The organism is Neptuniibacter marinus (assembly GCF_965223595.1).
Taxonomy (GTDB): domain Bacteria; phylum Pseudomonadota; class Gammaproteobacteria; order Pseudomonadales; family Balneatricaceae; genus Neptuniibacter; species Neptuniibacter marinus.
On record NZ_OZ245004.1, the window covers coordinates 2587784 to 2645454 of the forward strand.

At 42.1% G+C, this 57671-nt stretch carries 52 protein-coding genes and 1 pseudogene (2 of these 53 running past the window's edge); 13 read left to right on the top strand and 40 right to left on the bottom strand.

What is annotated here, in order from left to right:
- From prpC to ACOQOE_RS12255, 4 genes are all read right to left on the bottom strand, one after another.
- A protein-coding gene (gene prpC, locus ACOQOE_RS12240) for a bifunctional 2-methylcitrate synthase/citrate synthase (protein WP_067864078.1) crosses the window boundary here: on the bottom strand, positions 1 to 391 show its start. The gene continues 737 nt to the left of window position 1, outside the view; 391 of the gene's 1128 nt are visible here — the first part of the coding sequence; its start codon is at positions 389 to 391; its stop codon lies off the left edge, out of view.
- A gap of 80 nt (positions 392 to 471) precedes the next feature.
- Positions 472 to 1365: a methylisocitrate lyase gene (gene prpB / locus ACOQOE_RS12245; protein ID WP_420554135.1), complete on the bottom strand. Its 894-nt coding sequence runs from the start codon at positions 1363 to 1365 to the stop codon at positions 472 to 474.
- 1 nt (position 1366) lies between these two features.
- A complete protein-coding gene (locus tag ACOQOE_RS12250; RefSeq protein ID WP_067864073.1) occupies positions 1367 to 2071 on the bottom strand; it encodes a GntR family transcriptional regulator in 705 nt (234 codons plus the stop codon).
- Between the two features lie 142 nt (positions 2072 to 2213).
- Entirely contained in the window at positions 2214 to 3080 is an 867-nt protein-coding gene (locus tag ACOQOE_RS12255; RefSeq protein WP_420554136.1) for an alpha/beta fold hydrolase, read from the bottom strand.
- A gap of 208 nt (positions 3081 to 3288) precedes the next feature.
- On the opposite strand from ACOQOE_RS12255, the gene pabB reads away from it, so the two are divergent.
- The gene (gene pabB / locus ACOQOE_RS12260) at positions 3289 to 4635 is read left to right on the top strand and encodes an aminodeoxychorismate synthase component I (RefSeq protein ID WP_420554137.1); all 1347 of its coding nucleotides are present in this window, start codon (positions 3289 to 3291) and stop codon (positions 4633 to 4635) included.
- Between the two features lies 1 nt (position 4636).
- Here pabB and ACOQOE_RS12265 read toward each other — a convergent pair whose 3' ends face one another.
- From ACOQOE_RS12265 to panD, 3 genes are all read right to left on the bottom strand, one after another.
- Positions 4637 to 5821: an HD-GYP domain-containing protein gene (locus ACOQOE_RS12265; protein ID WP_420554138.1), complete on the bottom strand. Its 1185-nt coding sequence runs from the start codon at positions 5819 to 5821 to the stop codon at positions 4637 to 4639.
- 155 nt (positions 5822 to 5976) lie between these two features.
- On the bottom strand, positions 5977 to 6594 hold the full coding sequence (gene thrH / locus ACOQOE_RS12270) for a bifunctional phosphoserine phosphatase/homoserine phosphotransferase ThrH (protein WP_067864060.1): 618 nt from the start codon (positions 6592 to 6594) through the stop codon (positions 5977 to 5979).
- Positions 6595 to 6805: 211 nt separating this feature from the next.
- Positions 6806 to 7240 carry an aspartate 1-decarboxylase gene (gene panD / locus ACOQOE_RS12275; RefSeq protein WP_067864057.1) on the bottom strand — a complete coding sequence of 145 codons (435 nt, stop codon included), beginning with the start codon at positions 7238 to 7240 and terminating at the stop codon, positions 6806 to 6808.
- Between the two features lie 503 nt (positions 7241 to 7743).
- On the opposite strand from panD, the gene metH reads away from it, so the two are divergent.
- Positions 7744 to 11391: a methionine synthase gene (gene metH / locus ACOQOE_RS12280; RefSeq protein WP_420555481.1), complete on the top strand. Its 3648-nt coding sequence runs from the start codon at positions 7744 to 7746 to the stop codon at positions 11389 to 11391.
- Between the two features lie 86 nt (positions 11392 to 11477).
- On the opposite strand, the gene sugE is transcribed toward metH, so the two are convergent.
- Positions 11478 to 11792, bottom strand: a complete 315-nt coding sequence (gene sugE, locus ACOQOE_RS12285) for a quaternary ammonium compound efflux SMR transporter SugE (RefSeq protein WP_067864054.1) — start codon at positions 11790 to 11792, stop codon at positions 11478 to 11480.
- Between the two features lie 281 nt (positions 11793 to 12073).
- Here sugE and ACOQOE_RS12290 point away from each other — a divergent pair, with 281 nt between their 5' ends.
- Entirely contained in the window at positions 12074 to 12856 is a 783-nt protein-coding gene (locus tag ACOQOE_RS12290) for a DUF4197 domain-containing protein (protein WP_067864051.1), read from the top strand.
- A gap of 133 nt (positions 12857 to 12989) precedes the next feature.
- On the opposite strand, the gene ACOQOE_RS12295 is transcribed toward ACOQOE_RS12290, so the two are convergent.
- Positions 12990 to 13295, bottom strand: coding sequence for a DUF3622 domain-containing protein (locus ACOQOE_RS12295; RefSeq protein WP_067864048.1), 306 nt, complete (start codon positions 13293 to 13295; stop codon positions 12990 to 12992).
- A 230-nt stretch (positions 13296 to 13525) separates the two neighbouring features.
- Here ACOQOE_RS12295 and ACOQOE_RS12300 point away from each other — a divergent pair, with 230 nt between their 5' ends.
- Positions 13526 to 13945: an immunity protein Imm33 domain-containing protein gene (locus ACOQOE_RS12300; protein ID WP_067864045.1), complete on the top strand. Its 420-nt coding sequence runs from the start codon at positions 13526 to 13528 to the stop codon at positions 13943 to 13945.
- Between the two features lie 92 nt (positions 13946 to 14037).
- Here ACOQOE_RS12300 and ACOQOE_RS12305 read toward each other — a convergent pair whose 3' ends face one another.
- The 22 genes and pseudogenes from ACOQOE_RS12305 to leuC form a co-directional block, all read right to left on the bottom strand.
- Positions 14038 to 14604 (bottom strand): hypothetical protein, encoded by a 567-nt coding sequence (locus ACOQOE_RS12305; protein ID WP_420554139.1) that lies wholly within the window; start codon positions 14602 to 14604, stop codon positions 14038 to 14040.
- A 27-nt stretch (positions 14605 to 14631) separates the two neighbouring features.
- Complete coding sequence (locus ACOQOE_RS12310; RefSeq protein WP_420554140.1) at positions 14632 to 15324, bottom strand: ABC transporter substrate-binding protein; 693 nt, start codon at positions 15322 to 15324, stop codon at positions 14632 to 14634.
- A 74-nt stretch (positions 15325 to 15398) separates the two neighbouring features.
- Entirely contained in the window at positions 15399 to 17897 is a 2499-nt protein-coding gene (locus ACOQOE_RS12315) for a bifunctional diguanylate cyclase/phosphodiesterase (RefSeq protein WP_420554141.1), read from the bottom strand.
- Positions 17898 to 18321: 424 nt separating this feature from the next.
- A pseudogene (locus ACOQOE_RS12320) lies at positions 18322 to 18592 on the bottom strand (macro domain-containing protein).
- Positions 18593 to 18787: 195 nt separating this feature from the next.
- Positions 18788 to 20791 carry a methyl-accepting chemotaxis protein gene (locus ACOQOE_RS12325; protein ID WP_420554142.1) on the bottom strand — a complete coding sequence of 668 codons (2004 nt, stop codon included), beginning with the start codon at positions 20789 to 20791 and terminating at the stop codon, positions 18788 to 18790.
- Between the two features lie 29 nt (positions 20792 to 20820).
- Positions 20821 to 21771, bottom strand: a complete 951-nt coding sequence (locus tag ACOQOE_RS12330; RefSeq protein ID WP_420554143.1) for a tRNA-dihydrouridine synthase — start codon at positions 21769 to 21771, stop codon at positions 20821 to 20823.
- A gap of 246 nt (positions 21772 to 22017) precedes the next feature.
- A complete protein-coding gene (locus ACOQOE_RS12335) occupies positions 22018 to 23235 on the bottom strand; it encodes an O-succinylhomoserine sulfhydrylase (protein WP_067864033.1) in 1218 nt (405 codons plus the stop codon).
- A 12-nt stretch (positions 23236 to 23247) separates the two neighbouring features.
- Entirely contained in the window at positions 23248 to 24765 is a 1518-nt protein-coding gene (gene purF / locus ACOQOE_RS12340) for an amidophosphoribosyltransferase (protein WP_067864030.1), read from the bottom strand.
- Positions 24766 to 24798: 33 nt separating this feature from the next.
- A complete protein-coding gene (locus ACOQOE_RS12345) occupies positions 24799 to 25293 on the bottom strand; it encodes a CvpA family protein (protein ID WP_067864027.1) in 495 nt (164 codons plus the stop codon).
- A gap of 64 nt (positions 25294 to 25357) precedes the next feature.
- Positions 25358 to 25921, bottom strand: a complete 564-nt coding sequence (locus ACOQOE_RS12350) for an SPOR domain-containing protein (protein ID WP_420554144.1) — start codon at positions 25919 to 25921, stop codon at positions 25358 to 25360.
- Positions 25922 to 27142 carry a bifunctional tetrahydrofolate synthase/dihydrofolate synthase gene (gene folC / locus ACOQOE_RS12355; RefSeq protein WP_420554145.1) on the bottom strand — a complete coding sequence of 407 codons (1221 nt, stop codon included), beginning with the start codon at positions 27140 to 27142 and terminating at the stop codon, positions 25922 to 25924.
- A gap of 117 nt (positions 27143 to 27259) precedes the next feature.
- The gene (gene accD / locus ACOQOE_RS12360; RefSeq protein WP_067864018.1) at positions 27260 to 28189 is read right to left on the bottom strand and encodes an acetyl-CoA carboxylase, carboxyltransferase subunit beta; all 930 of its coding nucleotides are present in this window, start codon (positions 28187 to 28189) and stop codon (positions 27260 to 27262) included.
- 15 nt (positions 28190 to 28204) lie between these two features.
- Positions 28205 to 29008, bottom strand: a complete 804-nt coding sequence (trpA, locus tag ACOQOE_RS12365) for a tryptophan synthase subunit alpha (RefSeq protein WP_420554146.1) — start codon at positions 29006 to 29008, stop codon at positions 28205 to 28207.
- Positions 29009 to 29029: 21 nt separating this feature from the next.
- Complete coding sequence (gene trpB, locus ACOQOE_RS12370) at positions 29030 to 30250, bottom strand: tryptophan synthase subunit beta (RefSeq protein ID WP_067864012.1); 1221 nt, start codon at positions 30248 to 30250, stop codon at positions 29030 to 29032.
- Positions 30240 to 30878 carry a phosphoribosylanthranilate isomerase gene (locus tag ACOQOE_RS12375; protein WP_420554147.1) on the bottom strand — a complete coding sequence of 213 codons (639 nt, stop codon included), beginning with the start codon at positions 30876 to 30878 and terminating at the stop codon, positions 30240 to 30242. Before ACOQOE_RS12375 ends, trpB begins: the two co-directional genes overlap by 11 nt.
- Before the next feature lie 56 nt (positions 30879 to 30934).
- Positions 30935 to 31786 carry a tRNA pseudouridine(38-40) synthase TruA gene (gene truA / locus ACOQOE_RS12380; protein WP_067864009.1) on the bottom strand — a complete coding sequence of 284 codons (852 nt, stop codon included), beginning with the start codon at positions 31784 to 31786 and terminating at the stop codon, positions 30935 to 30937.
- A gap of 1 nt (position 31787) precedes the next feature.
- On the bottom strand, positions 31788 to 34622 hold the full coding sequence (locus tag ACOQOE_RS12385; protein ID WP_420554148.1) for a FimV/HubP family polar landmark protein: 2835 nt from the start codon (positions 34620 to 34622) through the stop codon (positions 31788 to 31790).
- 143 nt (positions 34623 to 34765) lie between these two features.
- Positions 34766 to 35788, bottom strand: coding sequence for an aspartate-semialdehyde dehydrogenase (locus ACOQOE_RS12390; RefSeq protein ID WP_420554149.1), 1023 nt, complete (start codon positions 35786 to 35788; stop codon positions 34766 to 34768).
- A 74-nt stretch (positions 35789 to 35862) separates the two neighbouring features.
- Positions 35863 to 36978, bottom strand: coding sequence for an aspartate-semialdehyde dehydrogenase (gene asd / locus ACOQOE_RS12395; protein WP_420554150.1), 1116 nt, complete (start codon positions 36976 to 36978; stop codon positions 35863 to 35865).
- Positions 36979 to 37129: 151 nt separating this feature from the next.
- On the bottom strand, positions 37130 to 38209 hold the full coding sequence (gene leuB, locus ACOQOE_RS12400) for a 3-isopropylmalate dehydrogenase (RefSeq protein ID WP_067863997.1): 1080 nt from the start codon (positions 38207 to 38209) through the stop codon (positions 37130 to 37132).
- 83 nt (positions 38210 to 38292) lie between these two features.
- On the bottom strand, positions 38293 to 38940 hold the full coding sequence (gene leuD / locus ACOQOE_RS12405) for a 3-isopropylmalate dehydratase small subunit (protein ID WP_420554151.1): 648 nt from the start codon (positions 38938 to 38940) through the stop codon (positions 38293 to 38295).
- Positions 38941 to 38963: 23 nt separating this feature from the next.
- Positions 38964 to 40391: a 3-isopropylmalate dehydratase large subunit gene (gene leuC, locus ACOQOE_RS12410; RefSeq protein WP_420554152.1), complete on the bottom strand. Its 1428-nt coding sequence runs from the start codon at positions 40389 to 40391 to the stop codon at positions 38964 to 38966.
- A 172-nt stretch (positions 40392 to 40563) separates the two neighbouring features.
- On the opposite strand from leuC, the gene ACOQOE_RS12415 reads away from it, so the two are divergent.
- The 4 genes from ACOQOE_RS12415 (at position 40564) to speD (ending at position 44545) form a co-directional block, all read left to right on the top strand.
- Positions 40564 to 41439 (top strand): LysR family transcriptional regulator, encoded by an 876-nt coding sequence (locus ACOQOE_RS12415; RefSeq protein WP_067863988.1) that lies wholly within the window; start codon positions 40564 to 40566, stop codon positions 41437 to 41439.
- A 4-nt stretch (positions 41440 to 41443) separates the two neighbouring features.
- Positions 41444 to 42490 carry a poly(R)-hydroxyalkanoic acid synthase subunit PhaE gene (locus ACOQOE_RS12420; protein ID WP_082792349.1) on the top strand — a complete coding sequence of 349 codons (1047 nt, stop codon included), beginning with the start codon at positions 41444 to 41446 and terminating at the stop codon, positions 42488 to 42490.
- Positions 42491 to 42496: 6 nt separating this feature from the next.
- The gene (gene phaC / locus ACOQOE_RS12425) at positions 42497 to 43561 is read left to right on the top strand and encodes a class III poly(R)-hydroxyalkanoic acid synthase subunit PhaC (protein ID WP_420554153.1); all 1065 of its coding nucleotides are present in this window, start codon (positions 42497 to 42499) and stop codon (positions 43559 to 43561) included.
- Positions 43562 to 43723: 162 nt separating this feature from the next.
- A complete protein-coding gene (gene speD, locus ACOQOE_RS12430) occupies positions 43724 to 44545 on the top strand; it encodes an adenosylmethionine decarboxylase (protein ID WP_067863977.1) in 822 nt (273 codons plus the stop codon).
- A 105-nt stretch (positions 44546 to 44650) separates the two neighbouring features.
- On the opposite strand, the gene phaR is transcribed toward speD, so the two are convergent.
- The 4 genes from phaR to speE form a co-directional block, all read right to left on the bottom strand.
- Positions 44651 to 45184 carry a polyhydroxyalkanoate synthesis repressor PhaR gene (gene phaR / locus ACOQOE_RS12435; protein WP_231867938.1) on the bottom strand — a complete coding sequence of 178 codons (534 nt, stop codon included), beginning with the start codon at positions 45182 to 45184 and terminating at the stop codon, positions 44651 to 44653.
- On the bottom strand, positions 45177 to 45443 hold the full coding sequence (locus tag ACOQOE_RS12440) for a DUF6489 family protein (protein WP_067863973.1): 267 nt from the start codon (positions 45441 to 45443) through the stop codon (positions 45177 to 45179). Before ACOQOE_RS12440 ends, phaR begins: the two co-directional genes overlap by 8 nt.
- Before the next feature lie 74 nt (positions 45444 to 45517).
- Positions 45518 to 46681 carry an MFS transporter gene (locus ACOQOE_RS12445; RefSeq protein WP_067863970.1) on the bottom strand — a complete coding sequence of 388 codons (1164 nt, stop codon included), beginning with the start codon at positions 46679 to 46681 and terminating at the stop codon, positions 45518 to 45520.
- Positions 46682 to 46784: 103 nt separating this feature from the next.
- The gene (speE, locus tag ACOQOE_RS12450) at positions 46785 to 47642 is read right to left on the bottom strand and encodes a polyamine aminopropyltransferase (protein WP_067863967.1); all 858 of its coding nucleotides are present in this window, start codon (positions 47640 to 47642) and stop codon (positions 46785 to 46787) included.
- A 673-nt stretch (positions 47643 to 48315) separates the two neighbouring features.
- Between speE and ACOQOE_RS12455 the strand changes: the two genes are divergently transcribed.
- The 4 genes from ACOQOE_RS12455 (at position 48316) to ACOQOE_RS12470 (ending at position 52482) form a co-directional block, all read left to right on the top strand.
- The gene (locus tag ACOQOE_RS12455; RefSeq protein ID WP_067863964.1) at positions 48316 to 49329 is read left to right on the top strand and encodes an amino acid ABC transporter substrate-binding protein; all 1014 of its coding nucleotides are present in this window, start codon (positions 48316 to 48318) and stop codon (positions 49327 to 49329) included.
- A 77-nt stretch (positions 49330 to 49406) separates the two neighbouring features.
- The gene (locus tag ACOQOE_RS12460; RefSeq protein ID WP_067863961.1) at positions 49407 to 50591 is read left to right on the top strand and encodes an amino acid ABC transporter permease; all 1185 of its coding nucleotides are present in this window, start codon (positions 49407 to 49409) and stop codon (positions 50589 to 50591) included.
- 4 nt (positions 50592 to 50595) lie between these two features.
- Positions 50596 to 51699: an amino acid ABC transporter permease gene (locus ACOQOE_RS12465; RefSeq protein ID WP_067863958.1), complete on the top strand. Its 1104-nt coding sequence runs from the start codon at positions 50596 to 50598 to the stop codon at positions 51697 to 51699.
- Between the two features lie 18 nt (positions 51700 to 51717).
- Positions 51718 to 52482: an amino acid ABC transporter ATP-binding protein gene (locus ACOQOE_RS12470; protein WP_407937490.1), complete on the top strand. Its 765-nt coding sequence runs from the start codon at positions 51718 to 51720 to the stop codon at positions 52480 to 52482.
- 58 nt (positions 52483 to 52540) lie between these two features.
- Here the strand turns inward: ACOQOE_RS12470 and ACOQOE_RS12475 are convergent, their stop codons facing one another.
- The 5 genes from ACOQOE_RS12475 to prmB form a co-directional block, all read right to left on the bottom strand.
- Positions 52541 to 53206, bottom strand: a complete 666-nt coding sequence (locus ACOQOE_RS12475) for a glutathione S-transferase family protein (protein ID WP_420554154.1) — start codon at positions 53204 to 53206, stop codon at positions 52541 to 52543.
- A gap of 165 nt (positions 53207 to 53371) precedes the next feature.
- Positions 53372 to 54112, bottom strand: coding sequence for a lytic transglycosylase domain-containing protein (locus ACOQOE_RS12480; RefSeq protein WP_420554155.1), 741 nt, complete (start codon positions 54110 to 54112; stop codon positions 53372 to 53374).
- Between the two features lie 30 nt (positions 54113 to 54142).
- Complete coding sequence (locus ACOQOE_RS12485; protein WP_197468005.1) at positions 54143 to 55324, bottom strand: threonine/serine ThrE exporter family protein; 1182 nt, start codon at positions 55322 to 55324, stop codon at positions 54143 to 54145.
- 176 nt (positions 55325 to 55500) lie between these two features.
- Positions 55501 to 56592, bottom strand: coding sequence for a chorismate synthase (gene aroC / locus ACOQOE_RS12490; protein ID WP_420554156.1), 1092 nt, complete (start codon positions 56590 to 56592; stop codon positions 55501 to 55503).
- A 63-nt stretch (positions 56593 to 56655) separates the two neighbouring features.
- Complete coding sequence (prmB, locus tag ACOQOE_RS12495) at positions 56656 to 57582, bottom strand: 50S ribosomal protein L3 N(5)-glutamine methyltransferase (protein WP_067864138.1); 927 nt, start codon at positions 57580 to 57582, stop codon at positions 56656 to 56658.
- A gap of 65 nt (positions 57583 to 57647) precedes the next feature.
- Between prmB and ACOQOE_RS12500 the strand changes: the two genes are divergently transcribed.
- Positions 57648 to 57671: the beginning of a Smr/MutS family protein gene (locus tag ACOQOE_RS12500; RefSeq protein ID WP_420554157.1), read on the top strand. Its footprint extends 531 nt past the window's final position; only the first 24 of its 555 coding nucleotides appear in the window; it begins with the start codon at positions 57648 to 57650; the stop codon falls past the right edge of the window.

Below are 57671 nucleotides of genomic sequence, written 5' to 3' on the forward strand. Positions count from 1 at the left end.
CTGGAAACGTCGCCAACATACGGTCGATATGATCGTGCTGTTCAGAAAAATCTTGCTCTGTTTCCAAGTTACCCAACATAGAGCAACCGGTACGCATAACATCCATTGGATGTGCACTTGCAGGGATTTGCTCTAACACTACTTTTAGTGCATCAGGCAACGCCCGCATACCCTTTAATTTTGCTTTATAGGCATCAAGTTCCCCCTGATTAGGCAACTTGCCGTAAAGCAGCAGATAAGCAACTTCTTCGAACTGTGCATTATCAGCAAGCTCTTTAATATCGTAGCCACGGTAGGTTAGGCCTGCGCCACTTTGCCCTACAGTACACAGTGCGGTTTCACCAGCGGATTGTCCTCGCAGACCCGCGCCGCTCAGTTTTTTATCTACCATATTGTGCTCCTGTTATATAAGGCAGGCTCTAGCGGCCTGCTCGTTACTAATTTAAAATAATACCGGCTTAACTCGCCTACTTATTTGTTTTTACCTTCAGCAAACAAGCCATCTAATTTTTGTTCAAAATCGTGATAGTTCAAGAAATCGTAAAGTTCCATGCGAGTTTGCATAGTATCAACAACTGCTTTTTGATCGCCATCACGCAGTAAAGCTTCATAAACATTTAAGGCAGCTTTATTGGCCGCACGGAAAGCTGAAAGCGGATAAAGCACCATCGTTGCGCCAGATTCTGCAAGCTCGCCTTTATTGAACATTGGTGTCGCACCAAATTCGGTAATATTAGCTAGCAGATGAGCACCATTAATCCCTTTAGAGAATGCTTTGTAATCATCTAAAGTATGTACAGCTTCAGCGAAGATACCATCGGCTCCCGCTTCTAAACAGGCTTGTGCACGTTCAACGGCAGCATTAAGGCCTTCCATTTGGAATGCATCGGTACGTGCCATAATGAAAAAGTCGTCGTCGGTTTTAGCATCAACTGCGGCTTTAACACGATCAACCATCTCTTCTAACGAGACAATCTCTTTATTAGGACGGTGACCACAACGCTTTTGCGCAACCTGATCTTCTAGATGTACCGCAGCTGCACCGGCTTTAGTCATCTCTTTAATCGCACGGGCAATATTAAAAGCACCACCCCAACCAGTATCAATATCAACCAATAAAGGCGTTTCAACCGCGCTGCTAATACGGCGTACATCTTCTAGTACGTCGTTCATTGATGTCATACCTAAATCAGGAAGACCGTAGGATGCATTAGCAACACCGCCGCCAGATAGGTAAATAGCGTTATGACCAACGCGCTCCGCCATCATCGCGTGATAAGCATTCGTTGTACCTACAATCTGTAATGGACTAGCGTCAGCTAGCGCTTTACGAAAACGTGCACCTGCAGATAGGTGTTTAGACATGTTATTCCCCTCTGGATTCGGTCGCTGCATTCAGCTTCTCTTCCACATTTTTGCGGGCTGCTCCAATATGACGACGCATAAGCATTTCTGCCAATTCGGGATCACGGCACTCAATAGCGTCTATGATCTGGCGATGCTCCTTAAGTGCGCGTTTTGGTCTGGAACTAGAGACACTGAACTGATATCGATACATTCGTACAAGGTGGTAAAGATCTCCGCCGAGAAATTCCAATAGCTTTGCATTTTTGCTGCCATTAACAATTCGGTAGTGAAAATCTAAATCACCCTCTTTTTGAAAATAAGAGCGCCCATCAAGCTGATCGATGCTCTGTTCATGTTCATCAAGCAGGTCTCGTAAACTATCAATCTCATCTTGCGGCATATTCTCCGCCGCTAAACGACAAGCCATACCTTCTAGGGCTTCCCTAACTCGATAGATTTCGATTAGCTCTTTTGCCGACAGATTAACAACACGGGCACCTATATGCGGCTTACGTTCAACAAGTCTCAAGGCTTCTAGTTTACGCATTGCTTCACGTAATGGACCTCGACTAATCCCGTAAGTCTTAGCTAGCTCAGGCTCGCTAATTTTTTGGCCTGGTGGAATTTCTCCAATCACGATTGCAGTTACAATTTGCTCGCAAACGCTATCAGCCAAAGTGCGTGTTTCAGATTGAAACATCTTGCTAGTTATACTTTCTGTCATAACAACTCACATTATAAATTGTCGACAATCTCGAACTGAGGCCACGATACTACCGCTAAATAACGCAGTCAACTCGAAAATGTCCATTTATTGTCAACACAATACAAAAGTTTAAGGGTTTTGCCTTTTTACTTAGATATTTCTATTTGTCTATATAGCGCAGCAATTCATCATTCATGATTCGTGCGATTTGACGCGGTTTTTGAAATGGTAAGGAATGGTCTGTACCTGTCATCAAAAAATAGTGCCCATTAGGTAAGCGCTCAGCCAGTTCACGTTGATATTGATGCATTAACTCAACACTATTTCCTCCAATAACACTACTCACATCCCCTTGAGCAGCCACCAACTCATCTCGATCAATATGACGGATAGCTGTTGTGACGCAATCAAGCGCATTTGCAAAGCCTTCAGGCCGAAGCCCTAAACGCTGAACAGTGAGTGCTTCAACCTCTGGTGAAATCTTTCGATTCGGTGAGATTGCATCAAGAAAGTTTACGATTCCCTTCTTAATATCAGATGCACCACGCAGGTGAAGCGCTGCTTGAGAAAATTGCTGCCTTAAATCTATTATCGTTTCCCAGCAGGGGCGATCCAAGACAGCGGATTCCAATAAATACTGCTTATCCACTCGATCTGTGTGTTGCTGTTTAAATAGAAGTGCCACTAACCCGCCCATTGAGTAACCTCCCAAATCGAAGGTCCACCAGCCCAAATGATCAACTAATGCATTTAGATCACCCACTAAAGCTTGAGCTGTATAGGGGTGTTCTCTCCCATCAGGATAGTGGGTATCACCCATTCCTCGCTGATCTGGCACTAACACTTCAGACCATTGAGTTAAGAAAGCAATGATAAACTCCCAAGTATCGACACCAGCAACCCCCGCGCCATGAAGTAGCACTAAACGACGCTTGGTCTGAATATTTGGATTACGATAAAGTCGATAAACAAGGTGTTGATCAGGAAGATGAAATTCACGTTGTTCTACCGTAAAAGGATGCTTCATTAACAACTGTCTCTTTTTTAACCTAGAAAATTGTAAGATTTACGCCTAGAGCTTTATTAAAGCTATTTTAGACTAATCCGTCTTTAGATTAAGCATTTTGTCGACAATCTTTGGTCGCAATCAATTATTCCTACTTTAAATAGACACTGACAATCGGGTTACTTACAATCTACCTCTACTTTTGTAACTTGCTATTTAAGCCGATCCCTTGATTACTCAATGCGCACTTCCCTATTTGGCCGACAGCCAACCTTACTTTGAAACAATTCGCCATCTTGGTCATGCCGTGTTTCTCGACAGCGGCCGACCTAAATGTCCTTGGGGTCGTTATGACATTATCGCAGCAGCGCCAGTGGAGACACTTGAGTTAAGTGCGGATAATAAAAACGCCTTTGAACAACTAGAACAGCTCTACAGTAAATACAAAACAGATCAAAAAGAGATTGAGAACCTCCCCTTTCAAGGCGGGATTATCGGCCATTTTTCTTATGATCTAGGACGCGCTCTAGAAAAAATACCCTCTACTGCCAAGCAATTTTCCTCTTTACCCGACATGCGTGTTGGCATGTACTTATGGGCGATTGTGGTTGATCACAAAGAGCAAACCACGCAACTCGTGGCAGATAGCCGTGTGGAAGCAGAGGTTCTTCAGCAACTAAACACCTTATTAACAACAAAGAGAGCTGACATAGTATCAGCACCCGAAACAAATAAGTTTAAGCTAAAGCGCCCTTTTTCAGCTAATCTCTCCGCGCCTGAATACAAACAAAAGCTAGAAAAAGTGAATGAACTGATCCATGCGGGAGATTGCTACCAAGTTAATTTCGCTCAACGGTTCGACAGCCAATTTACAGGCGACCCTTGGTTGGCCTACAAAGCATTAAGAGAGGTCGCGCCTACGCCCTACTCGGCCTTTATTGATTCAGAGAGTTCACCTATTTTATCACTCTCGCCAGAGCAGTTTCTTGAATCCAAAATGCAGCAGGTCACGACAAAGCCAATTAAAGGTACACGACCTCGATCGAATAACCCAGAAGAGGATCAACGCTTAAAACAATCGCTGATAGATTCAGTTAAAGATCGGGCAGAAAACTTAATGATTGTCGACCTTTTACGCAACGACCTTAGTAAAGTCTGTACTCATAACAGCGTAAAAGTCCCTAAATTATTTACAATTGAAAGCTATGCTAACGTTCACCATAAAGTAAGCACAGTAACCGGTACATTAAGCGAAGAACACACGCCGATCTCCTTATTAGCCCATTGTTTCCCTGGTGGTTCTATAACTGGCGCGCCAAAAGTTCGTGCGATGGAAGTTATCGAAGAGTTAGAACCTCACCGCCGAGCAGTTTACTGCGGTTCAATTGGCTATATCAGCTTATGCGGAAGAATGGATACCAGTATTACGATCCGAACTTTGTTGTGTGAAAATAATCATATTTACTGCTGGGCGGGCGGCGGCATTGTTGCCGACTCTGTTAAAGAGATGGAATATGAAGAGACCTTTGATAAGGTCAATAACTTACTACACTGCTTAGAAGATACGATGCTCTAATTTAGAAACTTTTATCTTCCCTATCCCCGTCCATAAGATCAGAAAGTGAGTGCAGAGTCATCTCAGAAGAGGATGGGAAAGCATCTTCTAATGCCTGAGAAATACGCTCAAACATACCTTCAAGATCTAAAAAAGCATTAACAACGGTTGGGTCAAAATGGCTACCACTGCCTTTAGCTATCGCCTCTCGTACATAACTATGATCCATTGCACTTTTATAAGGTCGACGGGAAATCATCGCATCATAGACATCAGCTACCGCCATCAAGCGAGCAACCAAAGGGATCTCTTTACCTTTTAAGCCTTCAGGATAACCTTGACCATCCCAACGCTCATGGTGGCTCAACGTCACTTGCTGAGCAATAGCTAAAAAACGAATGGTTCGACTGCTGGATTGATGCTCAATCAATTGCTGAGCAGCGTGCATAGCCTCATACCCAAGCCGAGCATGGGTTTTCATAACCTCATACTCTTCGGTCGATAACTCCCCTGGATTTTTTAGGATACGATCAGGGATACCTACTTTACCTATATCATGTAACGCCGATGTTTTATAAAAAAGCTCGATCGTTTCATCATCAAGCTCATCTCGATACTCAGGACTACGACGTAGATGCTCTGCCAATGCCTTAACATAGTGTTGAGTACGAAGAATATGATTGCCCGTTGAATGATCTCTAACCCGCGCAATAGTCGCTAAACATAAGATAGCCGCGTCTTGTACTGTATTAAGATCATTCAAATTCACTTGATTATCAGTAAGACTTAACGCTCCCTCAGCAGCACTTCTAGGCTCAATTAATAAGTTTCGTCTCAGATTCGCAAGGCCTGAATAGGTTTTGCATTTAGAATTAACAACAGACTCAATAAAAGGGGGCGCCAGGTAATCAGTACACCCTAATTTTAAAGCCAATGCCCGAAAGTCATCTTTTAAAGATGCCCAAGCTAAGAACACTGGGATACCTAGACGCTCACATTCCGCAATCGTTTTTTCTACAAGCGTATGCGCTACATCGCCCTTATCAGAACTATTAATTTGATCACTACCAATAATAGCCAAATTACAACTAACGGGAAGAGAATCTCTACTACACAGCCCATAGCTCAACTCATACCCGCTACAAAAACATCCGGACAGTTGGTCGGTTAAATCAGTACAATCTGTCAGAATCAATGCATTGAGCATGAAATGAAGAACCTAGTTAATTGATACTTATAAAGAGAATAGAAGCACACTTGGAAGGATGCAATCAAAAGCTGGTTTTAGTATAAAGCAAAAACCCCAGCTAAGATTGATATAAGACAACCTTAAGCTAGGGTTTAGTAAAAAATAACTCTAAGTTAAAGAGTTAGATTACGATTACTCGCTTTTAGAAACTCTTTTTTCAGATCTTCGTAAGTGTGTACAGCCGGAAACTGAGGGAACTCAGCAATTACGTTATCGGGCGCATGAAATAAAATACCGGACTCAGCTTGCGTAAGCATGGTTGTATCATTATATGAATCACCTGCCGCAATCACTCGATAATTAAGCAATTGTAACGCACGTACAGATTGACGTTTTGGATCTTTCTGGCGCAACGTATAATCAGTAATACGTCCCTCTTCATTCACTTCTAGCTTATGACACAATAATGTTGGGAAACCCAGTTGGCGCATCAATGGCTGAGCAAACTCATAAAAAGTGTCAGACAAGATAATCAACTGGAAACGCTCACGTAGCCAATCAACAAACTCCGCCGCGCCTTCTAGAGGAGATAAGCGACTAATAGTATCCTGAATCTGCGGCAATGTTAGGCCATTCTCATCAAGAATTCTAAGGCGCTGCTGCATCAATTCATCGTAATCAGGGATGTCACGGGTGGTGGCTTTTAACTCTTCAATACCTGTTTCTTCAGCAAAAGCGATCCAAATTTCAGGGATTAGGACCCCTTCAAGGTCAAGACAAGCGAGTTCCACACGCGACTCCTATTAAATTAATTGATGTAGCTATTAAACGGATGCAATAAACAATATTCTTTGCGCGCCAATTTACCTGCTATCGGGCAGCCTTGCAAGAAAGCCGTTATAGCAATTTCAGCAATAAACTTTTTATTTTACAAAAAAAAGAACCCCCGCTGAAAACAACGGGGGCTCTTAAAAAAGCGACCTGAATCGGTGGCTTTAGCAATTAAATATCTTTAGGTTGAACAGGTATAGCCTGTTTAACTCCTGTCAGTACATTACGCTGATGAAGCTCTTCATCAGATGCACCAACACCGCCATCCGCTTTGGCATTTTCAAAGTAACAAAGCGTTGGTTGATGAGCATCAGCTTCTTTCTCGTCCAATTGAACGTATGAAGCAATGATTAGCAAATCACCTTTACTCGCTCTGTGCGCAGCTGCGCCATTCACAGAAATAATTCCGCTATTATCTTCAGCACGAATTGCATACGTAGTGAAGCGTTCGCCATTATTCACATTGTAGATATGAATTAATTCATATTCACGAATGCCTGACTGATCAAGCAATACACCATCGATCGCACATGAACCTTCATAGTGAAGCTCAGCGTGAGTGACCGTTACACGGTGTAGCTTGCACTTTAAGAATGTCTGCAGCATAGACTAAATCCTGCGTTTGCTCATCTTTACCGAGTGACCTCGGTTTCCCCCTTTCGCTACTTATCACTAAGTGATTAAATAGCACGTAAACGCCACGTAAGCAGATCATTATATCTCAACTACGGGTGTATTTTTAGCAATGACCTTTACAGCCATTTATGTTGCGGCGCACATAATACTGGAAAAAGCTCAAAAGATTAACCAACTAGAGCATTAAATTATGCTTATAAACCGCAAAGTGCGCGCATTCTACCACCATCTACAAAAATTTTAAGGGTTAAGTCCCTATTCTTTAGATCAACCGTGACTAATTGCTAACAATACATCGAAAAGAAAGGGCAAATTGAACGCTACTCATCAATAGATTAACTTTCCTCACCCCCTTTCTTAACTAATTGATTTATAATCGCGCCTTATAAATTTTTAGTCGCTGATTCAGGTACGTTGCTGTGACAGATAAAACGCTTTATGAAACACTTTCCACAAGCCTAAAAAACCGCATCATGATTTTAGATGGCGGTATGGGCACGATGATTCAAGATTATAAATTGGAAGAAAAGGATTATCGTGGTGAGCGCTTTGCTGACTGGCAGGTTGATGTAAAAGGTAATAATGACCTATTGGTGCTGACTCAGCCGGAAATTATTAAAGCGATCCACCGTGAGTACCTACTTGCGGGTGCGGACATTATTGAAACAAATACCTTTAACGCGACTCAGATTGCAATGGCTGACTATGAGATGGAATCAATCAGCCGTGAAATAAACGTTGAAGCTGCTCGCTTAGCACGTCTAGCCTGTGACGAAATACTTAAAGAAACACCTAATCGTCCTCGCTATGTAGCCGGTGTACTCGGTCCCACTAACCGGACTTGTTCAATCTCACCAGATGTAAATGATCCAGCTTTCCGTAATGTCAGCTTTGATGAACTAGTTGATGCTTATACCGAATCCCTAGCAGGCCTAATCGAAGGCGGATCAGATATTATTTTGATTGAGACTATCTTTGATACGCTCAATGCTAAAGCTTGTATCTATGCCGTAGAAACCTATTTCGAAGAACATAATATACACCTGCCTGTAATGATTTCGGGCACCATTACCGATGCATCAGGACGCACGCTCTCGGGTCAAACAACCGAAGCATTCTGGAACTCTGTTCGCCATGCTAAGCCCATTTCTATAGGTCTTAACTGTGCGCTAGGTCCTAAAGAATTACGTCAGTACGTTGAAGAACTATCGCGCATATCTGAAACCTTTGTGTCTGCCCACCCCAATGCAGGCCTACCTAATGCGTTTGGTGCTTATGATGAAACACCGGAACAGATGGCTGAAGAGATTGGCGAATGGGCACGATCGGGCTTTCTAAATATTATTGGTGGTTGTTGTGGAACCACACCCGCACATATTAAAGCCATTAGAGAAGCCGTTGAAACTGAAGCCCCAAGAGTACTTCCTGAACTGCCGATAGAGTGCCGCCTATCCGGCCTTGAACCCATGAACATTGGTGCTGATACTTTATTTGTCAACGTTGGTGAACGTACCAATGTAACCGGTTCAGCGATGTTTAAACGACTAATTAAAGAGCAAGACTATGAAACAGCTTTAGATGTTGCTCGCCAACAAGTTGAAAACGGTGCTCAAATTATCGATATCAACATGGATGAAGGGATGCTTGATTCCCTTGCTGCCATGGACCGCTTCCTTAAGCTGATAGCTTCTGAACCTGATATTTCATGCGTGCCGATTATGATCGACTCCTCAAAATGGGAGGTGATCGAAGCGGGCCTGCAATGCATACAAGGTAAAGGGATTGTTAATTCAATCAGCTTAAAAGAAGGCCATGAAAATTTTGTTTACCAAGCACGTAAGTTACGCAGATATGGCGCAGCAGTCGTTGTTATGGCGTTTGATGAAGATGGCCAGGCAGATACCTATCAACGAAAAACCGAAATATGCGAACGCTCCTACCGTGTTTTAGTAGACGAAGTCGGCTTTCCGCCAGAAGATATAATTTTCGACCCTAATATCTTTGCAGTTGCGACCGGTATTGATGAACATAACAATTACGCCGTAGACTTTATTCAAGCGACCGGCTGGATTAAAAAGAATCTACCCCATGCAAAAGTATCGGGCGGCGTTTCCAATGTCTCCTTCTCTTTCCGGGGCAATAACCCTGTACGTGAAGCGATCCACTGTGTATTTCTTTATCACGCCATTCAACAAGGAATGGATATGGGGATCGTTAACGCCGGCCAGCTGGCGATCTACGATGACCTACCAGAAGAGCTTCGCCTTGCGGTCGAAGATGTTATTCAAAACAAACGCGATGATTCCACCGAGCGTTTGCTCGATATTGCAGAAAAATATCGTGGCGATGGCGTCGAAGTTGAAGAAAAAACCCAAGAGTGGCGAAACCTCCCCGTCAATGAACGCTTAGCCCATGCACTAGTTAAAGGCATCACTGAATTTATCGAAGAAGATACAGAAGAAGCTCGCCTAAATCATGACCGCCCCTTACATGTTATTGAAGGTCCTCTCATGGATGGTATGAGTATAGTGGGTGACCTATTCGGTGCAGGCAAAATGTTTCTTCCACAAGTTGTTAAATCAGCCCGCGTAATGAAGAAAGCAGTCGCCTACCTTATGCCGTTTATTGAAGAGGAAAAAACCGGTTCTAGCCAAACAAATGGCAAGGTTGTACTCGCAACGGTTAAAGGTGATGTACACGATATAGGCAAAAACATTGTTGGCGTCGTTCTACAGTGTAATAACTATGAGATTATCGACTTAGGCGTAATGGTTTCCTCAGAAACAATTCTGCGGACAGCACGTGAAGAAAATGCCGACATTATCGGTCTTTCTGGACTGATCACCCCCTCCCTTGATGAGATGGTGCATGTTGCCAAAGAGATGGAGCGACAAGAGTTTAATATTCCCCTTCTTATTGGCGGCGCTACAACCTCTAAAGCCCATACTGCGGTAAAAATTGATCGCGGCTATAAACGTGACCAAGTAGTACATGTCACCAATGCTTCACGCGCAGTGAATGTTGTCTCTAATCTATTAAACGAGAAAAAAGCCGCCTACGTAAAAGAAATTCAAGACGACTATGAAGCAGTACGCCAACGTCATGCCGCCCGTATGACAGACAAACGCCGCGTGCCTCTTAACGCAGCACGCGCCAACAAGTTTCAGATTGATTGGGAGAGTTACACGCCACCGGTACCCATCAAACCAGGAATTACCGTTTTTGATGATATCTCTTTAACAGAGATCGAGCCTTATCTAGATTGGACACCCTTTTTCCACTCGTGGGAACTAGCAGGCCGCTATCCTCGCATTCTAAATGACGAGATCATTGGCGAAGAAGCTACAAAGCTTTTTGCAGATGCAAAAGTTATGCTGAAAAAACTAATTGATGAGAAACTGCTGACGGCCAAAGCTGTTGTCGGCTTATTTCCGGCAAACACAATTGGTGATGATGATATTGAACTCTATACCGATGACAGCCGTTCTGAAGTACTTATGACTGTTCATAACCTGCGTCAACAAACAGAAAAGATCGCCGGTAAACCCCATATGTGTTTATCTGACTTTGTCGCCCCCAAAGAGAGTGGTAAAGCTGATTACCTCGGCGCCTTTGCCGTAACCGCAGGTCATGGCTGTGATGAACTGGTCGCTATATATGAAGCGGACCATGATGATTACAACTCCATTATGGTGAAAGCACTGGCAGACCGTTTTGCTGAAGCTCTCGCCGAGATGATGCATGATAAAGTACGTAAAGAACTTTGGGGTTACGCTGCCGATGAAAATCTCAGCAATGACGACCTAATTGCTGAAAAATATAAAGGGATCCGTCCTGCACCGGGCTACCCTGCTTGTCCAGAACATACGGAGAAGGGTTTATTGTGGGAACTACTGGATGTTGAGAAAAGCACCGGTATGACCATTACTGATTCATACGCTATGCTCCCGACAGCAGCCGTCAGTGGTTTTTACTACAGCCACCCAGATTCTCAGTATTTTGGTGTAGCAAAAATCGGCGAAGACCAAGTGGAAAGCTATGCAAAACGCAAAGGCATGGAGATGAAAGAAGCTGAACGTTGGTTAGCTCCTAATTTGGGGTATGAACCAGAAGAAGGTTAAAGCCTCATTGAAATAATAAAAAAACCGAATGTGATTACATTCGGTTTTTTATTAAAAATCGAATACTGATCTGTTAACGCAGCCTATCAATGAGCCATTTTTAGGCCAAGAATACCTAAGCAAATAAAGCCTAAGCTCACTAACTTAAGTATATTTACTGATTCATTAAATAGAATAATACCGAGCACTGCGGTTCCTAGCGCACCAATGCCTACCCATACACCATATGCAGTCCCAACGGGTAATGATTTCATTGCGAAACCGAGTAAAAAAAGACTAAGAACTAAAGCAAGCATGGTCCCTAACGAAGGCCACAGCTTGCTCAAACCTTCTGAGTATTTCAGACCGATGGCCCAACCTATCTCCAGCAACCCCGCTAGAACGAGAATAAACCAATTCATAAAACCTCTCACTTGACGGGGTCGTCCCCAATATAATTGAGAGGTAAGGTCGTCCTCACTTCGTTAATCAATCAATATATTACTAGTCAGCAGCTTCCGCTAAATGATACTAAGTATTCTACACATTAAATCACCCTATTCAATTGAACCGAGTAGCGCTACTATCAGCTAAATATAACCGTGCTCTTTATTAACACTTATTTCTAATTTTAAAACCTATTAAGGCTACATTCGTACTTGTCTGATATGCTTAGTGCAATTGCGATATAGGAAAAAGCATAATGAAAAAATCATATCTCATCACTTCAATATTGGCTGTTTCAATTACATCTGTAACTGCTTATGCAGGCTGGGCAGATAAACTCAAAGAAGTAGTTCAAGACGAAGAGGTACAACAAAAAGTTCTAGATACGGCAACGGGTAGTAATACATCTAGCAGTACATCTGGCCAAACTACAAACCTAAGCACTGAAACCGTCATTAACGGCTTAAAAGAAGCACTTGAGGTTGGCAGCCGACGCGCGATCGAAGAGATTAGCCAGCCCGGTGGTTATCTAGACAACCAAGATATCCGCATACCTTTACCAGACGGCATTAATAAAGTTGCTACACTACTTAAAAAATACGGTCTAGAAAGTCAAGTAACTGAATTCGAAGAGAGTATGAACCGTGCTGCTGAAAAAGCTGCGCCACAAGCGACTGAACTCATTGTCGGTGCAGTAAAAGAGATGAGTTTTGATGACGCGAAAAAGATCTACTCAGGCTCTGATGATGCTGCTACTCAGTACTTTAAAGAGAAAACTAGCGGTAAGCTAAGAGAACTTTTTCAGCCAACCGTTCAAGAATCCCTTGGGCAAGTCGGCGCAACACGTTACTACAACGACTTAGCCAGTGAAGCTAAAGAGATTCCATTCGTTGGGGATAAGGTAAATGTGGACTTAGATAACTATGTTACCGAAGAAGCTTTAAACGGTTTATTCACAATGCTCGCAGTAGAAGAGAAAAAAATTCGTGAGAATCCTGCAGCACGTACCACCGACCTCTTAAAGCAACTGTTTCAATAATAGCGATTCTTACTAAGGATCATCTATATAATTATCACTTATAAAAAAAAGCCGAGAATGAATATTCATCTCGGCTTTTTTTATATAGCTGTATCTTAGCAAACTAGATCGTGGAAGCTAAAGTTTAGAAAGCTTACTCGTCTTCGACACGTGAAGCTTCATAACGTGCTTGTGCTTCTTCATAGCGAGATTGCGCTGCTTCTTCAGCTTCATCACGCTCAACACGGCGCTCAGCTTTGCGTTTATTACGTTCAATCTGCTGCTCCATAAACTGCTTGAGTTCTGACTCTCCCCACGCCTTAGCTTCATCTTCAGTTTCAAAACCATCCTGACGTTTTGATACTACTATTCTACGGGCACTTGCCTGTCGCAAAATTTTTACAGACCAGGTTTCACCTTCTGCTACTACCTGATAGTCGTATTTCTTACCCTTGGCCATTCATTTTTCCTGAAGATATAGATGATTCATAACAAGCGCTTTATTCTATCACACTTCCCCTATAGTTAAGATAGATTTATTTAGCTTGTACAGCATATGAAACGCTTAGATATTGCCAAAAAGCTCGCTCAGCTGCTTCTTAACCTTTCCACTGCTGGCCTGATTCAGCTTGAAAGTTTAGAATAGGCTCAATTAATATTTTGCTGATTATTTTTAAGTAAAGAGACGCTATGAAATCGCCTGAAGTAGACACGCCTATCTCAACCGACTCTGAAAAGAATCAAACCAAAAACGGCTTTTTAGCGCTTGTTTCAAAACTCTGCTTTGAAGAAACACTGCCTATACGTTTTATGTATAAAACTGTGCCTGAGCACCTTAATGATACGGGTTGGAGAATGTTTACAGGCTATGAGACTGAAGAGTTTTTAGAAGATGAGTTATCTAATCTCGTCCCTATTCCTGTTGTAAAAATGTGTAGTTTAGATCCATCACTCAGTGAACTAGTTACCTTTAATGCAGGTACTGTATGGGAACGAGCTCCCGGTAGCGATAGCTGGGAACGTGTATACGATTACAAAATACCCTCACCTAATGTTGATGTAGAGATCACTAATGACATCGACCGATTTAATGTAGAGCCAAAAGATTAGACGCTAAATTTAGTTAAACAGGGGCTAAGAGAACCCATCTTTAATAAGGGCTGGCTTCCTCTTTACATTTAAGTTTTATCGATTAGGCCTAACTACAGTCCCTTATAATATTGATTACGCTTTATGGCTGCTTCGATATTTTCAACCGCTAAATCTAAGGCTATTTTAGGTGGCATACCGCCTAAAATATCAGTCATCGCTTTTTTATAACTCGAAGATATAACAGAATAAGCCGGTGTTTCAGGCCTTAAGTGTGCGAAATACAGAGAATAATCATAAATCATTCTCCATTTCCCGCCTTTTGCATAATAATGACTTAAAGGGATCGCTTCACGACTTGTCGGAAATAACCCTGTCGCCTTTTCCTTTAGCTCCCTTGGCTGTGCTGTTATAGACCCTGTCATTCGTAAAACTTCATCGGTCGACAGCAAAAAACTTATAAACGCTTTAGCTGCCGGAAGGTTTGAGCAAGTCCGAGTAACAGCCCAATGCCAAGACCCACCTCCAATAATAGAACCATGCCCAAAATCCGGTACAGGCAATATTAAAAGATCATCCCCCAGCGATTTTTCATAATAAGGCAATGCCCAAGATCCATTAAGCTGTATACCTACTCGCCTTTTTACTAAACCAAAATCATCTTGAGGGTTTGGATCCATAAGCTTTTCACGAACAAGCTGCTGTATTCATCGACCAAATTCAACCGCTTCTGGCGAATTTAATACACCATCGACTTGCGTATAGTTATCACGATCAATAAGGTCGGCCCCCCAGGACAACATTAAAGGAGCCCAAGCGTAAGTAATCCACTCAGTTTTATCATGGGGACGCATATCAAATGGATAGTCATATTCACCAGTTGCTTTAATTAAGCGAATAACGTCCATTAATTCATTTTTATTCCAAGGATGATCTAGCGTAGGTATTCTGGCTCCTACTTTATTAAGTAAGGACTTGCGGGTAAATAGCGCTAACGAAACATCAAATTGACCCACTGAATAAACGTGCTTTTGATAGGTTCCCTTACCCGATGCATTGATCGAATTAAGTAGATTCCTATCAATAATCCCATCAAGAGGCCGAATAACATCATTCCATGCAAAGTTAGGGACCAAAGGCTGATCAATATCAATAATACATGGCAACACTTCTGCCCGAGCCGCTTCAATTAACACTTGGTTATAGGCAGGCTCTGGAATAAAGTCTGGAACAATCAGCCACTGTTTTTGGCTCTGATTAAAACGCTTGATTGCTGCTAAAGAGGCATCAACTTCTTTTTCGTTAGCAAGGTGACGCCAAAGGCTTACCTCAATGGGTGCCGAAAACGAAAGGCTAGGAAAAATACTGAGCATAGACAGCATTATGGCCATTTTTGCCATCCAAAGCTTCTTGCAAGTGAGACTGAAGCCTTTTTGAAACAGAGTCATTTCCTTTCTCAACAATTTATGCTTTATCAAGTAGAGTAACGCTCCATAAGTGATTCAATTGATAGGGGTCGATCAAAATAATAGCCTTGTACCAAATCACACTGATAGGCGACTAACTTTTCAAACTGTTCCTCCGTTTCAACGCCTTCTGCAACCACTGTCATTCCACACGAATGCCCCAAACTAATAATCATGCGTACAAGCATGTCACTTTGCCCTCCCTCTAAAAATTTATTAATAAAGGAGCGATCAATTTTTATCTCACTTAAGGGTAAGTTATTAATATAACTAAGCGATGAATAACCGGTACCAAAATCATCCAGTGATAAACTAAACCCCTGTTCTTTTAGTTGATTAAATACAGGTAGGACTTTATCAAGCTTATGAATAAAAATATTTTCTGTAATCTCTAAAGTAATTCTACGTGGATCAATCCCTATATGGGTACATATTTCAATAACCGCCGTACTAAATTCTGGCTCTAACACTTGCATAGGCGAGACATTTACAGAGAGCCCTATTGCCCCTTTTCCATTAGGAGAAAACCGGTAAATATCTTCACAAGACTTTTTTAACACAAATAAACCAAGCCTGTGTATCAAGCCCGTCTCTTCTGCAGCAGTAATAAAGGTTTCTGGAGGAACATCTCCCAAATAAGAGTTACTCCAACGGGCCAGCGCTTCTACACTGACAAGCTTTTTAGTTGCTATATCGATCTGGGGTTGATAACAAACAGATATCTCATCACTGGTTATTGCATTAACGACTTCATGCTCCACATTCATTAAGTATTTTATATACTCACTGATAGATTCATCATAAAAAACAATCTGCCCTCGTCTCTGATTTTTTGATCGGTAAAGTACTGTGTCTGCTTTACTAATCAACACTCCTACATCCTTACTATCGTCTGGATATAGTGTGGCGCCGATACTACAGCTAACCGTTATAATTCTACTAGCTATAATAAAGGGCTCTGCTAACGCCCTTTGTATACGTTTGGCGTGTAAATGAGCATCCTCTTGGTTTTTAAGATTCGAATAACAAAATACAAACTCATCTCCACCAAATCGGCACACAGCGTCCTTTTCAGTAATAAGTGCCTTAAATGTGCAGCTAATCTCTCTTAGAAGTTGGTCCCCTACTGAATGGCCATAAAGATCATTCACATTTTTAAAGTTATCGATATCGATAAAAAATATTGCGAGCTTTCCCCCTTGCTCAGAGGTATATTTAATACTCGCCTCTACTTTTTGAGTTAATAAAAGCCGATTAGGCAGCCCAGTTAAATCATCATGTAGAGCCATATGTTCCATCTGATCTTTAACTTTCTGTAATCTATAGAAATCTAGCTCAATTCGCTTTTGAAAAGCCTCAAAACGCCGGGCAATCAAATGGCTGACGTACAGAGATACCGTAACCAACAAAATAATTGCTACAACAGCTATAACGATCAGTTGAATTAAGCTTTGATCATTGTATTTAGCTAGTGCTTTCTCTTTTTTCTTAAGATACTTTTCAAATGTTTTGTAGTTAAAGCCCGTGCCTATAATCCAATCCCAGCCTTTAACTTCGCGAACGTAACTTATATGTTCAAGCGCGGCTTCTCCACTAATCGTAAGTGGTTTCTGATAACTAACATAGCCTCCTCCCTGCTCAACTTGTTTTGATATTTCACCAAACAAAGTATCACTAAGCTTATCGCCTATTGCTAAATCTATACCTACAAAATCATTATAATGGTGCGATAGGAGCGTCCCTTGCTTATCCAGTACGACGAAATATCCTCCCTCTCCATACTCATAACCGGTAAACCAGTCGAGCAGGTCTTTTTTAGCATCCTGTTCAAAATCATCAATATATTCGCTAACTCCTATAACCCAACGATAAGGTTCAAACTCTCGAACAAAGCCTAGCTTCTCGAACTGCTTATCTTCGGAGCCATCTTGCTTCGGGAAGGTCCAATACAGAAAACCTTCTCCTTGAGCATCCACAATGTTAAGCAACCGTCGAGCAAAATAATTACCTTTTTTATCTTTGACATTCCATAGTGACTGGTTTTCAAGGCTTGGATTAAGACCATCCATCACTACCGTTCCTTGGTTATCTAGAATAAAAAAATAACCGCGTCCATTAAAAAAACTTATTGGACGGAGAGCTTCAGAAATCAGCTTAGTCATTTCAGACTTTGATTTATCTGGGTTATTAGCATAGATATGATGAGCTATAGCATAGGCTTCATAAACTCGCTCTTTTTCTTGGCTTTTCAGGGTTGCTTCTAATTTCGATTGCCGAAGGAGTAGTTGTTTATAAACTTGGTTTACTTGCGACCTAACTAGCTCTTTACGCTGATTTAACAATTCATTTCTAAGGTTTTCGATACTACGGACAGCTTTCATACGATTGTCTTGAATGGCCGCCAGTGTAGCAACCAACGCAAATACGCAAACAATAGCAACAGATGTATAACGGATTAAAAATAATAACTTTCTATTATCCGATAGCCTCATCGATATATCGCTCATAGCGCCTCGTTTGAAGCGCCAGTGCAATCTATAGAGGAAATAATGTAAAAAATAATTTCTCCCTCTCCTTTTTAAAGCTAAAAAAAATTAAGAATTCAGTAAAAAGCGCCCTTTATTCAATAGAATAAAGGGCAATAAAAATAAAACAGCTGAAACAGTGAAAAGTTACAATCCTTGTATTAGGGTAAATATCTAAGATAGAAACTACGTCTTTTAAGTATAGATAGAAAAGACTATTCAACAAGTCTATCTGATTTAAAATCTATACTTCTTTTTACAGTAGAGGGAGTGTCGATAGGAATAGTCTGTTCAACAAAAAAAGGGGAATAATAGAGCCTATGTACAACTTTTTAGCTGACAGCCCATAGGCTTTTTGTATTTTATCGCTAAAAACACAAAAAATTACTTTTTCTATATGCGGCATTCAATCTAACTTACCAGTTGTTGTCTCTAATGCCACAAGAGCAGTCTCCTCTAAGGAGTAACCATAAACGCCGCAACTGATTGCAGGAAAAGCAATCATTAAAAATTGATGAGCTTCCGCCAACTCTAAACAGGGTAGATGACTCTGGGCTAAGAGATCTGCCTCATTTCCATCCATACCAGATGGGACCGACAGTATGAATGACAAAAGCTGCGGGGAGGTTGTAGCTCTTAGTTAATCGTGCTGCACCAGTAGGGCAATCACCAAGCATTAACAATGACTTCAACCTGTAGACGGGTAATATCGCCTTGAATAATTTCTATACGTTTATCAATATTCATGGCCTTTTACGCAATATAATCTACATTCAATTTAATTAACTTAAGTACAACCTGTTACTTATCTTTAAATACGAAAAAACCCGAAGTAATTAACAACGGACTTAATAAAAATACCTAAATACTCGTTAACGCCGAGAAAAGCGCGCTAAAGCACGCTCAAGATCGGATGCAGATAGAGACATCTCTTCAGCTAGGCTAGAGGTATTCTTTGCAGCTCTCTCTGAATTATTCGCCACATCACTAATAGCAGCTAAGTTGTTATGTAAATCATTAACCAAACCGCTTTGCTCTTCTGCTGCGGATGCGATACCAGTGTTCATTATATTCATATCAGACAGGGCATTGTTTATCTCATGCAAGACATCACTGGTTCGAGCCATTTCGGATACATTTTCGGTAACTGAACCCGTTGTACGCTCCATCATAGCGACTGCGCGGGTTGCACAATCTTGCAATTTACTTAGCGTTTCACGAATTTCACCGGTAGATTCCTGTGTCCGCTGGGCTAGTGTTCTAACCTCGTCAGCAACAACAGCAAAACCTCGCCCTTGATCCCCCGCGCGCGCAGCTTCAATCGCAGCGTTAAGTGCGAGTAAATTTGTTTGATCTGCAATCTCACTAATCACACCTGAAACAGCATGAATATTTTGCACATCTTGATCTAATTCGCTAATAACTTCACTTGTGCTGCTAACCTCATTCGATAACTGAGTAAATGACGCTGTGGTTTTTTGCACAACTGATAGCCCTTCTGAAGCAATGCTTTCAACACCTTGAGCTGTAGTAGAAGCCATACTTGTATTTTGTGCTATTTCAGAAGCACTTGCAGATAAATCGCCTACACCATCCGCTATATGTGCGATTTCTTCTTTTTGTCGCGCAACACCATCACGTGTTTCAGATGCTTCACTCACTAAATGTTTTGAATTACTTGCCACAAGATCAGTCGCCCGTTGCGCCTCACGCACTAAAACTTCGAAACCATCAGCGACTTTATTCATCCCTGCCGATATGGCTCCCATTTCATCTTTACCTTGATAATCTAAGCGCGCAGATAAGTCGCCATTTGCCAGCTTTTCAGATATATCTTTAAACTCATGCATTGTTTGAATCGTTGAGCGATAAAAACCAAGGAACAGGTAAAAAGCTAAAAAAATGGTAATAATGATAACGGCCAAAATTAAATTACGACTAAAAATCTGCTTCTCTAAATAAGCATTCTCTTTCTCATATAAGGTGGGTAGCATACTTTGATATAAACTCAGAACTTTCTGAATGGCTGCAGTACCTTCGGCAAAGACTTTATTGGAATCCACCGTCAAGTTATCGGGTTCTATTACGTGTTGATGGATATAACTAATATAATCTCGGATCCCATCTTTTGCAGCCTTAATGTCATCAGCCATAGATGATAATTCAGGCATATCTAATCCAATGCGCAAAGCTGGATATACTTCATCCAAATGACCAATAACATTATTTAGATAAATAAATGTATCTGGTGTGAAAGCCCCCCTTGCTGCAACACCCGCTGCTTTGCCACGCAACTGGCCTGTTTCATCGATAATTAACGGTAAAAACACCGCAACATTATCAATTAAATAAGTATTACTAGCGCTAGGATCCAACTCTAAAGAAAACTCACGCAACAAAATATGATTGAAATCTCGTACTTTGGCAGAGAATTCGTTATGCAATTCAAAGATCTCAGCTGGAGATTGATTGTTAATATTAGCGATCAGATTCTGCCAATGTATATCTAAGTCAGCAAGAATCTCTTGTGTCTTCGGGCTGACATCTGTTGATCCTGCTATCAGATTAGACAGTGCCGCATCAACTTTAGCGCGACGATCTAAAACTTTACTTTCTACTGCTGTATTACCATTTAAAAATGCATTGGTCAGCCCACGATGTTGACCTATATTCACAACTAAAGGTTCGGTCAGCTGAATAATCTCGATGCCACGTAATTCTGACTGAGTTAAGTTAATACTGCGACTCAACTCCTGCCAGTACAAAACAACCGTTAATATCAACGGAATCAGAAAAAGGACACTAACAATAGTGAACTTTGCTGGGTATTTCATGCTACCCATCAGTTTTACTGCTGGTCTAATCCAAGATCCCATTTTTTACATCTCCACAATTTTTTGAATGGTTATTCAAACAAGCCATATAAGGCAAGCTTTAGTAAAGAAGGTTCCTTAATTTTTTTGATTTTTTCAAACAAAACCTCTGCTTCAGTGTATTCTCTCTGCAAGTGATATAGCCATTGTTTCACACGACCATGTACATATTTAGCGGCAATATCCTGCTCAACCCGATCTAAATATCTGTCCACAATCAGGAGTATTTCCTGCCAATCTAATGCTTTAACATTTTCATCCGCTTGATGATGTTTTATGACTTTTCCTAGGTCTGGTTTAGCAATCAGCCCTCGTCCAATCATCACATCATCACAGCCAGTGATATTTCTACATTTTTGATAATCCTGCCAATTCCAGACTTCACCATTGGCGGTTACAGGGATACTAATCTCCTCCTTGATAAGCCTTATCCATTCCCAGTGAGCAGGTGGGCGATAACCCTCAAGCTTAGTCCGCGCATGCACAGTTAAGCCATCAGCTTTAGCTTCGTCAATCGCCTGTGCATTTTCCATTGCTAAGAATTTATCTTTGTTCCCCAAACGCATTTTAGCCGTCACTGGGGTATCACTCGGTACGGCTATTCGAACGGCTTTAACAATTTCATAAATTAGTTCAGGAGTATCAAGTAAAACAGCCCCTCCTTTACTTTTATTAACTGTTTTAGCCGGACAACCAAAGTTAAGGTCTATACTAGGTGCCCCAAGCTTAGCCGCTTTGCGCGCATTACCCGCTAATACCGAAGGATCACTGCCAAGCAACTGTAATGCCACGGGCGTCCCCGCTCTTGTTTTACCACCATTAAGCAGTTCAGGACACAAACGCCTAAAAACCTTTGCCGGCAACACACGATCACTTACACGGACAAACTCAGTAACACATTGATCAATGCCGCCTATCTGAGTCAGCAAATCTCTCATTGTGTAATCAACAACGCCTTCCATCGGCGCGAGAATAATTTTCAAAATATAATTACAGGTAAAATCACTGGAAACCACTACATTATAGCTGCTATTAACAAAGGTACTTCAAAGTAAACAAGATAAGATGTTTTAAACTATAGAATTTATTAGATTGGGCTAAAAAATTGGCTCCCAATCCACTTAAACGAATTATTGAGTAATCCATTCACCGTCAATTGAAAGAAAATATACTTTCATATAATGAAAAACCCGCTCTTGGCGGGCCCTTATTATCGATATTACAACAAGCTAGAGCGCAGCTAAACCCCGTTGCATATCCGCCTTTATATCATCGATGTCTTCAATACCTACTGACAAACGTATAAGGTTTTGATGAATACCCGCGGAAACACGATCCTCTTCACTCATACGTCCATGAGTTGTCGTAGAGGGATGAGTAATCGTAGTTTTCACATCACCTAAGTTCCCAGTGATCGATACCATAGTGGTCGCATCAATAAAGCGCCAAGCAGCCTCTTGACCACCTTTAACTTCAAATGAAAGCACGCCACCGAAACCTGATTGCTGTTTTTTAGCTAGCTCATGCTGAGGGTGGCTCTCTAATCCAGAGTAAAATACACGTTCAACACCCGTCTGCTCTTCGAGCCAGTTAGCGATCTCAAGAGCATTACGGCAATGGGCATCCATACGAATTTTCAATGTTTCTAAGCCTTTTAGAAAGACCCAAGCATTGAAGGGGCTCATACAAGCACCGCCAGTACGGATAAAGCCAAACACCTCTTCCATCTCTTTCTGCGCGCCAACAACTACACCACCCACACAACGCCCTTGTCCATCAAGGTACTTAGTCGCTGAATGAATAATGATGTCAGCCCCCTGTTTTAGCGGTTGCTGAAGAACCGGTGTACAGAAGCAGTTATCCACAACCAACAAAACATCATGCTTATGGGCAATCTCGGCCACAGCTGAAATATCGGTTAACTCAGCCAGTGGATTTGAGGGCGTTTCCAAAAATAGAATTTTGGTATTCTCTGTAATTGCATCTTCCCAACATCGAAGATCCGTTGGATCAACAAATGTCGTAGTAATACCCGTCCGAGATAGGTATTTCTCAAAAAGAGATACCGTTGACCCAAACACGCTCCGGGAGCATACAACATGATCCCCCACTTTCATTAGCGCGAGGCAAGTGCTTAAAATAGCGGCCATGCCGGATGATGTAGCTACTGCGCGCTCCCCCCCCTCAAGGGCAGCAATCCGTTCTTCAAAAAACTGCACTGTTGGGTTGGTAAAACGAGAGTAGATATTCCCCTCCTCTTCTCCACCAAAACGTGCAGCGGCCTCACGTGCGCTTGAAAATACAAAACTAGAGGTAGGATAGATAGGATCACTATGCTCCCCTTCAAGGGAGCGATGCTGACCTGCGCGCACAGCCAAGGTACCCAAATCATATCCTTCAGGATCAAATTGAATACGCTCTGCACGTTCATAATCAGAAATAGACATTAATAGCGCCTCTTAATCTATTTTACTGCATAGGTTTGAAGACTCATTACTACCCGCCTGTTTATTCTTGCCTTTAGCAGAGTCTTTACGGGCAGCTTTTAAGCGTTTCAAATAACCAGCATCAATATCACCGGCAACGTATTGACCGTCAAAAACACAGGTATCAAACGCAGTAATTTTTGGATTACCATCGGAAACTGACTTTTTCAGATCATCTAGTTCTTGATAGATCATCCAATCACAACCAATCTTTTTACCAATCTCTTCATCTGTTCGACCATGTGCAATAAGCTCTTCAGCCGCTGGCATATCAATACCGTAGACATTTGGATATTTAACTGGAGGCGCAGCTGATGCAAAATAAACTTTCTTAGCCCCAACATCACGAGCCATTTGAACAATTTGACTAGAAGTCGTGCCGCGAACAATAGAGTCATCCACTAACATTACAACTTTGTCTTTAAATTCCATACCAATTGGGTTCAGTTTTCGACGTACTGATTTCTTACGCTGAACTTGGCCAGGCATGATAAAAGTGCGGCCAATGTACCGGTTTTTGATAAAACCTTCGCGGAAAGTAACACCTAACTCTTTCGCCATCTCCATCGCCGATGTACGACTGGTATCAGGGATAGGAATAATGACATCAATATCATGATCAGGTCTTTCACGAATAATTTTATCGGCTAAATTTTTGCCCATTCGCATACGAGAAACATGTACATTGACCTCATCCATTATTGAATCAGGACGTGCTAGGTACACATATTCAAACAAACATGGTGCTAGCTTGGTCTTTTCCGCACATTGCTGAGTGAATACATTGCCATCCATATCAATATAGATCGCTTCACCCGGTGCGATATCGCGAACACGCTCAAAACCTGAAATATCTAGTGCTACACTCTCTGAAGCAACCATATATTCAGTCCCACTCTTAGTTTCACGCTTACCATAGATCAAAGGGCGGATACCATGAGGATCTCGAAACGCTAACATGCCATAGCCGGTGATCAACGCAACCGCAGCGTAACCACCTTTACAACGTTCATGCACACGCTGAACCGCAGCAAACATATCATCCGCTTGTGGTTTCAACTTACCTTGAAGTTGCAGCTCGTGAGCTAAAACATTTAACAGTACTTCAGAATCTGACGTGGTATTGATGTGACGAAGGTCTGCACGGAACATCTGTTCTGCAACATCTTCCGCATTAGTTAGATTACCATTGTGGGCAAGTGCTATCCCATAAGGTGAATTAACATAAAACGGTTGTGCTTCTGCAGAACTAGAACTTCCTGCGGTTGGATACCGAACATGGCCTATACCCACATTCCCTGCCAGACGTTTCATATGGCGGGTACGAAATACTTCGTTCACCAAGCCATTGTCTTTACGCAAAAAGAAACGGTTTCCCTCACAAGTTACCATGCCTGCTGCGTCTTGACCCCGGTGCTGCAATACAGTTAGGGCATCAAAAATAGTCTGGTTCACATTAGATTTGGCTACAATGCCAACAATCCCGCACATTAAAACTCACCTCAAAGTGCAAACTAAAGAAATTTAGCGTCCCGCATTCCAGATCATGCGGCCAACATCGCCCGCTACATCTTTCGTCCATGCTTCCATTAATAAGAAATGTGGAATCAACTGCGATTCCTTAAACCATTGATCATTGATCGCTGGAGTCATTCCAATCAATGCAACAATTGCTACGATAATTAAACCGCCTCTTGCTGCACCAAAACCTATACCTAAAATCCGGTCGGTTGCCGAAAGGCCTGTCGCTTCGACAAGAACCCCTATCAACTTATTGACCAAAGCCCCAACAATTAGTGCCGCTATAAAAAGAATAGCGAAGGCTGCGGCCAAACGTACTGATGGTGTCTGAATATAAGGTTCGAGTAAAAAAGACAGTGATTGACTAAACAATCGAGCCACTACAAACGCAGAAACCCAAGTAATCAGTGATAACGCCTCACGGACAAAGCCTCGTTTCAAACTAAATAAGCTTGAAATCCCTATAATCGTTAAGATAGTCCAGTCAGCCCAATTCATATCCACTGCTCAATGTAAAATTGCGCGCATTTTATCAGAGTTTCTAACACCACTAAACGTATTCTTACTGCGTCGTAAAGCGAACAATAATACCATTAAGTCCGAAGTCAGTTTTTAACTTCAATTTAAGTGTTTCTAATCTAGACTTTTGGAACTCAGGTCCAACATACACTTTGACTAAATCACCCTGCTTTCGGGTAAAAACTTTATGTCCTTCGGCGATCAATTGTTTGCGTAAACCTTTTGCATTAGCTTCATCTTTAAAACTAGCTAATTGTAAAGTCCAAGCAACTGGCACGCCTTGTTGATCTAAAACAGGTTGTTCTTTATGAATATCGATGTCGATTTTATGGTCTGCGGCTTCTTTATCTATCACTTTTTGTACATTCTCCGGTGCTTTAGGCAAAGGTACTGGTGACATTGGTTCCGCAGCTAATGATGTATCGGGTAATGCTTGATTCTGAGGTTGAATTCGTACAATTTCTGGACGTTCGGGCGCTTCTGGTATTTCAGATGTGAGATGACGTTCTTGATAGCCAGCCCCATCAAAAAAAATAGGAAAAACAATAACAGCGGAGACTAAAATCACAGCTAACCCTGTCAGCCGATATTTAATTTTTTGCTGCATTTACTCTTCCTTTCCTAATGCGGCCAGCGCAGCGCTGACAGTAAAAAACGATCCGGCAATAATAACATCACCAGACCTGTTGTGGTTATTTTTAAATAGATTTAAAGCATCAGCTACAGTGGAAAACTGCTTTACCGGCGTATTGCTAGGAAGAAACTCGGCTAACGCTGAAGCTTTTTGGCCTCTAGGTACATTTAGATCAACAAAATAGAGACAATCAACCTTAGGTGCCAACAACTCAATCACTTGACGACAATCTTTATCTGCAAGCATCCCGAGTACAAGAGTTACCTCACCTGTCATAGATTCAATTTTTTGACTTAAAAGTTCAGCAGCTTCAGGATTATGTGCAACATCTAACCAATAACGTGTATTACCTACTTCTATTAACTGCATTCGTCCGGTTAAGGTAGCTGTACCTATACCTGAACGAATAACTTCTTCATCCACCTTCAGACCTACACATTGAATGACTTGTAAAACTGTCGCGGCATTTTGAATAGGTAAATGGGGCAGAGGAATATTATGGATAAACAGCTTTTCTCCTACTGAAGATAGTCCTTGCCACGACCAACTATCCATTTCCTGCGTATAAGAGAACTCTTTTCCTGACTGAAATAACTGAGCGTCTAGCTCATTCGCAACGGAAGATACTGATAACGGAGGATTAAGATCACCACAAACTGCAGGCCTAGATGATCGAAATATACCTGCTTTTTCTCTGCCGATATCCTCTCTATTATCGCCCAGCCAATCTATATGATCGAGCGCAACAGTCGTTACCACCGCAACATCTGCATCGATTATATTGACAGCATCTAAGCGCCCACCCAACCCAACTTCTAGAAGTACCAAATCAAGTTTTAAGTCAGAAAAAATAAGCAAGGCCGCTAAAGCACCAAACTCAAAATAGGTCAAAGGTATTTGACCCCGAGCGTTATCTATTCTTGCAAAGACAGAACAAAGCAAACTATCAGATGCATTCACACCGTCTATTTTAACTCGTTCGTTATAATGAAGAAAATGAGGGGAGGTAAAACACCCGACAGAGTAACCTGCCTTGCGATAAATTGAATCAAGATAGCTGACTGTAGAGCCTTTACCGTTAGTTCCAGCAATAGTAATTACTTTGGAAGCGGAAAGGTCTATAGCTAATGAATTAGCAACCGTTTTAATACGTTCTAACCCAAGCTCAATTTCAGAAGGATGGCAACTTTCCATCCATGCAAGCCATTCAGTCAGAGTAAAATTTTTCGCCGTTTGATTCATAACTACTTAGTGATAGAAAACTAAAATGGCCGGCGTTTTCACGTCGGCCATTAAGATTATTGCTAATACTTAGTCATTAACAGGTGAAGGTGGTATTTCCGCATCAGAAACTACCTCTCCTTCAACAGTCTCAACTATAGGTACAGGACTCTCATGCACAAACTTGCGCAAAATTCTGGATAGGCCTGATCGCATTTCACTGCGATTAATAATCATATCCACTTGACCATGCTCTAATAGGAACTCACTACGCTGAAAACCTTCTGGTAGTTTTTCACGTACGGTTTGCTCTATTACACGCGGTCCAGCAAAGCCCATTAGCGCCTTAGGCTCAGCAATATTTAGATCGCCCAACATTGCCAGAGACGCGGAAACACCACCATAAACCGGATCAGTTAACACTGACAAGTAAGGTGTGCCTTGCAAGCGCAGCTTCTCAAGAATAGCACTCGTTTTTGCCATCTGGAAAAGAGAAAACAGCGCTTCCTGCATACGTGCCCCACCTGAGGCAGAAAAGCAAATAAAAGGTATATTCTCTTCAAGAGCAATATTAGCTGCACGAACAAAACGTTCACCCACAACCGCTCCCATAGAGCCACCCATAAAGCTGAACTCAAAAGCCACGGCTACAATTGGCATACCTTCGAGCTCACCGCGCATGGCAATCAGGGCATCTTTCTCCCCTGTCGCTTTTTGAGCGGCGGCTAAACGATCTTTATATTTTTTTGAGTCTCTGAATTTCAAGCGATCAATAGGCTCAATATCAACACCGATCTCTTGGCGATTAGCTTCATCCAGAAACAACTCCAAGCGACGACGCGCATGAAGACGCATGTGATGATCACATTTAGGACAAACATTCAGGTTTTTCTCTAATTCTGGACGATACAGAACAGATTCACACTTTGGGCACTTTTTCCAAAGTCCCTCAGGAATATTTGAACGTTTTTTCTCTGAACGTACCAGAGAAGGAACGATTTTTTCCAGCCAGTTACTCATTTTTTAAAACCCTAATTAGCTGTCCATTGCAATACGCATATCTTTTATAATTGCAGATACTTGCGGCGCTATCTGCCCATGCTCTTTCACTAGATCTGCGATCTTATTCACCAAAACACTGCCGACTATCACACCATCAGCTACTGCAGAAACAGCTTTTGCAGAATCGGCATCTTTTATCCCAAAGCCAACACCTAATGGTATATCTGTATATTGACGAATATCTTCTAGCTTATCGGCTACTTCCTGAACATTCAGTGAAGCCGATCCAGTGACACCTTTAACTGAAACATAATAAAGGTAACCGCTGCCATTTTCGCAGATATATTTAATACGTTCATCTTCAGTAGTAGGTGCGATTAAATAAATGGTATCTATGCCATGCGCCCGCATGATCTGATCAAAGTTATCAGACTCTTCAGGCGGCAGATCAACCGTTAATACACCATCAACACCCGCTTTTTTCGCTTCGTCCGCAAAGCGTTTGTAACCTATGATCTCTATAGGATTCAAATAGCCCATTAAGACAATCGGCGTAACGGTATCTTGTTTACGAAACTCCGCTACCATGTCCAAGACATCAAGCAAACGAGTATTGTGCTGTAATGCACGCTCGCAAGCTAATTGAATGACAGGGCCATCAGCCATAGGATCAGAGAAAGGCACTCCTAATTCAATTATATCAGCACCCGCTTCAACTAAACCATGTAAAAGGCCTACTGTTACACTCGGTGCAGGATCGCCTGCGGTTACATAAGGAATGAGCGCTTTGCGCCCTTCCGATTTTAGCTTTTCAAAGCTAGTACTTATACGACTCATAATTCAGTTCCCTCGCACAAATCAGATATTGATGCCATCGATCTGTGCGACCGTATGAATATCTTTATCACCACGACCAGATAGGTTGACCACAATGGTCTGATCCTTATCCATCTCTTTTGCCAATTTCATTGCATAAGCTACCGCATGGCTAGATTCAATGGCGGGCATTATACCTTCTATACGTGTCAAGGCACGGAAAGCATCCATCGCTTCATCATCTGTAGCATCTACATAAACAGCTCTGCCTATATCCTTAAGATAGGAATGTTCTGGCCCTACACCCGGATAATCCAAACCCGCGGATACTGAATGTGTACCAATAATCTGACCGGCATCGTCGGACATTAAGTAAGTACGATTACCATGTAAGACACCGGGGCTACCTGCTGATAGGGGAGCGGCATGCTGACCCGTTTGGATACCGTAACCACCCGCTTCAACACCAAACATTTTAACATCAGCATCTTCGATAAATGGATGAAACAGACCTATTGCATTTGAGCCACCACCCACACAAGCAACCAAAGCATCCGGTAAACGGCCTATTTGCGTCAAACATTGCTGACGCGCTTCACGTCCAATAACGCATTGGAAGTCACGCACAAGCTTGGGATAAGGATGAGGGCCTGCAGCAGTGCCGATAATATAAAATGTATCATCAACATTAGTTACCCAGTCGCGCATCGCTTCGTTCATGGCGTCTTTCAGTGTACGAGTGCCTGACTCGACAGCAATCACTTCTGCACCAAGAAGCTTCATACGATAAACATTAAGTGACTGTCGCTGAACATCTTCAGCACCCATATATACTTTGCACTCAAGGCCTAGGCGCGCAGCAACCGTTGCAGTCGCAACACCATGCTGCCCCGCTCCAGTCTCTGCAATTACACGCGGTTTACCGGTAAACTTAGCCAGTAATGCCTGGCCAATCGTATTATTAATTTTATGAGCACCCGTATGGTTCAAATCTTCACGTTTCAGATAGATCTGAGCGCCGCCCACCTTATCAGACAGGTGTGACGCATGATAAAGAGGTGAAGGGCGGCCTACATAATGAGCAAGGTCGCGGTCAAACTCTTCCTGAAACGCTGGATCTCGCCACAACTTTTCATAAGTTTCTTCTAACTGCTTAAGCGCAGCCATTAGAGTTTCGGAAACGAAACGCCCACCGTAAGGGCCAAAATGGCCTTTACTATCGGGCAACTGAGCAAGTGCTTTAAGATCGATATTAGTTGGCACGGGTTACCTCATTTATAAACTTATCAATTTTAACGGCATCTTTAATGCCTTTACTCTGCTCAACACCACCACTGACATCAATGGCAAATGGCTGAACAGCGCTTACTGCTTGCGCAACATTTTCACAGGTTAATCCTCCTGCCAATATAATTGGCGATGGATGTATTTTAGGGATCAGATCCCAATCAAATACTTCACCTGTGCCACCGGGAACACCGGGGCGGTATGCATCCAATAAAATAGCCTGACCTTCAGCGTATTTATGAGACTCTACATCTAGATCGAGACCCGGTTTCATACGCAACGCTTTTATATAAGGTCGAGAAAAGCTATTGCAAAAATCTGGAGTCTCATCACCGTGAAATTGCAGTAAATCTATACGTGTTTGTTTAATAACTAGATCAATGTATGCGGCATCAGCGTTAACAAATAACCCTGTCGTCGTTACAAAGGCGGGGAGCTGCCTAATAATAGCCGCAGCGGCCTCCGGCTCAATGGCACGCGGGCTCTTTGCATAAAAAACAAAGCCTAACGCATCAGCACCTGAGCTAACCGCTGCTAAAGCATCTTCAAGACGAGTAATGCCACATATTTTAACGCGCGTTCTATTCACTAGCTGAAATTTCACATGAAAAAGTCATTGAGTGCAGATCTTATCAGATTGCATCGCTTTACGTCAGTCAACTATGACAGGAAAAACGGACCTATTTTGGATTTTGGTAGAGCAAACTCATCAGGATACTTTGCATCCACAAAATAAAGCCCGAAAGGAGGCGCAGTCACCCCTCCTTTGCGTCGATCCTTTGCTTCTAAAACCTCTTTTGCCCAGATCGGCTCTGCCTCACCACTACCCACCGACATAAGAACCCCTGCAAAATTGCGTATCATATGATGCAAAAAGGCATTAGCACAGACGTCCAAAACAATTAAATGACCTGATTGATAGACTTCAAACTGCTTCACGGTACGTATAGGACTCTTAGCTTGGCAGCCAACAGCTCTATAAGAGGTAAAATCATGTTCACCAATCAAATACTGAGCCGCTTCAGCCATTCTAGCAACATCTAGATCTTTATAGGTCCATGTTACACCACGGGGCATTATCCCAGGCTTAACCGAATTACAGTAAATCAAGTACCTATAACGGCGCTCCAAAGCTGAAAACCTTGCATGAAACGTCGAACTCACCGGCGTCGCCCACTGGATTGCAATATCTTCAGGGAGATAGCTGTTAGTTCCCATTACCCATGCTCGATCAGCCCGTTCAATCGGGCTATCAAAGTGGATAATTTGATAAGTCGCATTCACTCTAGCATCTGTACGGCCCGCACAAACGACGCTGATAGGAGAATCTGCTATTTTTGAAAGCGCCTTTTGCACCTCTTCCTGAATACTGGGAACGTCCTCTTCTTTTTGAATCTGCCACCCTCTATAGGCGGCACCCGAATATTCAACGCACAAGGCATAACGATAAGGGGCGATCGAAATCGCCCCTTGAGAAGGGCCCGCAGGCCCATTATTCTTTTTCTTTGACATACTACTTTTCGTTAATGGATGTAATCAGCGCTTCAGCCTCAGCTTTCTGCTGTTCATTCCCTTCAGAAACAATCTCTTCAAGGATATCTTTAGCGCCATCAAGATCGTCCATATCCATATACGCACGCGCTAGATCAAGTTTAGTTTCAACTTCATCCGCACCTTCTAACAGGTTCAAACCTGCTAATTCGTCAAAATCTTCATCTTCTGACACATCGTCATCCTCAGCTGCAAGTTCTTCCAGCTCGATATCATCACTACTATTCAATAGAGCTTCTAACTCTGAATCTAGATCTGCTTCTAATTCATCAGCAACGCCTGACTCTAAACCTTCATCTTCAACGACCAGCTCTTCATCATCAACCAGTGAAGCAGCCTCAGAAGAATCCATTGCTAGATCTCCCGCATCTAAATCATCAAGCATGGCATCCAGTTCAGAAGCAGCATCTTCCTTATTTAGTTCTTCAAGCTCTGAATCACCCAGCTCATCAGAATCGTTCTCAACTGAAGCCAGCAACGCCTCTAAATCATCATCAGTAGAATCATCCTCTACTGACTCATCAATATCGACTAAGCCTTCCATTGGCTGATCATCAGGATCTTCATTGGCCGCTAACATAGCCTCAAGATCAGCTTCTGCATCTGATTCAGCGGAGGAATCTAGCTCTATATCAGAGGAATCCGTATCGACTTCATCCAGCTCACCAAGAATAGAATCAAGATCATCTTCATCCGTCTGCTCTGCAGCTTCATTAAGCTCATCTATATCTTCAGAAGACACTGAATTTAACAAGGTATCTAATTCATCAGCTTCGCTATCACTCTCTTCTGCAGAATCTTTCGCAGTAGGTTCTACAACGAAATCTAATCCATCATCAGCTAACTCAGCTTGCTCATCAACAGACTCCTCTGGCGCATCAATAACATCCGCCTCATCACCCATATCAAAGTCGATATCATCCAATTCTAAATCGATATCTGAATCATCTACAGCAGTATCTGAATCATCAACCTCGCCTAAAATATCATCAAGATCATCAGATTCTTCGTTGGTTTCACCTAATATATCATCTAAAGCATCAGGTTCACTTTCTGATGTAGTATCTTCTTCGATAAGATCATCATCTAAACCTAAATCGAATTCATCATCGTCTAAGATATCATCCAGATCATCAGGCCCACTCTCAGATTCAACTACCGGCAGTACGTCCCCAGCAGGATCTTCTTCCAGATCTAAATCCATGTCCATATCAAGATCTAGATCATCTAAATCGTCTAAATCATTGCTGTCACCTAGTTCTAAATCAGAATCTTCAAGTAGATCCGCTTCATCCCCTATATCCAGTTCTTCCGCAACCTCTTCAAGCTCAGGCTCATCCTCTGATTCAGGCTCAACTGCGAGTTCTTCTTCTGGAGCACTATTCAATTCATCTGGAACCTGCATCAATGCACTATCATCAGCGGGGTCTGAATCTTCCTCTTTACGGCGACGCATAAAGAATAGTAAGCCGGCTAATAACGCAACAACTGCCGCACCAATTCCCCCTAGCATTAGCGGGGAGCTGAAGAAACCTTTCTTTTCGGGTGCCGGTTTAGGTGCCGCTTCAGCAGCGACAACCTTGTTTTGCAGGACTGTTAGCTCATTATCTTTAAGCTCAAGCATCTCACGAAGCTTTTCCAGCTCATACTGAATAGCATCTAGTCGCTCATTCAGCTCTACGTTTTCACGTGTAATCCGATCTACATTCTCTAAAGATTCACTTAAGCGCGCCTCTAACTCTTCGTTACGCTCACTCAGCGCTAGAGTTTCATCATCGATCGCATCTTGAGCTTCAGGCAGCACTTCTTCTGGTGCCGAATCCGACTCAGCTTTTGCTTGATCAGTAGCTACGCCGTCTTCAGGCTCAAGCGTTTCTTTAGGTGTAACAATCTTTAATTCGGCAGACTTTTCATCTTCCGGCACTGGATCCGGTTGATCCGTTCCAGTCTCTTTATCTGGGGCCGGCTTTTCTTTCGACTCATCGATCGGTGCTACGGCAGCCGCTTCTGCTTTAGGTGCCGTCTTATTTTTCCATTGAGATGCTTGACGAACCACCTCTAGAGCAGCGTCTTGCTCATTTAGACGATTGATTTCATCTAATGTAGGTAGAGTTAAAACCGCACCAGACCTTAATCCGTTAATATTATTATCAACAAAGGCCTTAGGATTTTTTTTCTGCAAAGCGATCATCATCTTTTTTGCAGAGACGCTCTCGCTCGGACGATGCTTAATAACTATTGACCAAAGCGTGTCATTCTTACCAACCCGAACTTTACCGTCAGTTGCTCGATAGTTATTAGTGTTTGAACTTGTATTAGCAGGTTTTGTTTGCTTTGAAGCACTGCTAGTAGAAGAAGACGCAGATGGCTGCACTGTCTTACGAACAGGCGTAGGATCAAATACTGGCGGATCAAGTAGGAGTGTATATTCCCTAACTAGACGTCCATTAGGCCAATTCACTTCAACTAAGAAGTTAAGAAAAGGTTCCTTTACGGGCCTCGCTGATCGCATGGTTATCATACCCGTGCCATCAGGGTTAACTTTTACTTGAAAGCTAACATCAGTAAGAAATCGCGACTTAGAAAGTCCTGCCAATGCAAACTCATCAATATCAGCCATCCTAGGCTGTATTTGTAGTGGACCTAGCTTCCTCACCTGAAGAAGTTTGATCTCTGCATTGAGAGGCTCATTAAGTGCCGAATTAATTTTTATTTCGCCTAAACCAAGTGCATTAGCATTAGACGCGCCTATAATCCCTGCCACTGCAAGGCTGACTGCGAGTTTTCGCAACATCATCAGTATCCCTGTTCCCCTACCCACAAAACCCTACACTAATCCGAGGGTTGCGATTCCGAAATCTTCCCACAGTATTGTTTATAAACCACTTATTGGTCAAGGAAATACAAACACCTGTTTGCATTTCCTATGATATAAGCCCTTTAAATGTACTGTTGGACCAAAATTTCCGCTATTTGTACGCTGTTTAAGGCAGCTCCCTTTCTAACGTTATCGGCAACTATCCACATATTTATAGCATTTTCACAAGAAATATCTTCCCTAACACGACTAACGAATACATCATCATTCTTCGCTGCGTCACTTACTGCTGTAGCATATCCGCCATCAACCTGTTCATCAACCAACTCTATACCCGGAGATTGCACCATCAATTCTTTTACTTCTTCAGCACTGATACTATCCCAACATTCCAAGTGTACAGCCTCACTATGACCAAAGAAAACAGGTACACGGACACAGGTAGGATTAACGCTTAGCGCTTCATCGCCCAATATTTTCTGGGTCTCCCAAACCATTTTCATCTCTTCTCTTGTGTAGCCATTATCTTGGAAATCATCAATTTGCGGCAGCACATTAAAGGCGATCTGTTTAGGATAAACGTCATTTTCTGGCGTTTGAGCATTTAGCAGTTTGGCCGTTTGCCCTGCTAACTCTTCAATACCTTTTTTTCCACTACCTGATACTGCCTGATAGGTAGCAACATTAATTCTCTTTATTGAAGCATGACGGTGAATTGGAGCTAATGCCAAAAGCATCTGGATCGTAGAACAATTAGGATTAGCAATAATCCCTCGGTTACGGAAATCAGCAATACTTTCAGGATTAACCTCAGGAATAACCAACGGAACATCATATTCATACCGAAAGCAGGAGGTATTATCAATAACAATACAGCCTTGATCCGCTGCGGCTTGCGCATACTCCTCTGAAACCAACGATCCTGCCGTGAAGAAAGCAATCTGGGCAATAGAGAAGTCAAACTCATCTATATCAGTCACACGATACGATTTTTCACTAAATTGCATACTCTTCCCTACACTGTTACTACTTGCAAGCAAGAACAGCTCATCAACAGGAAACTCCCTTTGTTCCAAAATTTCTAATATAGTCTCACCAACAATACCTGTTGCGCCAACAACTGCAACTTTATAGCCTTGTTCCATTTTTTTCATACCCTAAAAACAAACCAGCCCGAACAAAGTCGGGCTAGTAAAAAATTTGATTCGTGCCAGAAAAGCTAATCTTCCAACAAGATTCTCAACATACGACGCAACGGCTCAGCCGCACCCCATAACAACTGATCACCTACGCTAAATGCATTTAGAAATTCATCGCCTAAATTCATTTTGCGCAAACGACCTATAGGCACACTCAATGTCCCAGTCACTTTAGCTGGTGTTAACTCTTGCTCCGTTATATCGCGTTCATTAGGTACAACCTTAACCCAATCATTCGCTTCTGCCAGCATAGACTCGATCTCATCCATTGGCACATTTTGTTTCAGTTTGATGGTAAATGCTTGGCTATGACACCGCATTGCACCAATACGAACACACGTACCATCAATAGGAATCGGTCTATCGTCTAAACCAAGAATCTTGTTAGTTTCAGCATAAGCCTTCCACTCTTCACGGCTCTGACCGTTTTCAAGCTTAGTATCGATCCATGGAATCAAAGAGCCCGCCAAAGGTACACCAAAATTATCGACCGGCATCGCGTCACTACGAATCGTTTCAGCCACTTGACGGTCTATATTAAGAATAGCACTGGCTGGATTTGCTAAATCGGTCGCTACAGAATCGTTGATCACCCCCATTTGGGAGATCAATTCACGCATATGACGCGCACCGCCACCTGAAGCAGCCTGATAGGTCATAGATGTCATCCACTCAATCTGATCTGCTTGGAACAAACCACCTAGACCCATAAGCATTAGTGATACAGTGCAGTTACCACCGACAAAGGTTTTAACGCCGCTGCTCAAGCCATCTTTGATGACATTTATGTTAACGGGGTCTAGCACGATAATCGCACTATCATCCATACGCAAAGAAGAGGCAGCATCGATCCAATAACCATCCCAACCAGCTGAACGCAGGTCAGTGTAAACCTGTTTCGTGTAGTCACCACCTTGGCAGGAAATAATGGCATCCATCTGTTTAAGCTCTTCAATAGATGCTGCATCTTTCAACGCTGGAATATCTTTACCAATATCTGGACCAGCCTGTCCTACCTGAGAAGTAGTGAAGAAGACCGGCTCTTCGATGTGATCGAAATCTCGTTCTTCTATCATGCGTTGCATTAACACGGAACCAACCATTCCGCGCCAGCCAACAAAACCTACACGTTTCATCAAATTCACCAAAAAATTCGGGTTCAAATAAACACAAAATCGGCTCCAAAAGTAAATTACTACCTCTGGAACCGACAAGGACGAACATTATGCAATAAAACCGTGTTAGACGCTATAATTGAGCTTATCTATCAAGGTTCTATTTCACAGCTCAACTAAGTGCTGCAACCACCGCATCACCCATCTCTGAAGTAGAGACTTTCTGCATACCTTCAGACCAAATATCCCCTGTACGGAAGTTTTGATCTAGCACGGTGCTAACTGCTTTTTCAATACGATCAGCACTATCACTTGCACCTAAGGAGTAGCGTAACATCATCGCTGCAGACAAGATGGTAGCTAATGGGTTAGCAAGGCCTTGCCCAGCAATATCAGGTGCAGAACCGTGGCATGGCTCGTACATGCCTTTACCATCCACATCAAGAGAAGCCGAAGGCAACATACCGATAGACCCCGTTAGCATTGCGGCGGCATCAGACAGAATATCACCAAACATATTGCCGGTTACCATTACATCGAACTGCTTAGGTGCACGTACTAACTGCATTGCAGCGTTATCTACATACATATGGCTAAGCTCGACTTCCGGATATTCCTTAGCAAGCTCTTCCATTATTTCGCGCCATAGAACAGTTACTTCCAATACATTAGCTTTATCGACAGAACAAAGGCGCTTATCACGAGCCATCGCCGCTTCAAAGGCCACACGACCAATGCGACGAATCTCATTCTCATCATAAACATAGGTATTGTAGCCTTCACGAATACCACCCTCTTTCTCACGAATACCCCGCGGCTGACCAAAGTAAATGCCGCCCGTTAATTCACGTACAATCAGAATATCAAGGCCCGAAACAATTTCTGGTTTCAGCGAAGAGGCATGAGCCAGCTGAGGGTACAAAATAGCTGGGCGCAAGTTACCAAACAGCCCCAAATTAGAACGAATACCTAACAGCCCTTTTTCAGGACGGATCTGGAAATCAGGGTTAGTATCCCACTGTGGTCCACCCACGGCTCCTAACAAAATAGCATCTGCAGCTTTAGCCGCGGCAAGCGTCGCTTCAGGAAGCGGCACACCATCAGCATCAATAGCAGCACCGCCGACAAGCGCTTCTGTCAACTCAAGACCTAAATTATCCTGCGCATTTACCAACTCTAAAACACGACGAGCTTCAGTTACAATTTCAGGACCTATACCATCACCTGGCAGGATCAATACATTCTTAGACATCTACTTAACCTTTCCTTCATCTTACGATTGCAAGATTTAAAATTTTTATCTACTTATGCTGGAATGAACAAACATAAAAACGATTACTGAATAGCACCAAACAACCAAGGCGCCTCTGCTTTACGCTTAGCTTCATAAGCCTTAATTTCATCAGCATGCTGAAGAGTTAGCCCTATATCATCTAAACCATTAAGCAAGCAGTGTTTACGAAAGCCATCAATATCAAAGGCTATCTCTTCGCCTGATGGTGTAACAACAACCTGTTTTTCAAGATTAATCGTTAACTGATAACCTTCAGATGCTTCCACTTCAGTAAACAACTGATCGACTTGCTCATCACTAAGAACAATAGGTAACAGGCCATTTTTGAAACAATTATTATAGAAGATCTCAGCGAAGCTCGGCGCAATCACAGAGCGAATCCCAAAATCTTCTAACGCCCAAGGGGCATGCTCACGGCTTGAACCGCAACCAAAGTTCTCGCGCGCCAACAATACACTTGCGCCCTGATAACGGGCTTTATTCAGTACAAAGTCTTCATTTAATGGGCGACCCGTACATTCTTGATCAGGCTGTCCCTCATCTAGATAACGCAACTCATCAAATAAATTCTTACCGAACCCTGAGCGTTTAATCGACTTCAAAAACTGCTTTGGGATGATCATGTCAGTATCGATATTTGCTCGATCAAGCGGAGCAGCAATACCTGTATGCAAAGTAAACTTATTCATTAGGCTCTCCTCGATACCTTAAATTAACCATTTGCCTGAAGTAATTCACGCACATCAACGAAATGCCCAGTCACGGCAGCAGCAGCAGCCATTGCAGGACTCACTAAATGAGTACGTCCACCAAAGCCTTGGCGACCCTCAAAGTTACGGTTAGAGGTCGATGCACAATGCTCACCATTGCCTAACTTATCAGGATTCATTGCTAGACACATTGAGCAACCCGGCTCTCTCCACTCCAAACCCGCTTCAATAAAAATCTTATCCAATCCCTCTTCTTCCGCTTGGGTTTTCACCAAACCAGAACCTGGTACAACCAGCGCTTGAATAATATTGCTTGCAACTTTACGCCCTTCCACTACTTTCGCCGCATCGCGCAGATCTTCAATACGTGAGTTTGTACAAGAACCGATAAATACACGATCAAGCTTGATATCAGTAATTTTCTGATCGGCTTCAAGGCCCATGTATTTTAATGCTCGATTAATACCGTCTATTTTCACAGAATCCGTTTCATTAGCTGGATTTGGTACTTGATCGCTTACACCTACAACCATCTCAGGGGATGTACCCCAAGTCACTTGAGGCTCAATATCACTACCATTAATCGCGACGACCTCATCAAACTCAGCATCCGCATCAGAAACTAATGTTTTCCATGCTTTAACAGCAAGATCCCACTGTTCACCTTTAGGTGAAAATGGACGACCTTCAACATAATCCAATGTGATTTTATCTACAGCGACCAGACCTACACGAGCACCTGCTTCAATCGCCATATTACAGACCGTCATACGCCCTTCCATAGACATATTGCGGAATACTTCGCCACCAAACTCAATGGCATACCCTGTTCCACCAGCTGTACCAATTACACCAATAACATGCAAGACAACATCTTTAGGTGTAACACCAATGCCCAACTCACCATCAACACGCACTAGCATGTTTTTCATTTTTTTGGTGATCAAACACTGTGTTGCCAATACATGCTCAACTTCTGAGGTACCTACACCATGAGCAAGTGCCCCAAGTGCACCTAAAGTTGCTGTGTGTGAATCACCACAAACAGCCGTTACGCCTGGAAGAATAGCGCCCTGCTCTGGTGCCATTACATGAACGATACCTTGACGGTGATCATTCATTTTAAATTCAAGAATGCCAAATTCATTGCAGTTTTCATCTAAGGTTTTAACCTGGATTTTAGAGACAGGATCAACGATCAAATCTACACCACCGGAACGCTCGGTAGTCGGCACATTATGATCCGGCGTTGCGATATTGGCATCAATTCTCCATGGCTTACGACCCGCAATTCTTAGCCCTTCAAACGCCTGCGGCGATGTCACTTCATGCAGTACCTGACGGTCAATATAAAGCAACGAACTACCGTCATCATTGGTACGCACTAAATGCGCATCAAATAATTTGTCATATAATGTTTGTCCAGCCATGGGAACTCACCTCACTCTCTTCTTATATTGATAGATCCGCCCAAAGAGCCTATCAATTTTTTGTATGTCGCCATCCTAGTGTAGATAATTGCACAACACAAATTCATATTTTTAATAGTTTGCATTCCCAAAAGGAATAGATAAGATCTAGCTAAGTTTCTGGAGCAAAAAAATGGACACAAACACCCTACAAGCTTTTATAGCCGTTGCCGAAAGCAGCTCTTTCTCAAAAGCAGCAGATCACCTTTATTTAACTCAATCAGCTATAAGCAAACGTATTGCGCTACTGGAAGATCAGCTAAACAGTAAGCTATTTGATCGTATCGGACGTACCGTTTCATTAACAGAAGCAGGAAATGCTCTGCTACCTAGAGCAAAAGATATACTGCTACAATTAGATGATGCTAAAAGAACGATTGGGAATCTTACTGCAGGCGAAGTCACCGGAGGGTTATCGCTCGCAGCAAGTCATCATATAAGCCTACATAGGCTACCACCACACTTAAAGCAGTTCTCTAAAGAATACCCAAAGGTAGAACTCGATCTACAGTTTGCGGAATCTGAAGTCGCTTACGAAGGCGTATTAAAAGGAGACTTTGAACTCGCGCTGATCACACTCTCTCCAGAACCGGATCCATCCATACATTCTGACCTTATCTGGGATGATTTACTCATGTACGTAGTCTCTAAAGACCACCCTTTAGCGAAAAAAGACCAAATCAGTCTAGAAGAGTTAACCCATTACAATGCAATATTACCTAGTAGTAATACATTTACTCGCTCTTTAGTTGAAACATTGTTTCTGCAACATGAATTAATATTAAATGTAACGATGTCGACAAATTATCTAGATACCATAAGAATGATGGTCACAATTGGCTTAGGCTGGAGCCTTTTACCACAAAGTTTAGTTGGAGAGGAGCTCAAGGTACTTAATGTTGTTGATTCAGAGCCTGTTCATCGTAATTTGGGCATTATCTATCATAGAAACAGAACACTATCTAATGCAGCTAGTCATCTAGTAGAGATGCTAAAGTCCCAACGATAATCTAATGTCAGCCGCTGCAGGATGTAATAAGATAAGTCTACTTAGCAACGCCGGAGAGATGGAACTGATGGAAAATAGCGGCTTAAACATTGAAGCCTTGCTGGATGCCCAAAAAACATACTGGAAGAGCATTTCTTCTGGTAGCGATGTTCAATCACCTGAAGAATGGGCTGAATTTATTGCTAAGAACCAAAAAAAGGTCCATCAAGAAGTACCTCAACAATTTTCGCAACTGCTCGATATACTCGGTGCACAATCAAGCAATTTCACTCAGTACGGTGAGCAATTGCTTAAGCAGTACAAAGAAGGCGGCGAACAACACTTAAATGAAGCTGTTTTGCATTTCCAACAATATATGCAACAGCAAACGTCAGACGCGCTGATGCAACAATGGCAGTTTCCTGAACAGTTTGCCGCACTGTTTAAAACTCACAGTTTTCAAGATGACCTGTTTTTTGAGAATCCGTTTATTAGCGGTATGAAAAGTTTATTAGAAACACCGGTTGTAGGCACCCAAAGAGAAACACAAGAGCAGTTAAGAGAAGCCATTAAATTAACGATGGAATATCAAGAAGCTTTACAGGACTATGTAAAACATTACAGTTCTATCAATAAAAGCGCCTCTAATCAGATGCTAAAAACACTGACGAATGGCGATACAAAAATCTCCAGCTTGCAACAGCTACATGATATTTGGGTCGATGCATACGAATCCGCTTATACCAAAACGATACTAACCGATGTTTACCAGCGAGCGCATGGCCGTATCAGCAACGCCCTAATGCGACTTAAAAAGTTTGTCCAAGATGTACGAGACATACACTTTCAATCTGTCGGCCTAGCGACACATAAAGGGCTAGACACAGCACTGCAGCGCCAACATAAGCTTCGTAAGGAGATGAGGGCCAATCGCCGCGATTTCGTCCAATTGCAACAACAAGTCGATAAATTACAAACTGATTCCACAACCGCGATGCTAGTAGAACTTAAAAATGAGGTTGCTGCTTTAAAAAAAGAGCTGGCGACACTAAAAAAAGCAGTTAAAGGGTAATCGGTTATGAACGGATTCGATCTTGATATAGCCACCGTATCTCAGGAACTCTTTGAGTTTAATCGGAAACTATTAAAAAGCTATAATACGCTCGCCCAACTTAAAAAGGTTGATGTCGACTCCACCCCTTATGATGTAATCTACAAAGAAGACAAACTGAAACTTCGTTATTATCAGGCTACGTCAGAGAAGCGCTGTAAAACCCCTTTATTGATCTGCTACGCACTGGTGAACCGCCCTTATATGATCGATCTAGAAGCAAAGCGATCGATGCTGCAACGCTTATTAGAGCTAGGTTTAGATATCTACCTGATTGACTGGGGCTACCCGGATGCGGCTGATCGTTATTTAGATCTCGACGATTACATCAATGAGTATATCAATAATTGTGTTGATTCTGTGCTCCAACACGCTGAAACAGAGCAAACAAACCTGCTTGGTATCTGCCAAGGTGGGACTTTTAGCTTATGCTACACAGCACTAAACCCAGATAAAATTAAAAACCTTATTCCCATGGTTACGCCCGTTGACTTTCAAACTGACGACAACCTACTTTATCACTTAGCCAAATATGTTGACGCTGATCTGGCTGTTGAAACTTATGGGAATATACCCGGCAGTATGCTGAATGATTCCTACAATTCTTTAATGCCGATGCGCTTAGGGGTACAGAAAAACTTAGGTATGCCAAACCAACTCGAAGACAAAGAGCGTGCGTTAAGCTTTTTACGCATGGAGAAGTGGATCTACGATAGCCCCGATCAGGCGGGGGAAGCTTTTCGGCAGTTTATCACTCAATTTTTTCAACAGAACAAGCTAATTAAGGCTGAGGCAATGATCGGCGATAAACGCGTTGACTTAGCCAATATAACCCATCCAATACTTAATATTTTTGGCAGTTTCGATCACCTAGTCCCACCAAACGCATCAAAAGTACTTAATAAGTACGTTTCATCCTCTGATTACCAAGCGATAGAGGTGAAGGCTGGCCATATTGGTGTTTTTGTATCAGGTAAATCTCAAACACAAGTTGCACCTAATATTGCTGATTGGTTGGTGAATAGAGATTAAACCTCTTATATATCAACACGAAAGAATAAAAATCGCTAAAAAATTAAACAGGAATGCGTTTAACCAAACGATATTACTGTAATTTTTTACTTCCTCCACGCCAAATAGTTTACTAAAATCGCGCGACTAAAACTTTGTAGTGCTTTTTCGGAGCAAACCGCCTTGCCAACGAATAAGAAAATCAAGCTTGAAGGTTTTAACAACCTGACAAAAAGCCTGAGCTTTTGTATCTATGACGTCTGCTACGCTCAAACTCCACAACAAAAAGCGGAGTATATTGAATATATAGACGAGCAATACAATGCTGACCGTTTAACTGAAATTCTCAGTGAGTGTTGTGAGATTATTGGTGCCAATGTTCTCAATATAGCCCGCCAAGATTATGAGCCCCAAGGTGCTAGCGTTACTATATTGGTTGCAGAAGAGCCTATTAAAGACTCAGAAGATGTGGATACAACAGAGAAGCCAGGCCCTATGCCTGACTCTGTAGTCGCACATTTAGATAAAAGTCATATCTGTGTTCATACTTACCCTGAAGCACACCCTGATGACGGCATCTGTACATTCAGAGCAGATATTGAAGTATCCACGTGCGGCATTATTTCGCCACTGAAAGCCTTGAACTACCTAATCCACCAATTGGAATCTGATATCGTTACTATTGATTACCGTATCCGCGGTTTTACACGCGATATTAAAGGAGTAAAACATTATATCGATCACGATATTAATTCTATTCAAAACTTCTTTACCCCTGATATCCATGACAACTATCAGATGTTAGATGTAAATGTGTATCAGGAAAATATTTTCCACACAAAAATGATGCAAAAAGATCTGGATCTCAATACTTACCTCTTTGGTACGACGAAAGAGGAGCTTCCTGAAGCAGATGTACAAGAGATAACAGAACGTCTTCACAAAGAGATGAATGAAATTTTCTACGGCCGGAATATGCCAGATATGCAGAAATATTCCTCTTAGGTGTCAAATTATTTCAAGGCAAGTCACAGAAATAAGAAAGCCGCTTAATAGCGGCTTTTTTCAAGCATAAACTCTTTCAATCATGAAGAAAGGTCACATCTAATATTAAAGCTTATTCTTAGTATCAGGATCATCATCAACAGTTCCTTCAGGGTTTTCACCCGGCTTGAACATACCCCACATCTGCATATTTTGATCAGCAATACGGTTCATCATCGTTAATGGATTAGCTGCCCCCATCATGGTTTGCATCTGATCACGAATACGATCTTGATGTTCTAAAAATGAAGCAATACTCTGCTCTAAATACTGACTCATCATTCCTTGCATACTATCACCATAAAAACGGATCAGTTGCTGTAAAACTTGATTAGTAAGCAAAGTACCATGCCCTAGGGCTTCCTGCTCACTAATAATCTGTAAAAGGATATTACGGGTTAAATCATTCCCCGTTTTAGAATCTTCAACTTTAAAAGCTTCTCCGCTTAATACAAGCTGCTTTACATCATCTAATGTCACATAACAACTGCGGGATGTGTCATACAAACGACGATTGGTATATTTTCTTAGAATACGCAAGCTACTATCTCTCTCATAAGATTCCTTTGAATTAGCCTGACCATCACTTTGATCAGTCATCTTTATTATCCGCACTGTTAGAATTTTTATACGCAGATGTCATTAGATTCATCATAAGTTTTTGCAGTGCTTCCATTGAGCCAACCCCACCCGTCAAATATGGCTTAAACAAAGTCAAAGGATCATATCCCTCAGCACCGGATTCCATTCGTTCAGTGATCTTTGCCATCATATCTTCCTGTAATCGCTGCACATCTGGTAAACCCAGTACTTTACGCAGCTCTTCAGGGGACATATCAATATCAATCTTAAATTTCACTCTCTGACTCCTAGGTCGGATAGCTCTGTATCTCTAATCCTATAGTAAAATAACCGCAGTGCAAAATATCCAGATCAATAGTTTTTCTTCACCCTTTCAGGATAGATCCATATCAATGCTAGGAGCATAGCCAAAATACTCGCTAAAGCGGACAATCCAAAGGTATAAAACGCGCCAAAATCATCCCATAAGATACCACTAAGAAAAGCTCCTAATGCACCACCTAAGCCAAAACCTACACTTGAAAACAGGGCCTGCCCTTGTCCATAAGTCTGCCTTGAAAAATACTGATGCACTAGTGCAATTCCTACCGCATGTAAACTACCAAATGTAGCAGCGTGCAACGTTTGTGCGAACAACATGAGACCTAAATTTTCCGGCACAGTTCCAATCAACAGCCAGCGTACAACACATAAAAACAAACTCACCAACATAATATTACGGATGCCCCAATGCTGTAGCATCCAATGCATATAAATAAACACTAAAACTTCAACTATCACACCTACAGCCCAAAGTAGGCCAATCTCTGTACGGCTGTAACCGACATCAACCATCAATACACTGTAAAATGTGTAGTAAGCTCCATGCCCAAACTGAACAAGAAAACAGATAATAAAAAAGATAACAACTTGCGGTCGTAGCAATAACGCCATAAACCCCAAATTGCAGCTTTTTTCTACATCAATCTGATCAAGCACCGCAGGCTTAGGAATTAGCAGTGTATTCAACCAAATACATAACATTAAGATAAGCATAAGGCCCGGCAACCACCGAATATTAATAAAATCCAGTAACGCACCTATCCCAACCACCGTAACAATAAAACCGATTGATCCCCACAATCTGATTTGGCTGTACTTATCTTTCTGATCACCCAACTCTTCTAGTGTAATCACCTCAAACTGAGGTAAAACTGCATTCCAAAAAAAGCTAAATGCCAACATCACTAAACCAATGCCTAAAGCGGTATCTTGCCAAAACATACTGATAAACATTAAGCAGGTCATTAACGCGCCAAAACGAACAATCTCTACACGTTTACCACTTTTATCCGCGACCCATCCCCATAAATTAGGCGCCACAATTCGAGACGCTTGGAGCAGTGCCATTAAAGAACCCACTGTTTGTGCATCAAAATCAAACGAAATCAGATACAAGCTCCAATAAGGAACCAAAGCACCGAGCAGAGCAAAGTAGAAAAAATAGAAACCTGAAAGGCGGATATAACTATTCAAAAGATAAAAACCTAAAAAAACGCATAGAATTCACATTTAGAGCCTAGCAGAAAAAAGACACAAAAAAGCCGGTCAGTCGACCGGCTCTTCAGTATAGAAAAAGCTAAACTTCTTCCAACGCCGTGAGCAAATATTGCGGAAGCCCAAAACAGCCTATATGCATCTGTGGGTTATAATAACGAGTAATAATACCACTCTTTTCATAACGCTGATTTAACTCATCCAATCCTAGCTTACGTAATGCAGTATTATCAGATCCCCACGCTAAAGTCATAACACCGCCAATATAGGTCGGAACAGCAGCAGTATAGAAAGATTGATCTGAAAAATAAGGGCTCAAACGACGACGGGTAGTGATCACCTCATCTTGTTGTAGGAACGGCACTCCATTTTGCGCTACAAACACACCACCCTCATTCAACAAACGCTTACAACCTTCATAGAAGCGGCTAGAGAACAATACTTCACCGGGACCAACCGGATCCGTACAATCAGAGATAATGACATCAAATTTGTCATCCATTTCCTTGTTAACGTATTCAACGCCATCGGCAATAACAATATTTACACGCGGATCATCAAAAGCACCTGCAGAATGATCAGGTAAATGCGCTTTACACATATCAATTACTGCTTGATCAATCTCAACTTGAGTTACATGCTCAACCGTAGCATGACGACAGACTTCACGCAGAATCCCGCCATCCCCTCCACCAATAATCAATACACGCTTAGCATTTCCGTGAGCAATTAATGGTACATGGGTTAGCATTTCGTGGTAAACAAACTCATCACGCTGAGTCGTTTGAATAATTCCATCCAATGCCATGACGGTTCCATAAACAGGATTACGAAAAATAATTAAATGCCAAGAATCCGTTTGCTGCTCGAATAAGACTTCCTCAACATCAAACGTCTGGCCATAGCCCTTATGAAGCGTTTCACTATAAGCAGTTATCATATGGATATCATCCTATCTTAAACTCACTCACTATCAGCAAGTTAAGACACTAAAAGGTAACAGGATTTGACGGCTGAGTTTAAGACGTCAATTTTGCGCGCATTTTATACCGCAAACTCAGATAAAAAAATAACTTTATTCCTCGTATTATCTCTCTTTTAAATATTTATAAAAAAACAGAGCGCTTTTGAATATATTCATTAAAAACCACTTAATCTGGTGGAACAAACCAAATACGAATAAGTCACTCTTTATCAAGAGTCAAAGCAAAAAATGAGAAGTTTCTTAGCCCTTTTTATCCAAACAGATAAGGCTAATCTACAAAAGAACATGCCTTAGCATTCAACGGTAAAAAAACGAACACCGAGTAACAATAATATTCACAATGAGTGACATTCAAGGTCAATAAAACGCTTGATTTTGCACCATAAAATTCACAACGTTCCCTTTTAGTGCGCCCACCGTCATATTAGACAAATCACAACAAAGCCACAGCCCTTAAAAACAAAGGGGTTCGAGACAATCTAAACCAAAGTATAATTTAAATCACAGGCTGGTATATATTCTGCTAGTGTATCTAGTAAGCAGTTTTTATTAATCACTGGCCTAAAATAATAACAATAAAAACAACAAAAAACGGCATCATCGCCACCAAAATTGACGGAGAAACATCATGAAACAACTTACCTCAGTAATCGCTACGGGCTTAGCACTCAGTTTATCTTTGAGCGCACAAGCTGGAACATTGGAAGACGTTCAAAAACGCGGCAACGTTTCTTGTGGCGTGAGCACAGGTTTAGCTGGTTTTTCTCAGAAGGATGAAAACGGTGTATGGAGTGGATTGGATGTGGACGTATGTCGTGCAGTTGCAGCCGCCGTACTCGGCGATGCAAGCAAAGTTCAATACAAACCATTAACAGCGAAAGAGCGTTTTACCGCTTTACAGTCTGGTGAAATTGATATTTTATCCCGTAACACTACATGGACCCATACTCGCGATACATCGCTAGGTTTGAATTTCGCTGGGGTTAACTACTATGATGGACAAGGCTTTATGGTTTCTAAAGCCCTAGGGGTTAAAAGTGCATTGGAACTAGACGGAGCGGCCGTCTGTATTCAAGCAGGAACAACAACCGAGTTAAACTTAGCCGATTATTTCCGCGCAAACGGCCTTACTTATAACGCCATTACGTTTGACACATCTGACCAAACTCGTGCTGGATTTGAGAGTGGCCGTTGCGATGTACTAACGTCTGATCAATCTCAACTTTATGCGCTGCGCATTGGCTTATCTGACCCTTCCTCAGCCATCGTACTTCCAGAAGTGATATCTAAAGAACCACTAGGCCCTGTTGTAAGCCAAGGTGATGATGCTTGGTTTAATATTGTTCGTTGGTCCTTAATGGCAATGGTAGAAGCTGAATTCTTAGGCATTGACAGCGCTTCTGCCGATAAAGCCAAAGCAGAAGGCAACCCATCACAGAAACGTTTGATGGGCTCTGAAGGCGATTCCGGTGCTAAAATGGGCATCCCAGCAGAGTGGGGTTACAACATCGTGAAGCAGGTTGGTAACTACGCAGAGAGCTTTGAACGCAATGTAGGCGCAGGTTCACCACTGAAGATTGCTCGCGGTCTAAATGCTCAGTGGAATGAAGGCGGTCTTATGTATTCGTCTCCAGTACGTTAATAAAACATAAAAAAGAGGGACATATATTGTCCCTCTGCTATGTTTACTACTAACCTTCTGAAGATAAGTGCTTAATTATGTCTGAAAAGCCTCAGGTGAAATCCTCACCCTCCTTCTTCAATAATCCAAGAAACCGCTCACTGATTTATCAGTTTTTATTACTCGCGGGCTTGGTCTATTTTTTCTACGGCATTATCACAAACACACTGGCGAATATGGAAGCCAGAGGCATTAAAAGCGGTTACGACTTTTTATTTACAACCGCAGGCTTTGATATCTTAATGTCACTGATTCCCTATGATGCTACTTATTCTTATGGCCGGACATTCATTGTAGGCCTGTTAAATACTATTTTAGTTTCTACTATAGGCATAGTACTCGCGACTATTGTGGGTTTCTTGATGGGTGTTGCCCATTTTTCCAAAAACTGGTTAATCAGAAAACTAGCCGTTGCTTATATTGAAACATTTCGTAACATCCCTTTACTACTGCAGATATTTTTCTGGTATTTCGCTGTGCTAGCAACATTACCTAGTGCGCGCCAGAGTCTTAGCATCGGAGAGGCTATATTTCTCAATGTGCGTGGTTTATACCTACCCGGCTTGATTGCCGAATCCGGTGCAGGGTTTGTCTATACCGCTATTGGCCTAGCATTCACCGCGATCTTTTTTTTAGCTCGATGGGCTAGAAAGCGCCAAAATGACACAGGGCAGCAGTTTCCGGTATTTCTAACAAGTTTAGGCATTTTATTTGGCCTCCCCCTGATTGCGTTATTACTGTCCGGTATTCCTTTTGTTTGGGACTTCCCAGCATTGAAAGGATTTAACTTCCGTGGCGGCATCACGGTGATCCCTGAGCTTATGGCACTCGCCTTAGCCTTAACCGTTTATACCGGTGCCTTCATTGCGGAAGCGGTACGTGCTGGCGTCCAAGCCGTACCCCATGGTCAAACAGAAGCAGCTCGAAGCCTTGGATTAAAAGAGAGCAGAATAATGAAACTAATTATTGTGCCTCAAGCGATGCGCGTTATTGTTCCTTTGCTAAACAGTGAATATCAAAGTTTAGTTAAAAACTCGACGCTAGCGACAGCCATCGGCTATCCAGACCTTTTTACCGTGTTTGTAGGGACAACGTTAAACCAAACAGGTCAAGCGATTGAGATCGTGTTTATGACCATGGCGGTTTACTTTGTGATCAATATGACTATCTCGTTTGTGATGAATCGATTCAACGCAAGCGTAGAGTTGGCGGAACGGAATTGATGCTATGAAAGAATTTACACCATTACCCGATAAACCCGCTCCAAATGATGTTGTAGGTATTATTCCGTGGTTAAAAGATAACCTTTTTCCAACACCTTTAAACTCACTGGTCACCCTTGCAATCATCGCTTTTTTTGTAACCGTGATACCGCCGCTATTTGATTGGTTATTTTTCTCCGCCAACTGGTCTGGAACAACCCAAGCGGCCTGTACAAACAAAGACGGTGCGTGCTGGGTATTTGTCATTGCTTGGTCTAAACAGTTTTTCTACGGCAGCTACCCTGTCGAAGAGCTATGGAGAATTAACACTTGCTTACTCGCTTTGGTAGCAATCATTGTCGCGTCCTTTAAACTCCATAAAGATTTACGTAATAAAATCGCTATTCCCTTATTTTTATTACTGCCGTTTTTATCCATCATACTTTTAGACGGCTCTCTCATCGGTCTAGAATATGTTGCCACCGACTATTGGGGCGGCTTCACTCTTAACGTAATGCTAGCCGCTGCTAGCATCATCGTCGCTTTTCCTTTGAGCTTTCTTTGGGCTTTAGGACGACGATCTGATATGCCATTCATTCGCAGCGTGAGTGTTATATTAATTGAGTTCTTCCGCGGCGTACCTGTATTAGCCCTATTTTTTATGGGCTCGGTTATGCTACCGCTGTTCTTTCCTGAAGGAACCAATGTAGACAAACTGTTACGTGTTTGGATCGTACTGACACTCTTTATGTCTGGCTATATGGCAGAAGTATTTCGAGGCGGTTTCCAAGCAGTACCTAATGGCCAGTACGAAGCGGCCGACTCTTTAGGGCTTGGCTTTTGGCAAAAAACACTCCTAATTATTCTTCCGCAAGTTATCAAAATCTCTATGCCAAATATTTTGGCAACTTTCGTTATGCTATTTAAAAACACAACTTTCCTATTGATTATTGGTATTTTTGAGATGTTAAGTACAACTCAAACCGCATTAACCAACTCAAACTGGTTAGGCGGGCATTCAACGGAAGGCTATCTATTTGTGGCGGTTGTTTTTTGGATCTGCTGTTTCAGTATGTCCATGATCAGCTCATCCATTGAACGTAAGCTAGACACTAGCCATAAAAATTAAGAGGGTAGCTTTGTGAGCATTAACCACGAACAAAGTATTGAAAACAATGACGACATTATCATCATCAAAGACCTTAATAAGTGGTATGGCGATTTTCATGTGTTGAAAGATATCAACCTGCGCGTCAAAAAAGGTGAGCGTATTGTTATCTGTGGCCCTTCGGGTTCGGGTAAATCTACCATGACTCGCTGTATTAACCGCCTAGAAGAGTTTCAGCGTGGTTCACTAATCGTGAACGGTGTTGAGATGATAGAAGATGTAAAAAACATCGAAGCGATCCGTCGTGAAGTAGGCATGGTATTCCAGCATTTTAACCTTTTCCCGCACCTGACTATTCTTGAGAATCTAACTTTAGGTCCAATTTGGGTTCAGAAGAAACCTAAGAAAGAAGCTGAAGCGATCGCTATGAAATACCTTGAGCGCGTTAAAATTCCAGATCAAGCACAGAAATTTCCAGGTCAGCTATCTGGGGGACAACAGCAACGTGTTGCTATCGCCCGATCTCTTTGTATGAATCCCGAAATCATGCTTTTTGATGAACCAACCTCGGCACTTGATCCAGAAATGATCAAAGAAGTACTCGATGTCATGGTGGAACTCGCCGATGAAGGGATGACGATGCTATGCGTAACTCATGAAATGGGGTTTGCAAAAAAAGTAGCTGACCGTGTCATTTTCATGGATGCAGGTGAAATTGTTGAGCAAAACACTCCGGAAGAGCTATTTAACAACCCTCAAACGGATAGATTACAGTTATTCTTAAGCCAAATACTTGATCATTAATTTTCAATGAGATAGTTAAAAAGCCGTAACTTGATATAAGTTACGGCTTTTTAGCTACTTAATTAAGTGGTCCAAGCTCTTCACCAGCCTCATCTTCCTGCACTATATCTGTTTCTTTAAGCGCATCGATTAACCATAACGCCATAGCAGGATGTGCAAGCAAATGTTCTTGATAAGCAGCAGACTCAGTAGAAAGTTGAACCCCATATGTTTTAAATCGCAGGGCTATAGGTGCGAAAAACACATCCACAATACCAAACTCATCAAATAGCCATGCATTACTGCCTGCATAATTCGATAAACACTCTGCCCATAGTCGCTCAATGCGTGAGATATCTTTCTTAGCGGCCTCACTCAACAAAATAGATCGGCGCGCTCTACAATTCATCGGCATCTCATTACGTAATGCGGTGAAACCAGAATGCATTTCACTCACCATTGCTCGGGCAATAGCTCTAGCTTGAACCTCTTTTGGCCACCCTTTGCCATCAAGATATTGTTCATTAATATATTCACAGATAGCCAATGAATCCCAAACACTTAGCTCCCCATCCACCAGCACAGGAACCTTTTCTACTGGGGTATAATCTTTTAAAACAGTATAAAAATGGTCGCTAAACAGCGTTAAAGAAATCTCTTCAAATGGGATATCAAACGCTTTTAACATCAACCATCCACGTAAAGACCAAGATGAGTAATTTTTATTGCCTATGATCAATTTCATCGCCATCACTTCCCCCTCAGAGATAAATAGATGTTGTTAGCTCATTTCTTCAGATTATAAGTTTTCTGCTACAGGGGTTAGGTATCAGCGGTATCCCAAGGATTATCAATCGATAATAAGCTCAGCGCAACTATGACCATGACCCTTGCGATAATTAAGACTGACTTACTCTGCTTTTGCGTAACGCTTCTTGAGTATAGCCACACGCTTCACATAAGCTTGAGTTTCCGCGTAAGGGGGCACACCATTATAGCGCGATACGGCGCCAGGGCCTGCGTTATATGCAGCAGTTGCCAAACGCATATCGCCAGAGAAATTATTTAAGAGCTGAGCAAGGTATTTAGCCCCACCTTCGATATTTTGATCTGCATTAAGACTATCTTTCACACCTAGCTCATTAGCGGTCGCTGGCATTAATTGCATTAACCCTTGAGCCCCAGCCCGGGAAGTAGCATTTTTATTAAATGCTGATTCTGCATGGATAACCGCTCTAACTAATGATTCTTCAACACCATATTTCTCTGACATGATCTTCACTTGCTGCTTATAAGCGGAAAGATTTAACGGTGTTGTATGCCAATTCACGTTTGACGAAAGGCTACAGGCATAACAATCAAAACGAAGTACTTCAAAGTCAGCGTTAACGGGTTTCTGATCTGAAAAAGCAAGAATCCCTTTATTATTTCGATATTTATAAACGCTGCTCGTCGAACTCTTACTTTGATTGGTGAAATGAATATTTCGTTGTTGGTCCGTTAAGTTTGTATACTCAACCCGCCCATCAGGATGAACAATTTTCCGCACTTCGCCCGCATAAACTGCGCTAAATATACAGCACAACGTAATGACACAATGATGTACTAGGTAGCGTTTAATATTAATCACAACAGCGTCTTTATTACCCATAATTGCAGTTTAGCATTCAACAAAGGATAGTCAGATATCTTTCGGCGGTACAATTAAAGATGAAAATAATAATCCAGTTACTAAAGCGATAGCAACAAAGCTCATACTAAATGCGGTATCGATCCCTTCTAAAACATTTTTCTCAACAAGTAACGACAAACTCTGCAACCCAACACTTCCAGGCACTAAAAGTAAAATACCTGGCATAAGCATAACCCCACGCGTAATCCCAGAAATCCTCTCAAATAAGTTAGCGGCTAAGCCTGTGACTAAGGCTCCCATAAACGCCCCCATAACTTGGCCAAAGAACTCTTTGCCATACCAAGTCGTCGAAAATGCAATTAATCCTCCCAATACAATCCATGGAATATCTTTTGGTCGCCCTTGGAATAAAAAACATAACGATATACCGGCAATAACAATGGAGATCCAAATACTCCAATCAGGTAGGAAAAATTCTCGGCTAATCTCTGTTGCAGGAAAAAGCTCAACACCCAAAGCATTACCTATAGCTACTCCAAAACCAATTTGTAACAAGATAGTTCCTGAATATACAAGCCTAGAAGTGCCTGACACCATGTTTTGTCTCGCTAATTCAGCAACTGCAGTAGTTAAAGGCAATCCCGGCACTAAAGCGATAACCCCAGCGACGGTTGCAATATCTGGTGAGGACAATAAGCCAAAACTCGCCACAAAATTTGCTAATAGAGCAGAAATAATGGCAGAAATGGTCGGGAAAAGGTACTTGAGAGACTCAGTTTGTAAAAGTTTAACGGCAACAAACCCAGTCACAATCCCAACAAAAAGAGCAACGATCATTTCAGAGATCGCGCCCCCTAATAACTGGGCAACACAACTAGCTAATAGTCCAAATGAAGCCATTTGGCCTTTTACACCAAAACGAGGAGGCGTATTAGAAATAGTTTTTAAACGCCCAGCGCCCTCTTCCACCGATAAAGATTCATCAAGTACAGCACTTACGATCTCCTGCACTTCAATTTGGCGCTCTAAATTCACTTCGCCCTGCTCAACCCGAAAAACATAAGTCTTCGGCTCAGGTTCTTCTGGATGTGAAAAGCTCATAATTAAAGTCGTAGGTTGCGCCAGACACTGCACCCCAAAGCCCAACCGAATACCGACTCGGTTCATTGTGCTTTCGAGTTCATAAGCCGTCATACCATAAGTATGCAATGCTCGTGCTAGACGCAGCATAAAACCCACCGGAAGTGTCCGTGGTGGAAAATGAGGCTGTGTATACAATGAATAGTGATCTAGCAAGTCGAAAGACATTTTCTATACCAAAAAGTGAGGTTTGAAGCCCCAAACTAAAAGAAGGATAAACTATCGCTAATTTATCCTTCCTGATCTATAAATTATGCTGACAATCGTTAAGTGATAATAGGCACATTACACATCACATCAGCATTTTGCCCACGATGACGCAGTAGATGATCCATCAGCACAATCGCCATCATCGCTTCGGCAATGGGAGTGGCACGTATGCCAACACAAGGATCATGACGTCCCGTAGTCACAACCTCAATCTCTTCACCGCGGCTATTAATACTACGACCTGGCAAGCGGAGACTTGAGGTCGGTTTTAAAGCTATATGAGCAATAATATCCTGCCCTGTTGATATACCACCTAATACACCGCCAGCATGATTTGAGAGAAAACCATCCGGTGTCATCTCATCCCGATGCTCAGTCCCTTTTTGAGCAACACAATCAAAACCATCACCAATTTCAACACCTTTGACTGCATTAATACTCATTAAAGCATGGGCTAGATCCGCGTCCAAACGATCAAATATAGGCTCACCTAAACCAACAGGTGTACCTGTAGCTACCACACTAATTTTTGCACCTACCGAATTTCCCTCTTTACGAAGGTCATCCATATACTGCTCCATAGTCGCGACTATTTCAGCATCTGGACTGAAAAAAGGATTATTGTGAACTTCATTCCAGTCAAACTTTGCGTGGTCAATTTTTACCGGGCCAAGCTGAGATAAATAACCTTTTACCTCAACCCCTTTCGATGCCAAAAACTTCTTAGCAATAGCTCCAGCCGCTACCCGCATAGCTGTTTCACGGGCAGAAGAGCGCCCACCACCACGATAATCACGGAAACCATATTTATGCGTATAAACATAATCCGCATGGGCGGGTCGAAAAGTCTCTTCAATATTAGAGTAGTCTTTAGAACGTTGATCTGTATTTTTAATCAACAAACCTATAGGTGTACCAGTCGTTTTACCTTCAAATACACCTGATAGTATCTCCACTTCATCCGCCTCTCGACGTTGTGTAGTATGACGAGATGTACCTGGTTTACGACGATCCAGATCAAGCTGAAGATCAGCTTCAGACAATTCAATGCCGGGAGGACAGCCGTCAACAATACAACCTAATGCCTTACCGTGGCTTTCACCAAAAGTGGTGACCGTAAACAGTTTACCGTAGCTATTTCCTGACATTGTATCGGTCCATTAAGAAACAAAAAAACATATATAAAAAATTAGGCGCGTAATTATAGCAAATTAAATGCTATCTCTATATGCACGTAGCTCTTGAGCAGTAATGGTAAATACGCCATTTCCACCATTCTCAAATTCTAGCCAAATTAAAGGAAGCTCTGGATAAGTTTCCATTAAATGTACTTCGCTATTACCGACTTCAACCACAAGAAGACCGTCATCGGTTAAATATTCAGATGCTTCCCGTAAAATTCTACGCGTAATATCCAATCCATCAGAGCCTGAACCTAAAGCGATTTCTGGCTCATGGCTATATTCATCGGGCATAGACGCTAGATCGGCCTCATCAACATAAGGTGGATTACTGACAATCAGATCATACTTTCTACCGTCTAAATCGGAAAATAGATCACTTTCAATGGTATGCACACGATCAATCATCTCATGTTTCTCAATGTTAATATTTGCAACATCGAGTGCCCCCTTAGAAATATCCGCGAGATCAACTTCCGCTTCGGGAAATGCATAAGCGCAAGCTATACCAATACAACCACTCCCAGTACAAAGATCTAAAATGCGATCAACACTCCCCTCTCTTAGCCATGGAGCAAACTCACTTTGAATAAGCTCAGCAATAGGAGAACGAGGAATCAGCACCCTTTCATCAACAAAGAAAGGCAGTTCGCAGAACCAAGATTCATGAGTGATATATGGCAATGGCTTACGCCTTAGCGTACGTAGTTTAATAAAATCTAATACCCGCTCCTTTTCATCTTCCGTTAAACGACCGTCCAAAACAGCAGGATTTATATTCCAAGGTAGATGAACAGCGGCCAAGACCAATTGTGTCGCCTCATCCCAAGCATTATCCGTCCCATGCCCAAAATAAACTCGGTGTTCACCAAATTGACTCATCGCAAAACGGATATAATCTCTAAGGCTATGCAGTTCATTTTTCACCGAATTAGAAAACAAGGGTTGATCACTCATACACTCTGGACCGATAATTTGTTTATGAAAGACCGCCATATTAATAAACTTTGCTTGGGAACACCATGAAAGACCCGAATGATAATCCA

Excerpts from the sequence above, each read along its gene's own strand:
- aroC (WP_420554156.1), bottom strand. The coding sequence starts at position 56,592 with ATGTCAGGAAATAGCTACGGTAAACTGTTTACGGTCACCACTTTTGGT.
- folC (WP_420554145.1), bottom strand. The coding sequence starts at position 27,142 with ATGGAAAGTTGCCATCCTTCTGAAATTGAGCTTGGGTTAGAACGTATT.
- ACOQOE_RS12265 (WP_420554138.1), bottom strand. The coding sequence starts at position 5,821 with ATGCTCAATGCATTGATTCTGACAGATTGTACTGATTTAACCGACCAA.
- ACOQOE_RS12325 (WP_420554142.1), bottom strand. The coding sequence starts at position 20,791 with ATGGGATCTTGGATTAGACCAGCAGTAAAACTGATGGGTAGCATGAAA.
- phaR (WP_231867938.1), bottom strand. The coding sequence starts at position 45,184 with ATGACTGATCAAAGTGATGGTCAGGCTAATTCAAAGGAATCTTATGAG.
- prmB (WP_067864138.1), bottom strand. The coding sequence starts at position 57,582 with ATGAGTGATCAACCCTTGTTTTCTAATTCGGTGAAAAATGAACTGCAT.
- leuB (WP_067863997.1), bottom strand. The coding sequence starts at position 38,209 with ATGTCTAAGAATGTATTGATCCTGCCAGGTGATGGTATAGGTCCTGAA.
- ACOQOE_RS12480 (WP_420554155.1), bottom strand. The coding sequence starts at position 54,112 with ATGGGTAATAAAGACGCTGTTGTGATTAATATTAAACGCTACCTAGTA.
- ACOQOE_RS12455 (WP_067863964.1), top strand. The coding sequence starts at position 48,316 with ATGAAACAACTTACCTCAGTAATCGCTACGGGCTTAGCACTCAGTTTA.
- ACOQOE_RS12485 (WP_197468005.1), bottom strand. The coding sequence starts at position 55,324 with ATGCTGCGTCTAGCACGAGCATTGCATACTTATGGTATGACGGCTTAT.
- ACOQOE_RS12255 (WP_420554136.1), bottom strand. The coding sequence starts at position 3,080 with ATGAAGCATCCTTTTACGGTAGAACAACGTGAATTTCATCTTCCTGAT.
- trpA (WP_420554146.1), bottom strand. The coding sequence starts at position 29,008 with ATGAGTCGTATAAGTACTAGCTTTGAAAAGCTAAAATCGGAAGGGCGC.
- ACOQOE_RS12390 (WP_420554149.1), bottom strand. The coding sequence starts at position 35,788 with ATGGAACAAGGCTATAAAGTTGCAGTTGTTGGCGCAACAGGTATTGTT.
- leuD (WP_420554151.1), bottom strand. The coding sequence starts at position 38,940 with ATGAATAAGTTTACTTTGCATACAGGTATTGCTGCTCCGCTTGATCGA.
- ACOQOE_RS12250 (WP_067864073.1), bottom strand. The coding sequence starts at position 2,071 with ATGACAGAAAGTATAACTAGCAAGATGTTTCAATCTGAAACACGCACT.
- prpB (WP_420554135.1), bottom strand. The coding sequence starts at position 1,365 with ATGTCTAAACACCTATCTGCAGGTGCACGTTTTCGTAAAGCGCTAGCT.
- ACOQOE_RS12345 (WP_067864027.1), bottom strand. The coding sequence starts at position 25,293 with ATGAATTGGGCTGACTGGACTATCTTAACGATTATAGGGATTTCAAGC.
- ACOQOE_RS12350 (WP_420554144.1), bottom strand. The coding sequence starts at position 25,921 with ATGCAGCAAAAAATTAAATATCGGCTGACAGGGTTAGCTGTGATTTTA.
- ACOQOE_RS12300 (WP_067864045.1), top strand. The coding sequence starts at position 13,526 with ATGAAATCGCCTGAAGTAGACACGCCTATCTCAACCGACTCTGAAAAG.
- ACOQOE_RS12385 (WP_420554148.1), bottom strand. The coding sequence starts at position 34,622 with ATGATGTTGCGAAAACTCGCAGTCAGCCTTGCAGTGGCAGGGATTATA.
- ACOQOE_RS12465 (WP_067863958.1), top strand. The coding sequence starts at position 50,596 with ATGAAAGAATTTACACCATTACCCGATAAACCCGCTCCAAATGATGTT.
- ACOQOE_RS12420 (WP_082792349.1), top strand. The coding sequence starts at position 41,444 with ATGTCAGCCGCTGCAGGATGTAATAAGATAAGTCTACTTAGCAACGCC.
- purF (WP_067864030.1), bottom strand. The coding sequence starts at position 24,765 with ATGTGCGGGATTGTTGGCATTGTAGCCAAATCTAATGTGAACCAGACT.
- ACOQOE_RS12475 (WP_420554154.1), bottom strand. The coding sequence starts at position 53,206 with ATGAAATTGATCATAGGCAATAAAAATTACTCATCTTGGTCTTTACGT.
- truA (WP_067864009.1), bottom strand. The coding sequence starts at position 31,786 with ATGTCAAAGAAAAAGAATAATGGGCCTGCGGGCCCTTCTCAAGGGGCG.
- accD (WP_067864018.1), bottom strand. The coding sequence starts at position 28,189 with ATGAGTAACTGGCTGGAAAAAATCGTTCCTTCTCTGGTACGTTCAGAG.
- ACOQOE_RS12460 (WP_067863961.1), top strand. The coding sequence starts at position 49,407 with ATGTCTGAAAAGCCTCAGGTGAAATCCTCACCCTCCTTCTTCAATAAT.
- speE (WP_067863967.1), bottom strand. The coding sequence starts at position 47,642 with ATGATAACTGCTTATAGTGAAACGCTTCATAAGGGCTATGGCCAGACG.
- phaC (WP_420554153.1), top strand. The coding sequence starts at position 42,497 with ATGAACGGATTCGATCTTGATATAGCCACCGTATCTCAGGAACTCTTT.
- ACOQOE_RS12290 (WP_067864051.1), top strand. The coding sequence starts at position 12,074 with ATGAAAAAATCATATCTCATCACTTCAATATTGGCTGTTTCAATTACA.
- ACOQOE_RS12305 (WP_420554139.1), bottom strand. The coding sequence starts at position 14,604 with ATGGATCCAAACCCTCAAGATGATTTTGGTTTAGTAAAAAGGCGAGTA.
- ACOQOE_RS12295 (WP_067864048.1), bottom strand. The coding sequence starts at position 13,295 with ATGGCCAAGGGTAAGAAATACGACTATCAGGTAGTAGCAGAAGGTGAA.
- asd (WP_420554150.1), bottom strand. The coding sequence starts at position 36,978 with ATGAAACGTGTAGGTTTTGTTGGCTGGCGCGGAATGGTTGGTTCCGTG.
- sugE (WP_067864054.1), bottom strand. The coding sequence starts at position 11,792 with ATGAATTGGTTTATTCTCGTTCTAGCGGGGTTGCTGGAGATAGGTTGG.
- metH (WP_420555481.1), top strand. The coding sequence starts at position 7,744 with ATGATTTTAGATGGCGGTATGGGCACGATGATTCAAGATTATAAATTG.
- panD (WP_067864057.1), bottom strand. The coding sequence starts at position 7,240 with ATGCTGCAGACATTCTTAAAGTGCAAGCTACACCGTGTAACGGTCACT.
- ACOQOE_RS12315 (WP_420554141.1), bottom strand. The coding sequence starts at position 17,897 with ATGAGCGATATATCGATGAGGCTATCGGATAATAGAAAGTTATTATTT.
- ACOQOE_RS12310 (WP_420554140.1), bottom strand. The coding sequence starts at position 15,324 with ATGGCAAAAATGGCCATAATGCTGTCTATGCTCAGTATTTTTCCTAGC.
- ACOQOE_RS12415 (WP_067863988.1), top strand. The coding sequence starts at position 40,564 with ATGGACACAAACACCCTACAAGCTTTTATAGCCGTTGCCGAAAGCAGC.
- ACOQOE_RS12335 (WP_067864033.1), bottom strand. The coding sequence starts at position 23,235 with ATGTCTATTTCTGATTATGAACGTGCAGAGCGTATTCAATTTGATCCT.
- leuC (WP_420554152.1), bottom strand. The coding sequence starts at position 40,391 with ATGGCTGGACAAACATTATATGACAAATTATTTGATGCGCATTTAGTG.